Here is a 56762-nt window from a genome sequence, read left to right on the forward strand (position 1 = left end):
TGAAAATCTTCGCCGTCGAGTGCGCGAAAACAAGAGTTCGGTCGCGCTGATCGAAAAGCACTTCGCACTTAAGAACACAATGGGCTACGGCATCAATTCGTTCCTAGACTATGACTCGCCAGCGGAATTGCTTGCGCACCTGATTATCGGTTCCGAAGGCACGTTGGCCTTCGTCGCCGAGGCGGTCTTCCGGACTGTGCCGATCCGTAAGCTTGCCATCGCCACCCTGGCGGTCTTTGATTCATTGGATCTTGCAACTCGCGCGCTTCCGGATCTGTTGGATTCGGGCGCGGCCACCTTGGAACTCATGGACTCCACCTCGCTGCGCGTCGGCCAGAGCTTGCCCGGGGTACCCGAGGCAATTATGGGCTTCGAAGTCAATGAGCAGGCAGCGCTGCTCGTGGAATACCATGCAGATTCAGATGAGGAACTTGCCCAGCTGCAAGGTGATGGTCAGCGACTGTTGGACGCGGCAGCACTCCGTGCCCCCGCAACGCTTTCAACCGACGCGGCAAATCGCCAGGCAGCGTGGAAGTTCCGCAAGGGACTCTATGCTTCGGTGGCGGGCGCCCGCGTTTCGGGAACTACCGCGTTGCTCGAGGACGTTGCGGTGCCTGTTGCCTCGTTGGCCGAAACCTGCGGAAGCCTGCAGGAGCTCTTTGACGAGTATGGGTATGAAGATTCGGTGATCTTCGGTCACGCCAAGGATGGAAATATCCACTTCATGCTCACCGACAGATTCGAGGGCGGGGCGGCGTTAAACCGCTACAACGCGTTCAACGACAAGATGGTCGATCTGGTGCTCTCCAAAGGCGGCAATCTGAAGGCCGAGCACGGCACCGGGCGCGCCATGGCGCCGTTCGTCCGACGCCAGTATGGCGACGAGCTCTACGAGGTAATGGTTCAGCTCAAGGCTGCCTGCGATCCACGACTGATGCTCAACCCGGGAGTCATCATCGATGAAGATCACGCTGCCCACATCCGTAACATCAAGCTGAACGAAACTATCGAAGTTGAAGCCGATCGATGCGTCGAATGCGGCTACTGCGAGCCCGTCTGCCCTTCCAAAGACCTCACTCTGACCCCACGTCAGCGCATCGCTGTGCGCCGTGCGATCGCGAAGGCCGAAGCCGAGGGCAACCTGGAGCTCGCCGCGGAGCTAGAGCGGGACTTCGAGTACTCCGCGGTGGAAACCTGTGCGGTAGACGGCATGTGCGTCACGGCCTGCCCGGTACAGATCAATACCGGCCTGCTGGTCAAACGACTGCGCCGCGAGGAAGTAAATCCGGTGATGGCTGCCGGGTTCAAAGCCGCGGCCAAGGGCTGGGGCGCGGCAACTCGCGTCGGCTCGGTGGCATTGAGCGTCGCAGACAAGTTCCCGGTGTCGTTAGTCCGCGGAGCTACAGACGTGGCCCGCAAGGTCGTGGGCACCGACACGATGCCACGCTATGATTCAGACCTGCCGGCCGGCGGCAAGGCACGCAAGCCATTGACGGGCAATCTTGGCGCCGTGGGCACCGAGCCAATTGCCATCTACCTGCCTGCCTGCGTGAACTCGATGTTTGGCCCTAGCGGGGATGGGCAGGGAGTGGCTCCGGCCTTCGAGCAGCTGCTGCAGCAGGCCGGCGTTTCAGTGTTGGTCCCGGAAGGCATTGAATCAATGTGCTGCGGTACACCATGGAGCTCCAAGGGCTACGAGGACGGACATGTGGTGATGGCCCAACGCGTGCTCGATCAAGTCCACACTGCCCAGCCGGCGTTCAGGCTACCGGTAATTTCCGATGCCACAAGCTGCACCGAGGGCTTCGCGCATACCTTGGAAGAGCACGGCTTCGAGGTAGTTGACCTGTTGGCCTTCACTTCGCGAAACCTTTTGGATAAGCTTCCCCGGGCCAAGCGGATCGATTCCCTGACCCTTCACCCCACATGCTCGTCAACGCAGATGGGACTGAACGGGGACCTGCAGAAGATCGCCGAAGTGGTCGCGGAAACCGTGCACATTCCGGTGAATTGGGGCTGCTGCGCTTTTGCCGGCGACCGCGGCATGCTGCATCCGGAGCTAACCGCCTCGGCCACCGCACGTGAAGCCGCAGAGGTGCGGGAGCTGGACGCCAGCGCCCACGCCTCGTGCAACCGCACTTGCGAGCTGGGCATGAGCCGTGCAACCGGCAAGGACTACCGGCATGTCATTGAACTGTTGGCGCAGGGCACCGGAACCGCTTAGTCGCGCGCGACGAGGCGGACCGCGGACAAGGTGCCGATGGCGAAGACCAGAGTTGCGGCCAGCACCAGAGCCAGCGGTGCGTCCCAGCCCCCAGTGGTGGTATTGAGCCACCCTGCCAACGGCGGAGCAATGGTAGCCGCGACATAGCCTCCGCCCTGGATTCGAGCGGAGGTGGAGGCCGCCTGCGCATTAGTGCTGGTTATCCGCGGGATAAGCGAGAAGATCGCGGTGAACCCGCCGCCCTGGGCGACTCCGCCGATCACGGAGAATGCGATGTAGGCCTCGGGTGCGGCCAGCAACCCCAAAGGCAGGGCAACCCAGCAGATGGCCACGATGAGCGCCGGAACCCAGGGGCCGGTCCGGGCGGCCAGCAGCGGAACGCCCAGGGCACCGGCCACCGCTGCGATCTGGAACAGTGAAGCGCTGGCGGCCGAGGATGCAAGGGAAAGCCCCGAGGTTTCGGCCAGCAGCAACGGGAGCCAGGTGGTGGTCGCGTAATAGGCGGCAGATTGGCCGCAGAAACCGAAGACCAGCAGTGCGGTCACCTTGCGGTTCCGGGATCTCGCGGAGACCAGCATCGCGGCGTCCGCTTCGGTCGTGGGCCGTCTGGGGGTGGGATCCGCCGCCAGCTCGGCGGAATTAACGCCCGCGCGGCGCATCCGGAGAAACACCAGCCAGAAAACCAGCCCCAATGCGGCGATAACCGTCCATGCGGCGATCGCGATACGCCAGCCGAACGCGGCCGCGAGCGGGGCGGTACCTAGCAAGGTCGCCATTGAACCGACATTCATGGCCGCGGAGTACACGCCCGTTGCCACTGGTGCCCTTCGCCACGGCACATCGCGGCGAATGATGACCGGAACTACGATGTTTCCCAGCGTTATCGCGGCACCGATCACTACCGTGCCCACTAGCATGAGCGGGGCAGATCCCAGAGAGCGGACGATCGTTCCGATGAGCACGCCGACCAAGCACATGATAATGGTGGATTCGACGCCAAAGCGACGGATTGTGCCGGTAGCCAGAGGCGTCGCGATGGCGAAAAGCAAAACCGGGAGGCCCGTGAGTAATCCGGCCCCAGCGGCGCTAAGCCCGGTGTCGGACTGGATGTCGGCCATGACCGCGGTGGGGGAGATGATCGGAGCGCGAAGGCTCAGAGCTAGGATTGCGATCCCGGCGATGACCCAGAGCATGGCGGTATTCTTTGCTGGGTTGCGGTGCGTGGCGATCTCCTTGCAGAACATGAGTCAGGGTTCATCCCAAACCCTAGTCAGAAATGCTGACGGTCTTGGAACCCCCAGATCATGCTGTAACAACTCTAAACACTTATCTGCCCAAAATCCCGTTGGAGATTCCGGAGGTCGGCAATGGAATTCAATGGTGCGGGGCCAATGGTGAAAAGGGTGAGCACCTTCGAAAATTCCGAAGGTGCTCGACTATTCGCCCCTTTTGGGAGGCCTAGAAAGTTTCCATGGCTATTCAGCATCTGCCCCCAAAATGCAAATGCTGGTTAATCGGCCACCCCTGCGAGGAGGGATTGCCAGCGGCGTTTTATCGAACTTTCGGAGCTAAAAGCACCGCAGCAATCGAACACTTCTATCTACAACAATCTTAGGCAGCTATATCTGGACTCAACAAGCAAAAGGATGCAATTCGGACACTTCCGGACAAGGTAACTTGTGGCTATTGGCTCATAAGTGCAGTTCAAATACTATATTCTTTATTTGGAATATATTTCAAGGGGTCTCGAGATGCGACGTGCTCAGGGCGAAATGTTTCCGATGAATGTCCTGAATTATCAGTAACCGCAATAGAATTAATTCACAACGCGGATTAAAAGAACGCGCGAAAGCGAAAGTAGCAAACGTGTCGGATTTCAATGGCGAACCTCAACGGGTGCTTTCGGCGTTAGACCGTATCGCCGACGATTTGCAGCAGTTGCGTCTCGATGGCGGTGGCGTCGCCTACGCAGAAATCGTTCGCCGAATCTCCCGATATCGAATTTCCCAGGGCGTCGCACCAGATGCATCTCGCCCTGCCCGATCGACTGTCTATGATGCATTTAGGCGTGGACGAACACGGCTTAATCTGACTCTTGTTTCTGAAATCGTCCGCGCATTGGATGGAACGGAAGAAGACATTGAAAATTGGCATCTTCGATGCTTGCAGGCTCTGCGAGAGCAGGCGGCTGCCGAATTACTGGTTTCAATCGACGTCACAGAAAACTCCGGATCCGCCAAGTTAGTAGTAGCGGAACAGGCAGATGACCCGATTGTTAGTTCTGAGGGCATCAGGGAAGCGACGCAGAAGGTCGCGAGCGGTGCCAGAAAGTCGCTATTGGCCATTAGCTGCGTTCTGGTCAACCTGTTGGGATTCTGGTTAGTAGCAAACCTTGGAATTCCGCTTTACCTGGATATGCTCGGCACCGCGATTGCGGCAATGATGCTGGGCCCATGGGCAGGTGTCGGAGTCGCTGTGGCAACGAATTTACTCGGTTTCGGGATCACTGACTCTTCGTCGTTTCCCTTCGCTCTGGTCAACGTCACCGGTGCATTGGTTTGGGGATACGGGGTCCTATGGGTGCGCCGAAAGGCATCATTCGGACGCTATCTCGCGCTGAATTTGTTGGTTGGCTTCATGTGCACAGTGGTAGCGACCAGTTTATTGGTGTTCATCTTTAACGGCGGTACCGGACATGCATCTGAATCAACCCGGGAACAGCTTGAGTCTTTCGGTTTGCCAATGTTCGTCGCAGTTTTCCAGTCGAATCTGTTGTATTCCTTAGCGGACAAGCTACTGGTTGGATTCATTTCCTTGGCAGTCATGGCTCAGCTCAGTCGCTGGCTTAACGGAGCTCTTTTTAAGGAGCTCGAAACCGACATCGCACGGCGGCTCGGTGGTGCTGCAGGAAAGGCATAATGAGCGAGAGCTAGCGCGCTGAGTGATTCGTACCCTATTCTTGAACTTGTCAGGAGTCATCTCATAAGACTCCGGCGCTCTCAAAAGGGGCGATACCCGTTGCCGAAAGCAACTGGTAACGGCAGACATATATGGAATTTTCTTTCGTTTTCTTCAGGAAAAGAGTCCATTATGTCCAGCGTTTCAGCTGCCATCGCCCATGCCCTAAAGCCGATTGCTCCACAGATTTTTGGTCTGATGGGCAACGGCAACGCACACTTCCTAGACGCCGCGGTTCGCGCAGGCTTTGACTACACTGCCGTGCGCCACGAATCCGCGACGGTGTCCGCCGCAGACGCCTACTTTAGGATTTCAAACCGCCTCGCTATCGCGTCGACCACTTATGGAGCAGGCTATACCAACGCCGTTACCGCGTTGGCTGAGGCCGCGGCCGCACGCACTCCGCTGTTGCTAATCACCGGTGATGCGCCATCAACCGGTATGCGGGGTTGGGATGTTGACCAGGCCGCCATAGACTCCGGTGTCCGAGCCGTTCGCTACGTCGTGGATCGACTCACCCCAGGCGCGACGGCGCTCGCCGCGGCCGCCCACGCGTTGCGCGAACAGATTCCGGTGGTTCTAGCCATTCCCTACGATGTTGCCGCGGCACCAAGTCTGGAGGTCGATCTGCCGGAGTTTGAAAGCTTCCGCAGCAGCCCTCCAGCTCCTGAACTCAACGCAACACAATTGCGCACGATTACCGACTTGCTCTTGGCCGCGAAGCGCCCGCATATCCTCTATGGGCGCGGAGCCATTGACGCTGCGGTAGGCATTGCTGAACTGGCCGCGCGGCTCGGAGCCACCACCTCCGGAACTCTTTTGGCACGTGACCTGCTGGACTACCCGTTTGATCTAGGCATAACCGGAGGTTTCGCAACCGGACGCAACGCCGAAATCATTGCCGAGGCTGATACCGTGCTGGTGCTCGGGGCGGGACTGAATCAGTTCACCATGCGCTTTGGCGATCTCATTAACACTGATTCACACGTAGTGCAGATCGATCTTGCGGCTGCCGCCACGAACCCGCGCGTAGATTACTTCGCCACCGGTGACGTTCCCGCAGTGGTGAACAGTCTGTTGGGCACTGTGGGCGTCCAAGACTCGGGATGGGCCAGCTCGCTTGACTTGAGCGCTGTCCGCGAGCGCCCTGTGGGAGGTGACCGCGCAACTGACGGTCTGCTCGATCCCCGCCGCGTGGCCAGCGAGCTGGAAACGATCTTGCCAAAGAACCGGGTCCTGGTGCAGGACGGCGGACACTTCATCGGTTGGGGGCCAATGTATTGGACATCGACCGGAGCGCGATCACTAACTTGCGTAGGCACCGCCTACCAGTCCATCGGCTTAGGCATTGCATCCATGGTCGGCGCAGGGGCTGCGGCTGAAGGACGCACCGTAGTCCTAGCCGCCGGAGACGGCGGATTCTTGATGGGGCTAGCCGATCTCGAATCGATCGTGCGCACCATCAGTAGCGGCATCATCGTGATCTACAACGATTCAGCGTACGGGGCGGAGATCCACCAATACGGCTCGATTGGCCTGCATGAGGACCCTATGCTCATCCCAACGGTTGACTTCGCAGCGCTCGCCACCGCGGTAGGGGCAACGGGAATCCGGGTCGAATCGGTGGCCGATTTTGCCAAGGTCCAGCAGTGGGTAGATCAGGGAGCGAAGGGCATTTGCCTGGTCGATGCACGGATCTCACCGAACGTTCGGGCACCATATATGGAAGAGGTGCTCGCTGCGAATGCGCGGGCCGCCGCGGCGCAGGCATCACAATCCGATTAAGATGCTGGATTATGAGTACTGATTCGGCGTAGGGTTGCAGAGTGCGCAAAGTCTTAGTAGGAACGGCAAGCTTAGGTTTGGGAGCACTATTGATGTTTCCCGCCACCGGCGCTTTTGCCGCCCCTTGGGACGCGCAAGACTCCAACCCTGCGCCGAGCCAGGGGCTTTCTGAGACTTCTTTGCGCGTGGCCACGCTAGCCACCGAAATTACTCGTGATGTTCCGGGGCAGCTCGCCGCTGACCTCATACAGGGAACCGACCGCGAAGCCTCGCAGGCGGCCGACAGCATTACCGCAGCTAATGCGGACTTCGTGGTGCTGACCGGTATGGATGCCGATGAACAAGCCGTACAGGCTTTCCAAGATCATTACCTGAATAATCCAGACGACTCTCGTCGCGACGTTGAATACGATTACGTTTACCTAGGCATGGGTTCCAAAGGTAAACCAAGCGGTGCGGATCTCAATGGGGACCGAATTGTCGGCGGCCCCGAAGATGCTTGGGGGCAAGGCAACTTCGAAGGCCAAGGCGCCGTCGTAGTCCTCTCTAAATATCAAATTAACCAAGAGTCAGTCACCGGTATTTCGAGCCTCAAATGGTCCGACATGCCGGACAGCAGGCTCGATAATTCCGAATTAAGCGGCGCGCTGGCGGCCTCCATTCCAGTGATGAGCAGCGGGCTTTGGGACATCCCAATTGAGTACCGCGGTAAAAAGGTCCACGTGCTCGCGGTGCAAACCGATGATGGCTCTGCCGGATATTCCTTCGACGAAGCACGCCAGCTCGATCAGTTGCGGGTGATCTCGGATTACCTCGAAGGCGGTAAATACCTGCGCAATGACCAGGGGGAAAAAAACCAAGGAGTAGGAAACGACCCGTACGTCGTCGCCGGATCCTTGGGTCAGCAACCATCCTCCTTAGCCGCGAGGGATGCGCTGCTCAAGGAAATGGATCGTCCCGAGGCGCTTAGCGATTCGGGAAATTACCTCGTTCCGAACTCTGCCTGGCAAGTCCTTGGACAGGGTCACATCGGTGACCGAGCACCGCTAGAGGCGCAGACAATCGACGGCCCGCTCCTGGGCAGCAATCCGGCTCGGGCCCTGATCTGGACCGACGTTCAGTTCTAAACTTCTTCCACCAGCAGATGCCGCAGGTGCTCATTGAGGAATAACCCCTGTGGGTCTACCGTGGATCGCACCGCCTGAAAATCTGCGAATCGTGGGTACAACGTGGATAGCTGCGAAGCACCCAAGGAATGCTCTTTGCCCCAGTGCGGACGTCCTCCATTTCGGCGCAGAATCCGTTCGACCTCGGGGAAGTATTCCGGCACGACATCTCGAACGTAGCGATGTACGGCGAGATAGACGCTCTCTCGCCCGCTGGCTGTTCCCAGCCAAGTATCGTCGGCTGCCGCGGTGCGAACCTCTATCGGGAACACCACCGGCACCCGGGCCTTCTCCAGATAGGCCCGCAGCTCGGTGAACGCAACATCGAAGTTTTCCAGCGGTAGCGCATATTCCATTTCGGTGAAACGCACGCGTCGCGGTGAGGTGAAAACTCGATTCCACTGGTCGGTATATTCACGGTCGGAGAGCATTGCGGTAGCCAGGCGATTAAGTCCTGGGACCAATTGCGGACGAAACGCGCCGAGGCTGCAAATCGCCTGAAGCGCACCATTGGATAACAATTCGTCATTAATCCACCTCGACACCTTGCCCGGCGCGTCCAGCGAACTCCCCGCAGGTAAGCGAGTATTTGCTTTGACCAGGGCCTTGCGAGTGCCAGAGAACCAGAAAAACTCCAGATGATCTGTGGCCTTCGACAGGTCAATGAAATTCTTCGAGATCTCGTCAATGCCTTCCACGCGCTCCGCCGTATGCAGCGTGTAGTCCGGAACGCAGCGCATTCTGACATGGGTGATCACGCCCAGTGCGCCGAGACTTACGCGGGCGGCCTGGAAGGTCTCCGCATTCTCGGTGGGAGAGGTGCGCATCTGGGTTCCGTCGGCCAGCGTGATGCGCAGCCCGGTGACGGTCCCGCTGAATCCGGTGAACGCAAGCCCCGTTCCGTGAGTGGAGGTGGCTATGGCGCCGGCAATTGATTGCTGATCAATATCGCCCATATTGGCTAGTGCCAAATTATAGGGTTTAAGCAGGCTGGGAATCTGCCACAGGCGGGTTCCCGCGCGGAATGTCACTTCGTGAGTGAGCGCATCGACCTCTTCGATTCCGTGGAAACCATCGAGATCTAACAGCACGCCCGAGGTCTGAACCAAGGGGGTGAAAGAATGCCCGGCGCCCAGGGTACGTACCGTGTGGCCCTCGTTTGCGGCCCTTGCGAAGATCCCGGAAAGCTGGGATGGGTCGGTGATGCTCTGCCACCGAACAGGTGTTGCACTGACGGTCCGCGAAAAATTGGCGAACCGCTTCACAGGAACGCCTTGCCCTCACCGCGGTAGGTTGGCCAATCTTCGACGATCTGCCCGTTTGAGTAAACTGCCAGACGGTTGAGCCGTTCGGCTGGTTCACCGGCTTTGGCGTGGCGCAGCCATACGGTATCGCCGATTTTGAGCTTACTTGCAGCGGCGCCCCGCAGCGGCGTCTGCACTTCGCCGGCTGCTTCCAATGGAAGATACTTGAGTCTTTTTGGCCAGGCAATACGTGGCAATCGACTCTTGCCCGAAGGGCCTGAAGCTATCCATCCGCCACCGAGTATGGTGACGACCTCGGGCTCGGGTCGACGGACCACGCTGAACCCGAGGAAAAGCGCAGGGATAGGTCGGAAGGATTTATAGGAATCGAACAGTGCTGGGGCAAAGAGCCCAGAACCGGCCGAAACTTCGGTTACCGCGGTCTCCTGAACGCTGGTTTCAATAGAGCCGGTGCCGCCGGCGTTGACAAACCGCATTGGGCTCAGCGCTTCGACTAGCTGAACAGTTTCGTTGCGACGTTCGGCAAGTTCTGCGGCGCTGCGTTTGCGCATTGCCCGCGTGAGCAGTGCCTTTGGTCCGATACCGCCGTCCGGAACCGAGGCAATCTGCGATTCGTAGCCCATCAGCCCATCGATTTTGAAACCCTTGCGTTTGAGTACCAAGCGTGCCAGCTCGGCCACGTCTTCCGGGTCATGCAATGGCGATCGGGCGGCACCCAACCGCAAAGATGTAGAGGGGTAGTAGGACGCGTCTAGTTCCAGCGCAACTTTCAGTTCCGGATGCCCCGGCACAACCTTGTCGATGAGATCCAATTGCGCCACGTCGTCGATCATCACCGTGATCTCGTCTCGTGCCTGCTCGCTGCTGGCCCACCGGCTGATTGCGCCCGGGTCTGACTGCGGGTAGGCAACTACTAGGTCTTTTATCCCATGGCTAGCCAGCCACAGCGCCTCGGTGAGAGTGAAGCACAGGACACCACTGAATCCCGGTTGCGCTAAGACTCGTTCAAGTGCCCAACGTACGCGCAGGGACTTGGATGCCACACGAATTGGGACGGTCCCGGCTCGTTCGCGTAGGGCGATCACATTCTTATCGAATGCTTCTAAATCGAGTAAACCGACCGGACGTTCACGTATTCCGGCCTTTTCCAGTGCCTGGTTATAGCGCTTGGCCTGTGCATTCTTCATACGCCAACTCTTGCACCGAGGTATGGGTGTTTCAAGGGAAAGTTTCATATTGGATGGTAGTTGATAATTCGCGGCAAGAATCCGGCATTTTCCCGGGAACTATCAGGCTCGAGCTACTAGTCTGGGATTATCATGAGCAAAGATCCCATTTCGATGACATTTATTGACTCGAGCGGCAAACCTCGTTCGGCCGTCCAAGACGCCATCATGCGGGGAGTCGGAGTGCAACGGCCATTGGTCCTTGCATATCTAAAGCGATTGCGCGCGAAGCATCCTCAAGCATCTGCGGCCGAGCTGGCCAAGATCGTTGAACGTGACTATTTGGTCGTGGTCACCGGATCTGGTGCCGCCGTCGGAGGAACCGCAGCAGTGCCGGCGGTAGGTACCGCCGTAGCGTTGGGGCTCTCGTTGGCAGCCACGATCGGGTTCCTCGAAGCCTCTGCGCTTTATGCGCAGTCCTTGGCCGAGCTCCACGGCATTGCAATTGACGATCCGGACCGATCGCGCTTGTTGGTTATGGGCGTGCTGATGGGCGAAGAAGGCAGCTCGATGATTTCGGCGCTGACCAGCCAGGCGGCTGGCCGTGGTTCTGGTCCGGTGCAGGGTTGGGCAAGATCGTTTGGCTCGAATAAGTCAACGAGTCTGATGGCCACGGCGCAGAAGAGCTTGCAGAAGAAGTTTATTCGTAAGATGGTTGGCACTCAGGGTGCCAGCATGCTCGGACGCTTGGTGCCTTTCGGCATCGGAGCAGTCATTGGCGGGGCCGGTAACCGGTTCTTGGCCAAGAAGGTTATTGAGAACGCAGCCGTAGCGTTCGAAGGAATTGATACCGTGGCTCCAAGCCAGCTTGAGCTGGATGATCCGGACATTATCGACACCGATATTGTGGAGAAATCGCGGAAACGCAAGTAGTTCGAAACTGAAAAACAAGCGCAGGATGTTTCACATGAAACATCCTGCGCTAGTTTTTCTTGAAGCCGTTAGTCGGCTGAACAGCTACCGGGGGGCGTCCGCTCGTTTGCCCCGCTTCGAGGTTCCAAAGATCAACGCCAAGGCAATGATCGATAAGAGGACCACAAGTCCGGCGTAGCCGTAGATGACGTACTTCAATCCGTGGACTGGAATTAGCAGTCCGCCGATCAATGTCGGCAGGCCGAAGGCTAGGTAGCTCACCAGATATACCGAGGAGAGCGTGCCGCCGCGTTGCAGTGTGGGGACGTTCTCCACGATGGTTCGAAGCCCACCTTGGAAGGCGCCGCCCAAGCCGATGCCGCCGATGATGCTGGAAATGAAATAGATCGCCGTATTTTCCGTATAAACAGCAAGCACGAGCCCGCCCGATCCAACGATCAGCGAGATGCACCCAAGGGTCATCACCTTCAAGGCGTTGAACCGGAAAGTGACGGCCCCGAGCACCGCACTGGCGCCGGTCAGCGCAAAGATGGCTAAGCCGCTCAGGGTGGGTGCTTGAATGTTCATCAACGTTCTGGTGATGCTCGCTCCCATGCCCAGATACATTCCGACCAACGCCCAGCTGGCAAGCAATGCGCCGACTGCGACGAGGAATTCGCGGCGAACTTCCATCGGGATCATTACCGAGGGTACAAGCGAACGCCAGACACCGCGGCGGCGTGGGTGGCGTTCCTTGAGCAAGCACGCCGGAATCAGCGCCAGGATCAACAACGCAGCGACCACCAGATAGGGAACCTGGAATGGATGCGGAGCGAACTCCACAAGAATCCCACTAAGCAGGGCGCCGAGACCGATTGCCGCAGGTGGCACCGCGCCGTTGAGCATTGCGACGGTCGGGTGACGTGAGGCGGGGGAGTAGTCGAGCAAGGCTGCGCCCAGCGTGCCGAATCCGAGGCCCGAGGCAATGCCTTGCAAGATCCGAGCGATCAGTAGTGCGTTAAGCGAATCGGCGAATGCCATGACGAGCATCGAAGCCGCGGCAATCAGCAACGCGCTAAAGGCGACGGGGCGGCGTCCAATGTGATCGGACAGTGCTCCGCAGGTCAGCAGCGTGACCAGCAAGCCGCAGATATAAACGGCGAATACGCTGCTGACCTCTAGGGAAGACAGCCCCCATTGCTCGGAGTACAACGGGAAGATCGGTGACGGTGTGCCGGAATGTGCTGCGATGAGGCAAAGGCCAATGAGAGCGGTAGTGAAGCCGAGTTTGTCGGCAACGTAATTATTGGCGTGTGCCACGAGATCTCTTCTGTGTTGTAGTGATGGGTTGAGTGCGTAATGCACCTAGTGCTGCTCCGCCAATAATCCGCGCACGGACCAGCGGACGGTGTCTTCAATTGATGCCAGATCAACGTCTTCGGTGTCGCGCATCAGCCGGAACACCGCGGCGCCAAAGGCCACGTCCATGGCAACATCGATTTCCAGCCCCTCGGCCAACTGCCCTGAAGCGAGTGCGCGAGCAAAGACGGGTTCGAGGCTCTTGCGCCGCGGAATCAGATAAAACTGGTCGAAATACGCGGCGCCATGCGGTTCCAGTGAACAGGCTGCCAGCAGTTGGAAGAATACCCGGCCGCTTTGTACGCTGTGGAAGGTCAGCGACTCGACCGTGCAGTCTATGAGGTTCGCCAAGGGATCGCCCTCAGTGGGGACTTTCAGCGCTTCGGTGGCAACGCGTCCGAAAGCTTCGGCAACGATTGCATTTTTGGTGGGCCAATGCTTGTATAGCGTCGCGGTGCTGACACCTGAATGCTCGGCAATACGTTCAATAGAGATCCCGCGAAAACCGACCTCGCGAAGTAGTTTATTGGTGGAGTCCAAGACCTTGTGATGGGTTGCCACGCTGCGTGGGCGGGTGCTAACCGGCAAGATTCCGTCATTCATTACGATTCCTAAACTAAAGTGTCACTTCACTTTAGCAACTTTCATCAGGTTTCTAGGATCTCAGGCACAAAAAGGCCGAGCGACCCCTTTGAAAGGACCGCTCGGCAAGCTGAGAGTGTTTCCCAGTGATACTAATGTGCGTCGCTCTGTGTCATAATTCGTTCCAAAGTGGCAATTGCCCCCTGCGAATGCAGGGATTCGAGGGCCTCCAAATATGGCTTGGTGAAACGTTCATCGTGGATAACATCGCCAAACAGGTCCCTCTGGCGCAGGAACGCTAGCGGATCTTCGGGGTGCTTCGCCGCGGCGGCGGAAACTTCCTGAGCTAGGCGGTCAACAATCTGGATCGGTTCACCCGCTTCATCCGTTCCCTCGGCATAGCGTGCCCAGCTGGCTACGATGGCCGCCGAAAGGCTCACATCCCGATCGGCGGCGAGGTTTTCGCGGACCACCGGCATGAGCCACTTAGGGATGCGATCCGAGGAGTCCGCGCAAAGCCGCGCAATCGTGTCCGCCACATGCTCATTGCTGTACCGCTCGATCAGCTTGTCCTGATATGCGGCCAAATCAACGCCGGGCAAGGCCGCTAGCGTAGGCTGCGCCTCGGCGCGCATATAACGCAAGAGGAACTGGGCAAATAGCTCATTGCGTGCCACGTCGTGCACCGCGCGATATCCAGCCAGGTGGCCGAAATAGCACAGCCCCTGATGAGTGGCGTTGAGCAGGCGCAACTTCATCAGTTCATAAGGCATCACGTCTTCAACTAACTGGACTCCGACCTGTTCGAATTCCGGGCGGCCCGAAACGAACTTGTCCTCCAGCACCCACTGCACAAAGTCTTCGCTCACTACCGGCCAGGCATCTTCAATGCCATATCGCTCGGCCACGTCTTGGCGATCAGCCTCGGTGGTGACCGGGGTGATGCGGTCAACCATCGAGTTTGGGAACGGAACATTGTTCTGTACCCACGTACCGAATTCTGCGTCCAGCGCGGTGGCGAAGGCTCCAAACATCTTTTGTGCCACCTCCCCGTTGCCCTGAATGTTGTCACAGCTCATGACGGTGAAAGGAGGGATCCCCCGCTCGCGGCGAAGCTTTAGCCCGGCACTGATCAGGCCGAAGGTCGTTTTTGGCTGGGTAGGCTCGTGCAGATCCTTGGCGACCCCCGGGTTTTCCAGATCAAATTCCCCGGTAACCGGATTGACGTTGTATCCGCCTTCTGTGACGGTCAGCGAAACGATGCGGGTCGCAGGATCTGCCAGTTTCTCGATAGCTGCGTTGGTGTCATCCGGAGCGTAGATGTAATCGATAATCGAGCCGATGACCCGAACTTCACGGCTGCCGTCCGGGTTCTTGACTACCAAGGTATAGAGTCCATCGCTGCCGCGCAGAGTATCTCGCATGCGAGTATCGGAAGGCATAATGCCCATGCCGCAGATTCCCCAGTCCAGGGCTCGGCCCTGGTTCATGAGACGGTCCACATACATGGCTTGATGGGCGCGGTGGAATCCGCCCACGCCAAAGTGGACGATTCCGGCGGTAACCTTGCTGCGGTCATAGTCGGGTGCGGCTACTTCACCCGGTATCTGTGACAATGTCTGATTCGAAAGTTTCATGAGGTCGCGGTCTCCTTAGTGAAATGAGAAAAGCTTGAGTGGCGCTCGGCTTAGCCGACACGCGCCGGAGCGGGTGTGGGGACGCCGTTGAATCCGGGCTGGGTTCCGCGCAGAGAATGAGACATCAGCGCGGCCACTAGGTACAGTGCGGCGAACAGATACACCATTCCGGCGGCACCCAAGGTGGTGTAGAGCAGGGCGACCAGCAAGGGTCCGGCGAACACTGCGGCACCGATGCCCAGGTTGTAGGAAGCCATCGCGGCGCCCGGATGCTCCGGAGCCAGCGAGATCGCGATCGCGGAAAGCGGAACAAATCCGGCTAGGCCGATACCGAAGACCGCACCGATCAGCAGGGTCAGCAGGTAAGCGTGTTCGATCCCGTTGTCTACCGCCCAAGCGGGTACCAGATAAAGGCAGGCCATGGACACCGCGCAGAGGACCGCGCCGAACCAGACCACGGTTTTCGACCAGCCCAACTTATCGCCCAAAGCGCCGAAGAAGAGGTTGAACGGAATATTCACCGCATAGATCACCGTGGTCAGAATCAAGAACTGGCCAACGCTCCAGCCGAAACGGTCCACAAACAAAGCGGGGAAGAAGACCGCCATGCCATAGGTGGGAACCGAATTGATCGTGCGGGTCAGCATCACCATCAGCGCCCTACGGTTGCTCACTAACAGGCGAAGGCCAAAGCTCATGGTCTTCCATACTTGCTCAGGGTTATCCACCAGCGCAGCGCGTCCGGTTTTCTCCTTGACGCCGAGCAATGCCACTGCTGCACCGAGGACCACCAGGGCCAATGAAATCCAAAGGGTCTGATAATAGTTCAGCCCGAAAATTTCCAACGAGGCCGTCGCTGTTAGTGCGCCAAGCGTTGGCAGGCCCGCGCTAAAGGCAACGTAGAACCAGCCGATGGCGACCGCCAAGCGTTTTGCATTGGCGGTTGCGGAGATCCACACGAGGAACCCGTAGGCAAAGAAGGGGTAGCCGAAGCCGCGCAGCCCGTAGGTGATGAAGACCAGGACTACGTTGGAAGAGTTGAGGGCTACGAGCAGGAAGAGCAGTTCGAAGGCTACCCAGATTCCGGCGCCAATAAACATCACCTTGCGCGGACCCCACAGGTCCGAGAGCGAGGCGGAAAGGAATGCCGCTACGGCGACGGCGACACCGTAAATGGTGATCAGTGTTCCGGCCATCGGAATGGAGAATCCATGCTCGCCGGTCAGGTATGGCGTGAGGATATTGGTTTCCACGCCATCGCCGATCATGAAGAGCGTCAAGCCGATGAAACCCCATAGGAGCGGGCGCGGAAGGCCCATGCGGTCGAGCAAGCCAGTGCCGCTTCGAGTGGTCGGGGGTGAACTTGGGTTCGAGGGTTCCGAGGTCATGGCGCTCCTTTGCGTGGGACATTGCTGCCGCTCGTGATTTCACTAATCTAACACCAAATAAACATATTCAACAGATTTTATGTTAAATAATGCTTAGAACGTGATGTTTTGAGAGTGCAGGCACAGCATCTATCATCGAAGATGTGAGAAATGATGAACTTGCTGAAGGAGGATCCGCGGTGTTGCGATCTAGTGGGCTGCCTCCGGAGAGTCGACGCGACGAGTTGACGGGCTACATAAATCGGGTCCACACCGCACGCGTGGAAGATATGGCCGATGCCTTCGGGGTTAGCGCTATGACCATCCACCGTGACTTGGACGTCCTAGCAAGCGAGGGAAGAATTGAACGCATCCGCGGTGGGGCACGCGCCATCACAGCGCGATTGGCCGAACGGGATGTGCGGCTGCGTCGGCATCTCAACGCGCACACTAAGCGACGGCTCGCCCGTACCGCAGCACAGCTCATTGAGCCTGGCTCGGTCATTGCCTTGGATGACTCCACTACCGTCGGCGCGCTGGGACCTCATCTGGAAAGCCGTCAGCCTTCCACGGTCATTACCCACTCGCTGGCATTGATGAACGCAGTGTCGGCCCAGCCATCCATCGCTTTGGTGGGGTTGGGTGGGCAGTACTATGCAGAAACCGATTCCTTCCTTGGCTCGGTGGTCGTTGAACAGGCCCAGCGACTTACCGCAGACGCGGTGTTCGTCTCGACCACCGCGGTGAAGAATCAGGCGCTTCTGCACCCGGATGCTGAGGCTGCGCTCACTAAGCGAGCTTTGCTGAAAACCGGCGGCCGAAAAATTCTGATCGTTGACTCAAGCAAATTCGAGGGCAACGGGCTCTATCACGTCATGGGACTGGATGAATTTGATGACGTAGTCATCGATGAACAGCTGACTCCCGACCTTTTGGCCCTGTTGGAGTCGCTGAACCTCAATATCCATCTCGCAGTTACCTCACCGAAGGACTAGCCATGCCACAGACCTATGTCTTGGGAATCGACTCGTCGACTCAATCGTGCAAAGCGCTGCTCGTCAATGCGCAGACCGGCGAAGTGAAAGCCTCGGGGCGCGCGCCACACCCCGGCGGGACCCAGGTGGATCCGACGGAATGGATCAAAGCCCTTGAAGCAAGCACCGAAGGGCTGATGGAACAGGCTTCCGCGCTCGCGGTCGCTGGCCAGCAACACGGCATGGTGGCCTTGGACGAGCAGGGTGCTCCGGTGCGAGATGCCATCTTGTGGAATGACATCTCCTCGGCTGGGCAAGCCCAGGACCTTATCGGTGAGCTTGGCGGAGAGCAGGGATGCGCGCAATTGGTAGGCAGTGTGATGGTGGCGTCGCTAACCGCATCGAAACTGCGTTGGCTGCGCGAAAATGAGCCTGAAAACGCGAACCGCACAACCCAGGTGCTGTTGCCGCACGACTATCTGACCTGGCACCTCGGTGGACGCGCGGAAGCGACCACTGACCATGGAGACGCCTCGGGCACCGGATACTACTCGACCGCGCAGCGTCGTTTTCTGCCCGTGGTCGCAGAACGGGCGCTCGGCAAGCCGGTGGCCTTGCCCCGGCTTGCCGCCGCAAATGAAATAGTCGGCGAAACTTCTGCGGGCCTCAAAATTGCGGCCGGCACCGGAGACAATATGGCCGCTTCGCTGGGGTTGGATCTGCAGCCCGGAGACGTGTGCGTCTCCATGGGCACTTCAGGAGTAGCTTCAGCAGTGGTGGACCACAGCATCCACGATGGCACCGGGATGGTTAGTGGGTTTGTGGATGCGACAAATAGGTACCTGCCGCTGGCCTGCACCCTTAATGGCGCCCCGGTACTCGATTTTGGTGCCCGGTTGCTCGGCGTGAGCCAAAAAGAGTTTTCCGACCTTGCCCTGGCCGCGGAGCCTGGTTCCGGGGGAGCTGTACTGCTTCCCTACTTTGGCGGAGAACGCACCCCGAACCGGCCTGACGCGACGGGATTGATGCATGGGCTGCGCACCACGACAACCCGTGAACAGGTAGCCCGTGCCTACGTCGAAGGATTGCTGTGCTCCATGAAGGACGCGGTGGCTGCGCTTGAAGAAGCCACCGGCGTGGAAACCCGGCGAATCCTGCTGATCGGCGGCGGTGCGCAGTCCGAAGCGGTGCGCCGAATCGCCCCGCAAATTTTTGGCGTAGCGGTGGATGTTCCGCAAACTGCCGAATACGTGGCGCTGGGTGCAGCGCGGCAGGCCGCGTGGGCGTTAAGCGGAGAAGAAGCACCACCGGCCTGGAACGTCGCAGAGTCCACCCGTTACCAGGGTGAGCCGCGCCCCGAGATCTATGCGCGGTATGTGGAAACTAGGGACGCAACCAAGGGGTGGAACTAGCCAGAGGTCACGGCCGCGCTTGAGCTCTTTCGGGCATAAGCTGGGCGCCGCTTGCGCAGCGCCAAATAGCACAGGGTGCCCCCTGCGATACCCCAGAAGGGTGAGACAATTCCCAGCGGCGCCACCCCGGAGGCGGTGATGATTAGGGTGCAGACAGCGGCTTCCACCGCTCCGGCAGACGGACTGTCGAACATATCCTGCATCGAACCCTGCATGGCCGGGAGCAATGCCACGCCCGCGACAGCGATGACCAGCTCGGCTGGAACCGCCGCAAAAAGCTTCAAAAACGTCTGGCTGAATAGGCCGAAGAAGATGAAAAACGCACCGCAGGAAATGCCTGCCACATAGCGTCGTGCTGGGTCCTTATGTGCCTGGGCGGAGGTGCAGATCCCTGCGGTGATAGCTGCAAGGTTGATCGCGTGCGCGCCGAAGGGCGCGAAGAGAATGCTCGCAAGCGAGCCCCCGCTAAGCAGTAGCCGATCATTTGGCTGGTACTTGCTGCTGCGCAGCATGGCCAGTCCCGGACCATTTTGCCCTGCCATGGTCACGATCAGCAGCGGAAGAGAAATGCCCATGATGGCGGAAAGCGAAAATTCTGGGGCCGTGAAGACCGGTGAGGTGAGCATGAACGAAAGCGGTGCATTCGAAATCTGGCCAGAACCTGCCGCGAGCGCTATGCCGGTGCATAGTGCTATCGGGACCGCGTAGCCCGGAGACCAGCGGCGGGCCAAGAAGTAGGCGGCCACCAGGCCGCCGGCGATCAGCGGCGAATCAAGAACCGCCTGGACTACCTCCATCACAAAGGGCAGTAGCACCCCGGCGAGCACCGCGGCCAAAACCGGTTTTGGCACACGGGCCAACAGCCAGCCCAGCAAGCCGCTGAGGCTCAGGATCAAACTCAGCAGCCCGGCAACGATGTACGCGCCGATGGCTTCGGAATAGCTGTAGTCGCCGAGTACCGTCAGCAGGAGCGCGGCGCCCGGCACGGACCAGGCGACGATAATTGGTTGGCGGGTGAATAGGCTGAGGAGCAAGCCGGTGATTCCGCTGCCGACCGAGACCGCCCACACCCAGGAACTGCTCTGCGCCTCACTGAGCCCGGCGCGTTGGGCCGCCTGCAAAATCACGAGCATCGGGCCGGCATAAGACACGGCCATGGCGATGAATCCGGCGCAAATTGCGGAGAAAGAAATGTCATTTCCTAGTCGGCGAAACCCGCGCGGTTGGACCGCTTTTTCTTCTGTCATTTCTTGGCTCCCGTTTCGCTGACCGCAACGTCTGCCCACGTTACGCAGGTCACAAGCGAACGACAAATACTTAAAACCCCATCATTGATATGCGGAAACTCATAGTTTCAATGCCTAGGTCAAGCCTAGGCAGATGCCTAGTGTGATGGCGCGCACAGTCTGCCAAGGTTGAGTTCGTGAATGGCCGCCTCGAGCGGTTGCGCCCTCCCGGGCCCCATATGAAGGATGGAGCAAAGCACACCATGACCGAGACTTTGAATGCCGTATCAGAGGTGCTCGACAACGCGCTTGTCGACAGCCCAGAGACCGGCGTATACCGTACCAACCGAAATATCTTCACCGACGAAGAAGTTTTCGAGCTGGAAATGAAGCACATCTGGGAAGGCAACTGGGTTTACCTGGCCCACGAATCCCAGATCCCCAACATTGGTGACTACTTCACCACCAATATCGGACGTCAGCCGATCATCATTTCGCGCAATAAGCAGAACGAACTGAACGCCATCATCAACGCGTGTAGTCACCGCGGTGCGATGCTTTGCCGCCGCAAGACCGATAACCGCACCACTTTTACCTGCCCGTTCCATGGCTGGACCTTCAACAACTCGGGCAAGCTGCTCAAGGTCAAGGACTCCCGCGGCGCCGGCTACCCGGAGCAGTTCAACAAGGACGGCTCGCACGACCTGACCAAGGTTGCCCGTTTCGAGAACTACCGCGGCTTCCTCTTCGGCTCGCTGAATGCCGACGTCCTTCCACTGGAGGAGCACCTGGGCGAAGCGGCGAAGATCATCGACATGATCGTCGACCAGTCTGAGGAAGGCCTCGAAGTACTGCGCGGTTCATCCACCTACACCTACGACGGCAACTGGAAGCTGCAGGCAGAAAACGGTGCCGACGGCTACCACGTCTCGGCTACCCACTGGAACTACGCCGCCACCCAGGCTCGCCGCAGCGCCGGAGAGTCGACCAACGACACCAAGACCATGGATGCCGGCGGCTGGGACAAGCAGGAAGGCGGGTTCTACTCATTCGACAATGGCCACCTGCTGCTGTGGACCGAATGGCTGGACGCCGCCAACCGCCCGCTGGCAGAGAAGCGCGAAGAGCTGGTCGCCAAGTACGGCGAAGCCAAGGCCGACTGGATGATCGGTGTCTCACGCAACCTGTGCCTGTACCCGAACGTGTACCTGATGGATCAGTTCTCCTCACAGATCCGCGTGTTCCGCCCAGTTGCCGTGGACAAGACCGAGGTCACCATCTACTGCATCGCACCCAAGGGCGAGTCCGACACAGCGCGCGCCAATCGCATCCGCCAGTACGAGGACTTCTTCAATGCCTCGGGCATGGCCACCCCGGATGACCTGGAAGAATTCCGCTCCTGCCAGAAGACCTACATGGCCACAGCAGCCAAGTGGAACGACATGAGCCGCGGCTCGGCGCACCAGATCACCGGTGCCGACGAGAACGCGAAGAAGATCGGCCTGGAGCCAATCGCCTCCGGCGCCCGCACCGAGGATGAGGGTCTGTACCCGATCCAGCATGGCTACTGGCTGAGCACCATGCGCAAGGCGCTGGCCGCCGAACTCGAAACCAAGAACTAAGGCCGAAGGGAAAGCCACATGAGCACCATTGCACTGACCGAGGCCAAGACCAGCAACGGGACCGTCACTACCGCTGACGTTGAGCAGTTCCTCTACCAGGAGGCACGCTTCCTGGATGACCGCGACTTCGATCGCTGGATCGACTGCTACCACCCGGAGGCCACTTTCTGGATGCCGGCGTGGGCCGATGACGACAAGCTCACCGAGGACCCGCAGCGCGAAATCTCGCTGATCTACTATGCAAACCGCGGTGGTCTGGAAGACCGCGTCTTCCGCATCAAGACCGACCGTTCCTCGGCTACCAGCCTGCCGGAGCCGCGCACCGGGCACAACATCACCAACGTGGAGATCGTGGCAGTCAACGGGGACAAAGTTGATGTCCGCTTCAACTGGTTCACGCTGTACTTCCGCTACCAGAATGTCGACACCTACTTCGGCAACTCCTTCTACACGATTGACTACTCGGGCACCGCGCCGGTGATCACCGCGAAGAAGGTCGTGCTGAAGAACGACTACATCCACCACGTCGTGGATATCTACCACATCTAATTCGGCCGCATCTCCCAGGCCGACCCGCGCGGCGCCGGGCATCAGCCCGGCGCAGCGCGGCAAAGAACTTACTGCTGCCCCACCAGCACGATTTTGAAATGAGCACACTTATGACTTACCAGGTCGCCTTAGCTTTTGAGGACGGGATTACCCGCTTCATTAAAGTAGGCCCCCGCGAAACCGTCGCCGACGCCTCCTACAAGGCACGGATCAACATCCCTCTGGACTGCCGTGACGGCGCCTGCGGCACCTGCAAGTCGTTCTGTGAATCGGGCAAGTTCGACGCGGGCGACTACATCGAGGAAGCGCTGACCGACGACGAAGCCGAGCAGGGCTACTGCCTGCCCTGCCAGATGGTCCCCGAATCCGACCTCGTGCTGCAGATCCCCACCACCTCGGATGTGGCCAAGACCGCCGCGACCGTCTACGAGTCGACGCTGACCGAGATCCGCCGCATTTCCGAGACCACCTACGCCTTCAGCCTAGAGGTCGACAAACGCGAAGACCTCTCCTTCCTGCCCGGCCAGTACGTGAACATCGAGGTTCCCGGCTCCGGTGGACAGACCCGCTCGTACTCCTTCAGCTCGGGTCCGGAGGTCGACATCGTCTCCTTCCTGATTCGCATCACCGACGGCGGATTGATGTCCACCTACATGCGCGATACGGCACAGGTTGGGGACCGGCTCACTTTCACCGGCCCGATGGGCAGCTTCTTCCTGCGCGAACCAAAACGCCAGTCGCTGCTGCTGGCCGGCGGCACCGGCCTAGCCCCGCTGCTGTCCATCTTGGAAAAGCTGGTCGGCATGGAGAACCCGCACCCGGTCCACCTGATCTACGGCGTGAACACCGATACCGACCTGGTCGAGCTCGACGTGCTCGAGTCCTACACCTCACGTATTAAGGGTTTCAGCTTCGATACCGTGGTTGGCGACCCGAACAGCGCCGCAGAAAAGAAAGGCTACGTCACCAACCACTTCGAGCCGCAGCACCTGGCCGAGGGCGACGTCGACATCTACCTGTGCGGCCCGCCCCCGATGGTTGAAGGCGTCCGCCGCCACCTGGACGGCGAAGGCATCAAGCCGCAGAACTTCTACTTCGAGAAGTTCGCCCTGGCTGTTGTTCCGGATGCCGCCCCGGCACCGGAAGCAGCAGTGCCGGTCGCCGAAGCAACCGAAACTCCAGCCGCCGCCTACGAAATCGGGGAAGAGCACGCAACCTTCGGTGCCCAGTTCGATGCCCGCATGGCTCTTGAGCTGGCGGTCGTGGAGCTGACCATGGGCAAGCTGACCGATGGCCAGTTGGGTGAATTCAAGGTCCTGGCGGAACTTGCAGGCAAGACCTTGGACGGCGAGAAGTTTGTCAACGCAGCCGAATTCACCGTCACCAACGACGCATTCCATGAATTCCTGTTCAACTGCGTGGGTAACGAACACCTATTGCAGGCCTACACCCGCCTCGAAGTTCCGGCGCTCATGGCTAAAGTGCTGCGTCAGGAGCACTGGATCGACGGTGCGGTCGACGCGGATCACTTCGCCATCGTTGCGGCCTTCGAGCAGCAGGACAGCGCCGCGGCCCGTGCGGCGATCATCTCCCACAACGAGCACGCCAAAGCCACCATGGCCGCGGCCTCGCAGGAACTAAGCTAGTGAGCGCGGAAAGCGCCCCGGCTAACGAGACCGCAGCCGCCGGATTGCCCGAGTCCTTCCACGCCGGTCGTTTTGCCGGCAAAGTAGTGATGGTCACCGGCGCAGCCCAGGGCATCGGCTGGTCCGTGGCCCGGCGCATCGCCGCCGAAGGCGGGGAACTGGTTCTGGTTGACCGTGACGCACTGATCCACGAGGTCGCCGAGGGCTTGCGCGCCCACGGCGCGAACGCGCTGAGTGTTACCGCAGACCTCGAAACCTACGAGGGTGCGTTGGCATCTGTGGCCGCGGCGATGGACGAATTCGGCCGGATCGACGTGCTCATCAACAACGTTGGCGGGACCATTTGGGCCAAGCCGTACGAGCACTACGCGCCGGAAGAAATCAGCAAGGAAATCCAGCGTTCGCTCTTCCCGACCCTGTGGATGTGCCGCGCGGTCTTCGAAGAAATGACCAGGGCACGCACAGGCACCATCGTGAACGTTTCCTCGGTGGCGACCCGCGGTATGAACCGGGTGCCCTATGCGGCGGCCAAGGGCGGGGTCAAGGCCATCACTTCGGCCCTTGCCATGGAAGGCGCAGCGCACGGAATCCGCGTGGTGGCTACCGCTCCGGGTGGCACCGAAGCGCCCGAACGGCGGGTGGCGCGGGGCCCTGCCCCGCAAGGCGAGCAGGAGAAAGCCTGGTACCAGAGCATTGTGGATCAGACGGTCGACTCCACGTTGCTCAAGCGCTACGGAACCCTGGACGAACAGTCCGCACCGATTGTGTTCCTGGCCTCTGACGAAGCCTCATACATCACCGGCAGCACCCTCGCGGTAGCTGGGGGAGACCTCGGTTAGCGCCAACGGTTACTTTGCTCCCGCTTTGATTTGCGAAGCGTTGAGCAGCATGCACGAAACGGCCCGTTACGACGGGCCGTTTTGTCCACCATCTTCATCCCGGCTCAGCTGTAAATGCCGGGCACGTATTTTCTGGGGCACAACGCGGTGCCCCAGATACCGCAAACGAACGGAAATCACGTGATGACCAGCCCCACTATGAACAGTTCAAAGCAAGTGAATACAGTCCGCTGGGTGGTAGCAATCGCCGCCATTGCTCTGATCTTTGACGGATATGATCTGGTGGTCTTCGGTACCATCGTTTCGACCCTGCTTGCCGATCCAAGTCAGCTTGGACAGCTCGACGCGGCAGCCGCAGGCCTGTTAGGCAGCTACGCCTTGCTCGGCGTCATGGTCGGAGCATTGACCACCGGCGCCGTCGGCGATTATGTGGGGCGCCGCCGGGTCATGATTACCGGCATTATCTGGTTCTCCGTCGGCATGGCGCTCACCGCCTTCGCCGCGGATTCCTTGTGGTTCGGCATTCTGCGTTTCCTCACCGGTATGGGCGTGGGCGCTCTCGTCGCCACCGCCGGTGCCGTCGTTGCAGAGTTTGCCCCGAAGAACCGCCGCAACTACTACAACGCGATCGTTTATTCGGGTGTTCCAATGGGCGGAGTGCTCGCCTCGCTGCTCGCGATGCTGCTAACCGAAACCATCGGATGGCGCGGGCTGTTCCTGATTGGTGCGCTTCCGCTGCTGTTCCTGCTGCCCATGGCATGGTTCAAACTTCCGGAGTCCCCACAGTGGCTGTTGTCCCGTGGGCGGCTCGCCGAAGCACAGGAAATGTCCGCGCGCACCGGCGTTGCCCTGGAGATTCCGGGGGATGTCCCGGCCGAAAGTTTCAAGGCCGAGAAGGTGGGTTTTGCGGCCTTGGCAACCAAGCGTTACGCGCTGCCAACGATTCTGCTGGGCATGATGAGCTTTGCAGGTCTCATGCTCACCTACGGTCTGAACACCTGGATGCCTGAGATCATGCTGCAGGCCGGCTACGGCAAGTCGCACTCACTGTTGTTCCTGTTGGTACTTAACCTTGCTGCCGTGTTCGGTGGTTTGCTCGCCTCGGTGGCAGCTGACCGCGTCGGACCAAAACAGGTAGTCGCCGTGACCTTCTTCTTGGCCGCGCTGGCCATGGTGTTGATGCCGTTGAAGCTGCCGCTGCTCATCTTGCTCGCACTGGTGGCTGTGGCCGGCGTGGGAACCATCGGTACCCAGGTGCTGATCTATGGTTTTGTGTCGAATTACTACCACAGCGCCGCCCGTGGTGCCGGTGTTGCTTGGTGCGCCGGATTCGGCCGCCTCGGTGGTATCTTCGGCCCATTGGTCGGGGGATTGCTGCTGAGCGCCGGGGTTACACCGGGAACCGCGTTCTACGTTTTTGCTTCGGTTGCTATCGTTGGAACTCTCGTAACGGTATGCGTACCGATGGCGCGTTCTGCCGCGCAGAAGCCCGCGCGAGTCGAACTTGCCGCTGCAGACGCAGATTAGTAGAAACACATCGAGAAACAACGCGGCAACGCTGAAAGGTCGGTGAATGCATTGATGAGTCTACAAGTTGCCCAGGATGCGCTCGCCGACCTTTTGCGTGAAGCGCAGCAACAGCGCAGCGCCCTGGCCGTACTTAAAGGGCCGCAGGGAAGCGGTAAAAGCACCGTGATACGGCAATTGCTAAGCCGATCCAAAATGGCATCGATCACCGTAGTTACCGCTTCACGCTGGGAATCTAGACGCTCTGGTGCAGCTCTGGGACCACTGCTGGAACGTGGAAAGCCTTGTTCAAATGAAGACCTTGGACCCGCGCTACTGGAATTCCTGCGCGCGGATCAAGAACAGGCCAAGGTGCTGGTCATCGAAAATGCGCAGTGGGCAGATGCCGCGAGCTTCGAGGCGGTGCGTTTTGCATGGCGCCGGCTACACGCCGAACGAGTGCTCATAGTTCTGGTCATGCGAGATCAAGACATCGCGATGCTCCCGCCGGAAACGCGCGAGTTCTTGGACGACACAGATTTACAGGTTCTGCACGTTGATTCCCCAACGCCTGCCCAAGCCCGTGAAATCATCTTCACCCGGGTGGGAATAGAGCTAACGCCTATAGCTGTCGAGCACCTGATGCGCTACACACAAGGCAACCTGCACACCGTTCTCGAATTGGCGCAGGAAAATCCGGAACAAAGCTGGGAACAGTGGGACCGTTGGCCCCCAGCGCCGCGGGCATTGTCCCTCCACATCAAGCAGCTGCTCGATGAATTGGATCCCCGAGCTCGTGCGCTCGTTGAGGCGGCCGCGGTCCTTGGACGCCACGCTCGAATTGACCTAATCGTCAGGCTTGCCGAAGAAGACTCCCCTCTTGCCTATATCCAACAGATTGTTGATGCTTCGCTGGCTCGAACTCGTGGCCACAGCGGCAAGATGCGGCTCGGTTTCGATAACGAGCTAACCCAGATGGCGGTTTATCATCAGATTCCGCTCAGTACCCGCATTCGCCTCCACGCCGCGGCTGCTGGCATTGCCGAGGATCGCGGCATCGTTTTGGGCCACCGTGCCGATGCCAGTCTCTTGCCGGATGTCGGGCTTTCGCGCGAACTGGAAGCTTATGCGGTAGCTCAGGGGCAGCGCGGCGAGTGGTCCTCGGCGGCTACCGCTTTCTTCCGTGCCATGCACTTAACACCTGAGCCGGCGCAACGCGAGTCATTGCTGCTCAAAGCCGTAGACGCGGTGGTTGCAGCAGGTGAAATTCCGCGGGCGCTGACTTTTTCCCACCAGCTGGCAAGTTTGGGAAGTAGCGCCGAACGCGACGTTCTCTCAGGGTATATCGCCATACTCCAGGGTCGGGCGCAGACCGCTAATCGTTGGTTGACCAGCGCCTGGCAGAGCGCGGTGCGTTTGCAGCTCAGCGATACGATGGCGGTAATTTCGCAACGCCGCGTACTGCATTCCTTATGCCAGCTAGAGGGTCAAAAAGTACTTGACTGGGCCGAACAATCGCTGCGCCTAGCTCAGGTCGGCAGCCCGCTGGCTATCGAAAGTGCAGCCATCCAAGGCCTTGGGCTGGCAATGATGGGCCGGGGTGAGGAAGGCGAAAGGGTTTTGCTCGACTTACTGGGCAAGCTCCCCACCGGGGCGCAGCGGCAACGCGCGGAGATGTCCTTAGGCTGGGTGTACTTGGCAAGCGGGCGCATTGAACTCGCGCGCCACGAACTGGCAGCGGCTAGCTCCACTGACTTCAGTGAGGGCTCGTTGCGAATCTCGTTGTGGGCTAAGGCTTGGCTGGCACGCGTCGAATTCCTCGTGGGCGATTGGGATCAAGCGCTGGAGACCGTCCGTGGGGCGCAGGCCATCCAGGAACGATTCGGGATTCAGGTGCTGCGTCCGCTGATCCAGTTCACCGCGGTACAGATCCATGCGCTTCGTGGAAACACTGAACTCGTCGAGGCTCATTTGGCCAAATCGTGGGTGAGAGTGGGTAGCTACCAGGTGATGGAGGTGCCATATCGAATGGCTCGGGCCGAAGCCGCGCGCGCCCAGTCCAACCACGAAGAGGTGTTGCTGGCCCTCGAACCCATACTTCGCCTTGATCGCAGCCAGGGGATAGACGAACCGGGATTCTGGAATTGGCAAGATATGTACGCCGAAGCACTGATTCGCTGCGAACGGCTGGAGGAGGCGGAAGAATTTATCACCCCCTTGCTTGATGCCGCACTGAAGGCTGGGCATAACGCCAGCATCGGGAGCTTCCTCGGGACGCGCGGCATGTTGCTGGCGGCCTTGGGGGACATCGACGCGGCGCGGGAGCTATTCGAGCGGGCGCTGCTTTGTTTGCAGGGGGTCGGCACCGCATATCACCGGGCGCGGATGGATTTTGCCTATGGACAGTGCCTGCGGCGTGCTGGCAAACGGGCTGAGTGCGTAGCCCCATTGACCCGCGCGCAGGCAACATTCACGCATTTGGATGCCACCGTCTACGTTGAACGCTGCACTCGGGAGCTGCAGGCAAGCGGCATAGGGATGGCGCGCCGCGAAGCGCTTGACTGGTCAACGCTGACGTCTCAGGAGCAGGCGGTCGCGAAGCTCGTCTGCGAGGGCGCAAGCAACCGTCGAGTGGCCGAAGAATTGTTTGTCAGCACCAAGACCGTGCAATACCACCTGACAAAAATTTACGCGAAGCTTGCGGTATCCACGCGTACGGAACTTGCCGCGCTGACTCGTGAGGGTTTCGAGCACTAGATATCCGCTTCCAGCAGACTGGCTGTCATGGATGCAACTAGTTTGTAAACCTCGGCCGCAGTGGGCGCTGCCGAAGCCGTGCATGGAGCGGTGGAAATCGGCGACAATAGTTTCATGCCAAAGCTCATCGACATCGTAACTTTTCACGAGCCACCGGTTCCTGAAGGACAATCGCCGTACGTTCCCGGTGCCGGTCCGGCAGCAGAGATTGAGATCGATGATTGGAACAGCGCGTGGCCGGAACAGTTCCAACTGCTCGCTGAACGCATCCAGGAAGCCATTGGCTGGCACGCGCTGGTAATCGAACATGTTGGTTCAACGTCGGTTCGCGGGCTCCCGGCCAAGCCAATCATCGATATTGATCTGGTCGTCGCTGATCCGAACAACGAGCGCTCATATATTCCGGCGCTGGAACGTGCGGGTTTCGAACTAAGAGTTCGCGAACCCTGGTGGTTTGGGCATCGGGTCCTGCGCCACGAGGACCCCGCCTGCAATCTTCATGTCTTCGGTTTTGACAGTCCAGAAACGATCAAGCATCGGATCTTCCGGGATTGGCTCCGCGCGAACCCGACCGAGCGAGAGCTCTACGCGAATGCAAAACGCGAAGCAGCTGACTTGTCTCGGGAAGCTGGCGAGCATTCTATGCAGTACAACGCGCGCAAGGAAGCGGTTATAAGAGCGATCTACCAACGAGCTTTTATCGCCATGGGGCTCATCGAGGCTTAGCTTAGGTGAAACGGGTAGCTTGCGGGCTTACCGCGAGAGCATGAGGGTAAGGCCTGCAGCCGCGTCTTTAGCCGAGCCGCTCTGTTAAGGCCAGGAGGATCCCCTCAGGGCCGCGCACGTAAGCCATACGCCAGGCTCCCTCATACTCGCCAATACCACCGACGAGCCCATAGCCTTCGGCAGCCAACCGATCGACCTGTTCCTGGAGATCTTCGACTTCAAATGACAAGCTGCGCAGCCCGAGTTCGTTAGCCATGGCGGTGGGAGAACCAGGATCATGGTCGGGGCGGACAAAGCTGGAAAGCTCCACCGCCGTGTCACCATTCGGGATTCGCAGCATGACGATCTCCGTCCGGGAATTAGGGATAGCAGTTACGGTGTCAATGAACTCGCCTTCCACAAAGGTGCGCCCTTCAATTTCGAGACCGAGCCCGATAAAGAAGGCGGTGACCTTCTCCAGATCTCGAACGGTGACGCCGACGTGGTCAAACCGAATGACTGGTGACATGAGTGCAGCCTCCATCTGAAAGTACTTACGTGGTCTAGAAGTGACTTTACGGCGAATTCTGTGTCCAAGGAAGAGCCATGCAAGCCATTCGCGGTCCGCTTTCAACAGGGGGCTCAGAGGCAATCTTCGGCTAGTTGCTGGCTGCGTTTATGCGCGAGGGAATGTGTTTTTTGATGGTGGTTAAACGCAAAGCAGCATCAACCTTTTACTATGAGGTCATGCCTACTTCACTTCCTGCTTCTGCACTCCCGTTGTCAGCAGATGAATGGTCTCTGGTCCGTCTTGCAGGAAAAACAATCAATGCAACTACGGATGCTGGCCCCCACGAAAATGGCGTGCACACGATGGGTGCTGCGGTGCGAGCCAAAGATGGCAGTACATTTACCGGGGTGAATATTTATCACTTCACCGGGGGTCCGTGCGCCGAGCTCGTTGCACTCGGCTCGGCTCGTGCCGCCGGGGCAACCGAGCTCACCCATATCGTGGCGGTGGGAAGCCACGGCCGGGGTGTGAAAAGTCCATGCGGACGCGACCGGCAGATTTTTGCTGATTACTATCCGCAGATGCGCGTCATCGTTGAAACACAGCAAGGGATGGTGAGCGTACTTGCCAGTGATCTATTGCCCTTCGGCTATGACCACCGTGCCGAGCAGGTCTGACTGGTTGGATTCGACGACCAATTCCCTGAGCGGAACAGGGCGTGTTCAATTGCAGATGAGCGCCGGGGAATAAAAGAGAGCACCGCTAAACGCTCGGCGTTTAGCGGTGCTTCGCAATTTTTGGTTACTTGGCTGGGTCAAGCACGAAGTCGTAGGTGACCTGCTTGCCGTTGCCGGACTGCGCTGGCTGCAGGTCTAGCATCAGTTCTGGCTTCACCGCGGTGGCGATATCGTCATCGTTGTGCTCGTCGCCTGGGAAGTACAGCTGAGCGGTGAGCAGCTCGTGGCCTTCGGCCGAAACCTTCAGGTGCAGGTGGGCTGGACGCCATGCGTGCCAACCTGCCGCAGCGATCAGCTGACCGCAGGCACCGTCGGTAGGGATCTGGTACGGAGCAGGCTGCATGGTGTTGATCTGGAAGTTGCCTTCCTCGTCAGCGATGAAGGTGCCGCGCAGGTTCCACTCTGGGATGCCAGGAGCGAACTGCGAGTAGAAGCCTTCTTCATCTGCGTGCCACAGCTCGATCTTGGCGTTCTTTAATGCCGAGCCGTCGGTGGAACGGACCTGTCCCTGGAAGAGCAGGTTGGTGCCCTTCTCGTCTTCGCGCATTTCGATGGTGGCAGGGGAGTTCTGCGCAGGAGCATCCGGCACGTAGTAAGGGCCCTCGATCGAGCCCTTGTTGCCTTCGCGGTGATCGGTTGCGACCTCTTCCACCGAGTGCTCCAGCCACACGTCCAAGAACAGTGGCCATTCGCCGTCTTCGCCGACCTTGATCAGCCAAGCCTTGAGGGCGTTGAACTCGTCGTAGCTCACGCGCTCTTCGAGGATGATGTCGTTTGCGGCCTTGACTAGCTTGCTCGCCAGTAGGTTCACGCGCTCTGCAGAGGACTCTACTGCTGCAAGCTTGCCGGAGTTGCGGAAGCGGTCCGTAGCGGCGTTACCTGACTTCGCTGCTGTGGCGTCTGCTGGAGTTTCGGCGGTCATGATGACTCCCTTGTCTTTGTAAGATGTGGCTGTTGAGGATTCATATTGTGACCCCCATCATCCTGTGCGATTGATATTCAATGTAGTGCAGTGGCTATAGCGAGTAAAATACTTATTTACTGCAGACTGAGACTGTTTGCCTATCAATACTTGTGGGCTAGCGCACGCGCTAATTCTAAGCTCTCAAAAAGCCACTAGCTCAGCGAATTCGGGTGCTTTGCTAGAGGGGTTACCTTGATCTTCATGTGCGCGTACATGGGGAAACCACTGAGGATCTGGTGAAGCTCGTCGTTTGATTCAACGTTGAATAGCGAGTGGTTCGCGTACTCTCCGACGATTCTCCACAGGCCCTGCATTTTGCCGCTCTGCTGCAGCTGCGCGGAGTAGGCCTTCTCGCGGACTTGGAAGTCTGTGACTTCCTCGGCCGTAAGATAGGCCGGGAATGTAACGTCCATACGTGCAAGGAACAACATGGGTTCTCCTAAAAGTTGGGTGGGGTACTGCTAGTCCTGACGGTAGTGCGCCAGTTTAGTTTCGTCGATGGCTGCACCGACTCCTGGAACTTCGCGCACCGAAATGCGGCCATCCTTGATGACCAATGGATCGGCAAGCAGATCATCGGTCATGTCCAAGAAGTTCGACAGCTCGCCAGCCTTGCGGGTGGTCGCCTCGTGGGCTGCGCCGAAAGTGACGGTGGCCAGCGAACCGACCTGGGTATCGATCTGGTTGCCCATGGTGACATCCACGCCCAGGCCGGTGCACAGGCCCAGGATCTCCGTCGCTTCGGTGAAGCCCGAGCGCGCGGTCTTGATGCAGATCGCGTTGGCGCCGCCGGAAAGCAGCTCGCGGGAGACATCGCCGGCGGTTGGCACGGATTCATCGGCAACAATTGGGATCGGGGAATGCTCAACGAGGCGGCGTCGGCTCATCGCTTCCTTGGCATCGCAAGGCTCTTCGAGCATAGTCAGGCCGAGCCCCTCGGTCTGGCGCAGGACTTCCATGGCCTCATTGGCGGTCCAGCCACGGTTGGCGTCAAGGTAGATTTCGACATCCTCGCCCAAACCCTCGCGCAGAACTCGGCAAGCTTCGATATCTAGTGCCAGTGGACGACGCCCCACCTTGAGCTTGAAGGTGGTGATTCCATATTGTTCACCGAAGCGTAGTGCTTCATCAAGCAATTCCTGCGCCGGACGGAAACCAAGCATGTGCGAGACCCGCATCGAATCGGTGAAGCCGCCCAGCAGCTTGTGCACAGGGGTATTGGTAGCCTGGCCGATGGCGTCCCAAATAGCGATATCCAGCGCGCCCTTGGCCACCTGATTATGGATGGTGCGCCCCATGACCTGGCGGATCTTTTCCCGGTCAAAGATATCCAGGCCGATCACCTGAGGACCAAAGATGTCCTGCACGATGGTGCGGATCGAAGTCTGAGTTTCACCGTAGGTGTATGGCCGAGGCGGTGCGTCCGCGGTGCCGATGATCCCCTCATCGGTGTGTACGCGAACCAGCACGTGGTCCGCAGTGTGTACCTCTCCACTGGCGAAACGCAATGGGTGCGTATAGGGGATTGCGTAGGGAATCGCTTCGATGCGGGCAATTTTCATTCGGAATTTCCTTCCACGGAGGTCAAATTTGTGCAGAGTTTCAAGAAGTTTTGAATTAGGGGAGCCTGATTGCCGGTCTTCCATGCCACCGCAAGATCTACGGCCGGTGCATTGCGCAGCGGGCGGAAGATGATCCGTTCGCTATGCGGCAGGTAATTGGAGGTTGGGACCATGGCAATTCCCAGGCCCGCCGCGACGAAGGTGAGCAGGGTTGAAGTTTCGCGGGCCACCTGAGCTGTACGCGGGATGAATCCGGCATTGCGGCAGGTCTCAACGAAGATGGTGTTGACCGCCGAAGCGGTGGGATAGCAGATGAAGTTCTCGGTGCGCAGTTCGGCTATATCGATTTCCCGGTGAGCTGCCAACCGGTGCCCAGCGGGCAGCGCGACTGCCAGCAGATCCTTCTCCAGTAGAGAATATTCGACCTCTTCGTTATGCACCGGGGGACGCAGTATCGCGATATCGAGTCGGCCTTCTGCGAGAGCTTCTTCCATTTCCGGGGTGAGCATTTCACCCTGCACGTTCAGTTGCAGACCTGGCATGTGTTCGCTGGTCGCTGCAATAATCTGCGGCATTATGCGGTAGGTGGCGCTGCCGGCGGAGCCTAAGCGCAAAACGCCGCTTGCCCCATCGCCCACGGTGCGCACGTCACGTGCAAGCTGCTGGTGTTCTTCTAGTAAGGCGCGAGAGCGGGTGAGGAGAAGCTCTCCGGCAGGGGTGAGGTCCACCTTGCGGGTGGTGCGGATGAAAAGCTTGGTCCCCAGTTGCTCCTCGAGCTGTTTGATCTGCTGGGAGAGCGGAGGCTGGGCCATATGCAGCCGTTCGGCAGCCCGGCCGAAGTGGCGTTCTTCGGCAACTGCGACGAAGTAGCGTAAAAGTCTGGTTTCCATGGTTGCTCCGATCGTCGATCCGCGCTGAAGGCTGTAGCGACGTTCATGGCAACTCTAGCCAGCCGGTTCGATAGTGAGAAATACTTATTCAATAGTTATTGAGACTGTTTGAATACTAATCTCTCATGGGCCGCCATGAAAAGAGGCGTCAAGGTGTGTGGCGAACGGAAGAAATGGCAGGTCAACTAGAAAAAGAGGAAATTAGCTCTCCGGCCGAGAAAATGACCACGCCAGCCAGAGAGCCAATGACGGTTCCATTGATTCTAATGAACTGTAAATCCCTGCCAACCTGCAACTCTAGTTTCTCGCTGGCTTCGGCCGGGTCCCAGGCCTGGACCGTGTCGCTGACCAATCCGGCTAGGGCCAGACCATGTTGTTCGACGAGCGACGCGACACCGGTGATGACCCGATCTTCCAAGTTCCCACGCAGCTGAGAATCGCTCTGCAGGCGCTGGCCAAAGGTGGTGATCGCCGAACGGAGGGCAATATTCAAGGGGGAAGCCGAACCCTGCAGGGATTCGATCAGTCCGGACTTCAACGAAGCCCAGCCGCGTATTGCTAGCTCTCGCAGCTGCTGATCACCGAGCAACGAATGTTTGAACTGCTCAACTTTGGCGATGGTTTCCGGATCGTGCTGCATTGCCACGGTGAATTCTGCCAGCCAGTCGGTGAGTGCAAGCCGCAACGGATGGCGTTCATTTCCGGCCACCGCAAAAAGCAAACCTCGTAATTCTTGATGAACCTTTTGCGCCAGCATTTCGTCGACCATGCGCGGGACCCATGAGGGTGAGCGCCCGGAAACTACCTCAACAAAAACCTCTGGATGATCCGCCACCCATGACCCGGCACGCCCCGCGATCAATTCGACCGCGGCCTCATGGTGCCCATCGTCCACGAGTTTCTGACCGAGCGTTCCTAAGGTCGTGGACCATTCGGGAGCGACCACGTAGTCATTGGCCAGCACCTGCAGCACCGTGAGTACCTGTTCATCATCCAAGGAATTCAAGGCACCGATTGCCACCGCGGAAGCCTGAGCCGTCGTTGCCTCAGCTCCCTCTTGGCTGGAGAGGTAACCGCCCACGCTTAGGCCCAGTTCCGCTTGGCGTAATTTAGCTGAGATGACTTCCGGGGTGAGGAAATTTTGCTGAACGAAGTCACCTAACGAGGCGCCTAACTCATCTTTTTTCCGCTGAATCAGATTGGTATGCGGAATCTTCAGGCCTAGGGGATGCCGGAAAAGCGCTGTCACTGCAAACCAGTCGGCGACGGCGCCAACCATGCCGCCCTCCGCGGCCGCCTTCAAATAGCTAAGCCCGGGGAGAAGATCCTGAAACAGCACACTGAAAATGAACAGGGCACACATCAGCAGGAAGAGCAGGGTGGCTACGCGTTTCATCTTGCGGAGGTCCTGGGCGCGCTGATCAAGAAGTTCTGGCATGCGCCCCACTTTACCCAGAACGCGGCACGGCAATAATCACGTACGAGGCAGGGGCAAACCAGTAGCGTAGGAATTATGGATACGCTCTTTTATGCTCATCGCGGCAGTTCGCACAGATATGCCGAAAATACCCGTGCCGCTTATCTGCAGGCCATGGATGAGCGAGCGGACGGTATCGAATGCGACGTGCATCTGAGCCGGGATGGAGTTGTGGTTTGCCACCACGATCCAACGGTGGACCGTACCTCCGATTCCACCGGCGAAGTAGCCGGGTATACGCTTCAAGAACTGAAATCCATGGACTTCGCCTCGTATATGCCGGTAGCGGTTCCCGCGGAGTACGGGGCAGAAAATGAACAGCTGCTGAGCCTTGCAGAACTCCTTGAGCTCATCGACGAACGCGGAATCAGCATAGGGCTGGCCGTAGAGCTCAAACATCCGAGCCCCTTTGGCCACCTGCTAGAGGAAGAAACCCTGAAAGTGCTTGCCGCCCACGGGTTTGACCCGCAAACTGGCAAAGCCGGTCGAGCGGGGCAGATCCAGGTGACGTTGATGAGCTTTGAGCCGGACTCTCTCCGTTTCCTTTCTCGAACGGTCCATCGTTCACAGCTTTGCCAGCTGATGACCGAGATCGATCCGCGGCGCGTAACCGAGCTGATGGCCAGCGGGCAGACCGGACGCGCGGCAGTCTATGAAGTCCTTGGCCGTTCGGTAGCTGAGGGCATCGAACTTATCGACGCCGGCGGCGCCGGTATTATTGGCCCTGGCGTCGCTTGGGTGCGAGCCAACGAGCAGTTGGTGCGCAATTGGCTGGAACTCGGATTGACCGCACGAATCTGGACGGTTGACCGCCCCGCCGACGCGCAGTACCTGATCGACTTAGGCGTCACTCAAATAACCAGCAACCGTCCGGCAGGACTCCGTCAGGAACTAGAGCAATCATGAGCACCGAGACAACTCCGACGCAACAGAACCTGTATCTTCACAATAGCTATGCGTTCACTGCCCAATCCACGGTCATCGCCACGGGCAGAGACGAGACGGGGGATTGGGTTGCGCTGAGCCCCAATATCTTCCACCCGCGTGGCGGTGGGCAACAAGAGGATCGCGGCACAGTGAATAACGTTGAGGTCAGCGTAGGTCGATCTGCCGACGGAACGGTTATTCTCTACGGTGCGGGAACCCACGCTGTAGGGGAGGCGGTAACTTCGTGCATTGACGCCGAGGCCCGACGCGCCAATGCAGCTCTGCATACCGCCGGGCACATTCTGGGTTTTGCGGGTGAAGACCGCGGTTGGGAACATCGCGGCCACTCACACTTCCAAGGACAGTCGCGCCTCGATTTTGACCCCGCCAGCGTGGATTTGCCCCTGGCTGACGATTCCGAGCGTGCCGCTGCGGAAGCTTGGCTTCAGCATCGGGTGGATGAGCTGATTGCCAAAGGTGGGGAAATTAGCACACAAATCGATGAGCAGGGGCACCGGACCGTCACTATCGCCGGAGTGAACAGCGAACCGTGCGGTGGCACCCATGTGCAACACGTGGACCAAATAGCAGAGGTAAAAATTGGCCAAGCCCGGGTCAAACGCGGCGTCTACAAGATTCGATACGATGCCCGCCATGCCGACTAGCTGGCTGACCCCGGCCACCAAGATGGGCCTGTCAATCGCGCTCGCGACAGGCCTTTACGGGATTTCCTTCGGTGCTTTGGCTATTGCCGCGGGGTTGAACCTTTGGCAGACGGTGGCGTTGAGTGCGCTGATGTTTACCGGGGGATCCCAGTTCGCCTTCATCGGGGTGATCTCCGGCGGAGGGGCGGCCTCCGCGGCATTCTCCGCTGCGACGCTGCTCGGCGTGCGCAACGCGGTATACGGGATGCAGATCAAGCAGTCGCTGCGCCCCGGCCCGCGCATTGTTCCGCTGATGGCTCAGGTCACCATCGACGAGTCCACCGCAACAAGCCTTGGACAGGCGAGCCAAAGCGAGCGGCATCGTGGTTTCTGGACCGCCGGGCTCGGCGTGTATGCGTTCTGGAACTTGTTTACTCTTGTTGGCGCCTTGCTCGGAGAACGCATGGGAGATCCTGCAGCTTGGGGGCTCGACGGCGCCGCGGTAGCGGCGTTCCTCGGACTCTTATGGCCGCGATTGAAGTCTGCTCAGCCTATTATCGTTGCACTCGCCGCAGCTGCAATCACCGCGTTTGCCGTGCCGCTGACGGTTCCCGGCGTCCCAATCCTGATCACCGCCGGCTGTGCGGTGGTATTTGCGGTGCTCACCGCGCGCCGCGCCAAACCGGCGACCGAACACGGGAACCTGCATCAAGTAGACCAGGAGAAGCCATGAGTGAACTGAGCTGGTGGTTGCTCGGAGCCTGCGCGGCGGCCTTTGCGTTGAAGATCTGCGGGTACTTCGTGCCGCGAAAAGTACTTGATTCTCCATTGATGAGCCATGTAGCGGCAACTCTCACGGTTGCCTTGCTGGCCTCGCTGGTCACCATGAATGCATTGACCAGCGGGCAGGAAATTGTCATCGACGCGCGTATCGGTGCTCTTGCCGCGGCAACGATCGCTTTAGTCTTCAAAGCTCCATACCTCGTGGTGGTGCTCGTGGGTGCCTTGGCTGCCGTAGCACTGCGTGCAAGCGGTCTAGCCGCCTAAGCGTGTCGGTTGGCGCTCGCCGGCAGCAGCGTAGTTCCAGGAAAATTAGCTAAGTTCTCTAAAGGACGGGGCCTGGGCTCGTTGTGTGCGTTGCGCCTGCGGATTCAACTCGGTGCACCAGCTGGGATAAACCCGAAAGCCGCGTTTGCCGGGCTTCGTTTCTGAGCTGGTGATACCAAGATTGTGCAGCTGTTCGGCGGTGAACCGGAAGACTCCGAAGCGCTCAGCGTCTTGTACAAAAACCAGGAGCCCTGAGATCTGCTCATTTGCGCTAAAAGGTTGGGTGAGTCCGTCAACGTCTCGTGTCCAGCAAGCGAGGAATGCTCCAGGTTTGGTAGCGGTGATGCGAGCAGTTCGAATCCTCCACCGCTGGCTACCGAACGAGACCAACCCGGATTCATAGTCGCTGTTTTGTTCTTCTGCTTGAACCAGCAGTGGGTCGTCGTCCGGCGCTATGCCAAATGCTGTGTACCGTGAGAAGGCGCTGAAATCCATAAATCTCATTTTAGGCGCGTGCTGGCATCTCATGAGCAGGTAGTCGCATTAACGTCGTGACAAGCCTGCGTGTCGGTGGGACAGTGGAGATATGATCGTAGCTTTTTCAGTTGCCCCAAGTACCGACAGTGCCGATGCTTCGGTACACGACGCCGTGGCCGAAGCGGTGCGCATAGTGCGCGCCTCTGGGCTCCCGAACCGTACAAGCTCGATGTTCACCGAACTCGAAGGCGAATGGGACGAAGTCATGGCGGTCGTCAAAGATGCCACCATGGCCGTAAGCAAATATGGTTCCCGAGTTTCGCTGGTGCTCAAGGCAGATATTCGCCCGGGATACACCGGCGAACTGGACGGAAAAGTTCAGCGCCTGGAACAGGCGATCGAATCCAGCGAGGAGTAATGTGATGATCCGCCATTCCGCAGAACGTGAAAGCGCGGAGGTCGACACGTACCTCAATGAGGTATTGGGGCTTGAAATCCCAGAACTTGAAGCCGGTCGAGAACACGCGCACGACGCAGGTTTGCCTCGAATCGAGGTCAGCACTGCGCAGGGCAAATTCTTGCAGCTAATGGCGGAGATAACCGGTGCTCGGCGCGTACTCGAGGTCGGCACGCTCGGCGGATATTCAACAAGCTGGCTTGCCCGTGGGGTGGGCGAGCGCGGGCAGGTGATCTCCTGCGAGTTTGAGCCTCTGCATGCTTCTGTTGCCCGTGAAAACTTACAACGTGCCGGTCTTTCGGAGCGAGTTGAGATCAAACTCGGGGCAGCCAAAGGATCACTTGAGAACCTGATTGCCGCGGGTGCCAAGCCATTCGAACTGATCTTCATCGACGCAGACAAACGTAATAACGTGAGCTATCTGGAGCTTGCTTTGGAACTCTCGCGTGCCGGGACGGTGCTGATTCTCGACAACGTCATTCGTGGCGGTGCGGTGCTTGACGATGCTGCCGAGCACGGTGCAAATGAGGCGGATGTGCGTGGGGTGCAAGAGGGGCTCAGGTGGCTCCGCGATTCACCACGGGTCTCGGCAACCGCTCTTCAGACTGTTGGCGCTAAGGGCTGGGACGGATTTGCCATCGCCCGGGTGCTCTAGCCAGAGGGCGAGCCGGTGAAGTGCTAGGTCGTCACCGAGGAAGCCGGAATCTTGAACGGCGGGTAACGCCGAACGAGTAAGTTTGTCGCGATACCTCCAAGCACCGCTACTATGGCTCCGAGCCACAAGGCGTAGCCTGTTTCGCGAAGTAAGCCCCCAAATGTTGGAGCCAGAATCATGGGGAGCACGTAGTACCAGTGCTTGGCAGTTGTTGGCCCCCAGATTCCTTCAAACTTGGCCAGCAGGCTGAAACTGATGATCAGCAGCAGGGATCCAAAGCAGATGATCCAGAATGTCGGCGAGAGACAGAAGACAAGCGTTAGACCTGTCACCACGCCGCCGGTGAAGTTCGCGAATTTTTCGTTCCGATCCACCAGTGACCGCCCTTTCGCTTCAACGTTTTAAATGCTATCTAGGCAGTTTTTCAAACTCCATGGCGACAAGCAATAGTCCTTAAGTAGGAGGGCAGTGGTGCCTAGCGACGCAAGAGGCCTCGCTGACGTAATGTATGAATGTGCCACTTTTGAACGAATATCGTATCCGTCTAGCCCAAGAACAAGATCTTCGGGCGGCCCTTGAAATGAAATTGCTAGCTTGGCGCCAAGCCTATTCAGGCTTCCGCGACGAAGAATTTTTCGCCTACCACGAAGCGCAGCTCGAGCAGCAACTGGCATGGTGGGAACGTGGACTAGCCAGCGGCGCTCAATTTTGGATCGCTGAATCCGGCGACGGGACGATTATTGGATTAGCCGGTGGCACCCCAACCATTGCAGAAGATCAAGACGCCGGCGTCGATATCGAGCTAGGCGTGCTCTACGTGCTGGAAGAGTATTATGGCGGCGGACTCGGCGCCCATCTGATGGACACGGTGCTGGGCAAGCGTGACGCTCTGGTTTGGGTACTGGCAGGAAACGAACGAGCAATCGGTTTCTACTCGAAGCATGGATTTGTCCCAGATGGAACCTCCGAAGAGCTAGTAGGATCCTGGGCCGGGCTGCGCGAGGTTCGGATGGTACGTCGACATGGCTAAGGACGAAAGCAACGTAATGCTTGGAAGCTACGAGATCGATACCGGATTGGCCGAGATTGAACCCGACCCTTATGGGGCAAATCGCTACATTCTCAAGGTCAATGGTGTTCCGTCTTCCCACATAGACCTCGATGACCCCGGTTATTTGGACTTCGAATACATGCGTTGGATGGAACCGGTGTTTACCTTCGGATTCCCTGCCGAACAATTCGACGGCCGTGCACGCAAGCTGCGTGTGCTGCACCTCGGCGGTGGCGGTTGCTCGATGGCACGCTGGGTTGCGGCTGCCTATGAGAACGCTCGTCAAGTCGTGGTGGAACTCGATGCCAAGCTCGCAGAATTGGTGCGCACTCGTTTCGAGGTGCCTCGCGCCCCGCTAGTGCGATTGCGAGTGGGCGATGCCGGGCAGGTGCTTCCGACGCTCAGCGACAACAGCCGCGACGTCATCATTCGCGATGTTTTCGCCGGAAGTACGACCCCGCGCGAGCTGACCACCGTCGGCTACGCCAAACAGTCCCAACGCGTGCTGGATCACGGAGGCGTTTATCTGCTGAACTGTGGGGACTCTGCAGATTTGGCAGGCGCCCGGGCCGAAGCGGCCACCTTGCTTTCGGTCTTTGCGCATGTGGCAATGATTGCCGACGCACCGATGCTCAAGGGCCGGCGGTATGGCAACATCGTTTTTCTAGCCAGCGACGAACCATTGACCCTCGGGACAAGTTTCGAAAAGAACCTGCGTACCGCGCCATTGCCGGCACAACTGGTTTCGGGATCCGCGGTGGCACGCTTCGCCGCCGGAGCCGCGCCGATTATTTAGCCGGTAGCCGGTAGTCAGTACCGTCGAGATCGCGGAGGACCAGCTCATAGTCCACTAGATAGCGGCGCAGCAGCGCCACATCCGCATGGATCACCCGCAATCGCTCGTTGAGCTGTTCCTCGCGCAGGGACTCTCCGGTGAAAAGCACATGATCGCGAATATGGACCATGACCTCATGGCGATCGGCAGGACGCGCGGGCAAGGTATTCAGCCTCGGTCCGGTGAAGTAGCGCATGACCCCAGTTCTCTGCGTGCTGGAGGATGCCGCCGAGGCGAGGGTTTCATTGAGCATTTGATCGTTCAGCTGCCAGCGGCCCTCATGCTCGGTGAGCAATCCAATCTTGACCCAGCGCTGCAGATCCTTGGTGGTTTGAGTTGAGCCGTTGAGCTGATCCTGCGCACCGGCAAGGACCAGCCCCAATGCGGTTCGCATATTCTGGTTCTTCAGACCTGCCGCAATCTCAATCCATTTATTACCTTGAGACATCCTCGTCCTCCGTCTGCGCCAAATTGCTTTAGCCCACATGCTACCCAACGGATGCGGAAGCATTGTTCTCGGGGCTGCAGAGGACTAAGATGAGTGCCCGCGGCCCACGGGTGCCGGTACAGGTGCCATGTATGGTCGACTCAGCTTAGGGGCGGTCATGATGACCTATACTTTTGATGTTTTCAGTTCGCTGGACGGTTTTGCTGCTGCGACCGAACCCTGGGAAGGATACTGGGGAAAGCAAGGACCTGAACTCTTGGAGCACCGCAGTCGTCTGTATGATCAGCCGACGCTCATGGTCTTCGGCGCCACCACCTACAAGATGATGTCGTCAATGCTTGCAGATTGGGCAGATCCGGATGAGTGGGTGGCCAAGATGTCAGCCCAACCCAAAATCGCGATCTCTTCTACTATGAACGCCGAAATCGACCTGAATTGGCAAAACAGCTCACTTGAGCCGGGAGATGCCGTCGATGTAGTGCGCAGGCTGAAGAACGAATCAACCATGCCGTTACGCTCGCATGGCAGCCTGTCAATGAATCGGGCGTTGATGGATGCGGGTTTGGTGGATTTCCTGCAAATCACGTTCTACCCGGTGATTACCGGAATTACCGGACGCGAGCGCATCTTTGAGGGGTTTGGGGATTTTGATCTTGAACTGATTTCCGCGACGCTGCTCGATGGGCGTACGCAGGAACTGATCTACGCGCCGCACCCAATTCCGCGCTGAGTGGCTTTAAACAGCGCAGGCTCGGCACCGTAAACATACGGTGCCGAGCCTGCGTCTTTTTTGTCTCGGTTACATTCCGATGAGATTCTCGATCAAGCCGATACCGAAGAACAGCACAAATGCCGCTGCGACAACCCACATCAACGGGTGGATCTCTTTCGCGCGGCCTTGCGCGGCGCGGATGAACACGTAGGAGATGAAGCCGGCCCCGATGCCATTGGCAATGGAGAAGGTGAAGGGCATCAGGGTGAAGGTCAGGAATGCGGGCAGGGCAATTCCCCAATCATTCCAGTCAATTTTCGACACTTGCGAAACCATCATGAAGCCCACAACGACCAGAGCTGGCGCTACAGCTTCGAAAGGGACAAGGTGGATCAGCGGGGTCAAGAACATCGCTACGATGAGCATCAGCCCGGTCACCACAGAAGCTAGACCGGTACGCGCTCCTTCGCCGATGCCGGCGCCGGACTCCACGAAGATCTGGGCCGACGAGCTAGAGGTGCCGCCACCTACGATTGCACCGGCAGCATCAACCAGCAGGACCTTGTCGACATCCGGGATATTTCCATCTTTGTCTAAGACACCGGCTTCGGAGGCCAGCCCAACCATGGTGCCCATGGCGTCGAAGAAAATCGACAGCAGGATCACGAAGGCAAGCAATGAGGCCGCCGTGACGCCAAGCTTTTCAAATGATCCAAGAAGATTGACCTGACCGATAAGGCTCAAGTCCGGCAGCGTCCAGCTGGGCAGTGACGGAACGACCAAAGACCAGGTGCTCGTCTCCTTGTCGCCAATGTTGAACACTGCTTCGAAAATATTTGCCAAAGCTGCAGCGGCGACAATCCCGATGAGGATTGCACCCTTGACCTTACGAACAACAAGAGCCATGGTCAGCAGCAAACCGACCACAAAGACCACGATTGGCCAGCCCAGCAGCTTGCCGTCAAAACCTAAGCCCACCGGAACGGTGGTATTTGCGGCGTCGGGGATACGCTGAACGAAGCCGGCGTTGACCAGGCCTATCAGCGCGATGAACATGCCGATGCCGACAACGATTGCGGTTTTTAGGCCCGCAGGTACGGCACGGAACACGGCAGTTCTAAAGCCCGTGAGGACTAGTAAGAACATGACGATACCTGCAACGACTACTAACCCCATGACGTCAGGCCAGGTAAGTTCCGGATTCGTTGCCACGGTAATCGCCACGAAGGCATTAACGCCCAGCCCGGTGGCCATAGCGAATGGGTGACGAGCCCAGATGCCCATCAAAATGGTCAGGATACCTGCAACGAATGCGGTGACAGCAGCTACGCGCTGGATTCCAAGTTCGCCGCCGGACGCGTCGACACCGGAAAGTACTAGCGGGTTCAGTACAACGATGTAGCTCATTGCGAAGAAGGTGGCGACACCGCCGCGAACTTCGGTTGCAAAGGTTGAGCGGCGTTCCGAAATTTTGAAATAACGGTCAACGCGCGCTGGGAAGGATGTCTCAGGCGCAGTTTTGGTGGTGGAGGGCATGGTAAAAATTCTATGACGTTTTGGGTATAGATTCATACCGATCTCGTAGCTGAGTAGGCTTAGCGTGAAATCATTAGACCCAACTCACACTGTGGCGAAGATTGGAAGTACATTGGTTGTAAGAGGGGTCACACCCAATGCCATCACAGGTCAATGAGGAGCGAGTCTGATGAGTGACGAAGCACCAGTCGAAACCGAAAAAATTGAGGGTATTGTCGTCGGCGCCGACGGTTCCCAGCAGAGTAAATGCGCCTTGCGCTGGGCTGAACGAGAAGCGGTGCGCCGTGGCAGCGTTTTGAATATCGTCTCTGCCTACACCATTCCCGTCTTCGCCGCATCGTCTATGGATGCCGGATATTCCACGCTGGATGACGATTTGATCCGTGGTGGAGCCGAAGACATCGTGCGCCAAGCTCGCGCGGACTTGGAGGGCAGCCAAGCGACAATTCGCACCTACATCGAGTCAGGAGATCCCTCGGGGGTGCTTCTGGATCTGAGCGCAGATGCCGAGCTAATCGTAGTCGGCACTCGTGGCCGCGGAGGTTTCGTGGGCAGGCTACTGGGGTCGGTGTCCTCGGCATTGCCGGCGCATGCCAAGTGCCCAACGGTGGTAGTGCCCTTGTCCATGGCCAAAGAGCAAGAACAGGCCCAGGAAGAATCCCCAGAGCGCCAGACGATTGTTGTCGGCGTGGACGGTTCCGAGCGCGCGCGCTCCGCGGTGCTCGCAGCCGCGGAAGCGGCAGTAGCTCGGGGTTTGAAGCTCCGCGTAGTGTGCGCGGTCTCTCCGGTTTCGGCAGCACTTGCGTGGATGCCCGCCACGGTCGATCAAGAAGCGGTGCTTGAAGACGTTCGTTATCAGATGAATGTCGGAGAGCGCTGGATCAGATCGCACTTCCCAGATATCGATGTCGAGACCGATGTGATCTCCGGGCCACCTGTGGAGGTGCTGATTCGCGAGTCCGAACATGCGGTCCTCACGGTCACCGGCTCACGCGGTCGTGGTGGTTTTGCCGGCATGCTGCTTGGCTCTACCAGCCAGGGCGTCTTGCATCATTCGAAGGGTCCGGTGATGGTCGTTCCGGACGGGGATGATCCACGACTGGCGAACCGCAAGGACTTCGACACCGGAGCCGAGTAATTTTGCAAATATAGCACGGAGAGAAATATTCCTTCCGGGCTATATTTTTGCGAAGCACTGGGGCCGCTAGTTATATGCGCACTGATATGCCGATATGAAAAATGCTTCCGCAACCAATTGGCTGCGGAAGCATTTTCTATCGAAGTAGTACCTGCCTAGTAGCGAGCTGCTTTCGAATGCATGTTGTTGACCCAGCTCAACGGAGTCACCGAGATGCCTGCGCTCGGGTTACGAGCGTGGACTACCTGGCCGTTACCGATGTAGATGGCCACGTGGTAGAAGGAAGCTCCACCGTTCGAGCTAGAGAACACAAGGTCACCTGGACGAAGCTCACTAAGCGAGACATACTGCGGAGCGCTGGCGAACTGCTGGCTGGAGGTACGTGGCAAGCTGATGCCGGACTTGGCGAATGCTGTCTGCGAGAAGCTAGAGCAGTCAAAAACGCTTGGTCCGTTGCCACCGAACACGTAGCGCTTGCTTGGATCGCTGGCAGTCTTCAGAGCCCAGGAGATCGCTGCAGAGTAATTGCTGTTGTTGTTCTGCTCCTGCTTAGGCTCTTCCTTCTTCACCTCTGGCTTTGGTGAAGGCTTGGGAGTTGCTTTGGGCTTTTCCGGTGCCTTTGGCTGAACCTTTTTAGGCTTCGGCTTTGGTTCCTCAATGACCTTCGGCTTTTCCGGTGCCTGGGGGAGAACCTTTGGCTTCTCTTTTTCCTTCGGAGTTGACTTAGGCTTCTCGGGAGCCTTCGGAGTTGCCTTAGGCTTTTCGGGAGCCTTAGGGGTCTCGGTCTGCTTTGGCTTTTCCGGCGCCTTAGGGGTCTCGGTCTGCTTCGGCTTCTCAGGGGCCTTTGGTGCTTCGGTTTGCTTTGGCTTTTCTGGTGCCTTCGGCTCGTCCTTCTGGACTTCGATAACCTTAGGCGTCAAAGTCTCAGGCTCGGCTTCTTCGGAATCGATAAATTCGAGTTCCTGAGGAGCTTCCACCGCGAGCGGCTGCATGGTTGCCAAGTCATCGTTCGTGACTGGCTTGTCAGCTTCTGGAGCTTCTGGAGCCTCTACGACTTCCTGGAGCGCCTTTTCCTGAGCTTGTTCTTCTGCCTCAGCGACCTGCTTGCGAACTACTTCCTCTTCCTGTTCCTTCAGGAATGCGAGGTGTCCAACGAGCTCGTCGCGCAGTTCTGACTGCGGAGCAATCGCTGACTCATAAGTGGTGAGCGTGGAGCTGGCGGTGGTGGCGGCTTCATCGTAGTTCTCCGCTGCGGCCTTAGCGGCCTTCTGAGCGGTGTCTGCGTACTCTTCCCACGCGGATACCAGGGCCTCGGCCTCGGCGGCAGTGTTGACCGTCTGGGACCGGTTCTCACTCAGGGCGCTCATGGTGGCGGCCTTGGAGAAGAGATCGTTTGACTCATCGTCCTGTAGCAGGATGCCTAAGCTGGAATTGCTCGCCCCGTTGCGGTACATGTCCGAAGCGATAGCGCCTAGGTCGTTACGGCTCTGTGCAAGATACTGCTGCGCGTATTCGACTTGCTTGACTGCCTTGTCAGCCTCAGCGGAGCGCAAGTCGCGCTCCTCGGCGGCGGTGAGCAGTGACTCCTGAGCCTCTAGGGCTGCCGTTTCTACACGCTGGAGTTCTGCGCGACTGGAATCGAGAGATGCTTCGAGACGAGAGATCATCTCGTTAGTTGCAGCCTTGTTCGACTTCGCCGACTCAACCTCTGCTGCCGAAGGCAGTGGGGAGTTCGACGGTTGTGCTGGAACGGAGATAGTTGTGGGAAACGCGGTCGACGGTGCGGCGGCGGCTGGGACGGCGCCAGCAAGGCAAGAGACTGCTAGGGCCAGAGTGCACGCGGCAACTCCGAGCGAGTGGCGGTTCGCCATATCGTTCCTCACTAGATTCAGGTGATGACAGTTAGGAAATGATCGAATCGTGACTATCCGCGAACGAAATGTTGCGATTTGATCAAGGTCCCAAATAGCACACTAGGCTAAAAATCAGGTAGTTGGCAACACTAGTCACACCAGTCACAGGAATTACATTGATGGCATTTGCCCACCCATTTCAGGGGTGATTTGGGCGAAGTGCATCCGCTTAGTTGGGTTTGGAGATTATTTCCAATACATAAATGACCCGAGGCGATGAAAGAGACTGACGTTTGAGTCGTGACCTTAATGTGCACAGAAATGCGATACAGGCGTTTATCGGTGACGATGCGTTACCTAGTTTTGCACGGTAGTAGGTCGCTGAGCGGCGACATTGCATCTAGCGGTCGACTGCCGTTGAAGACGTTCATTGAGTGCAGAAACCTGGAGCTCTCTACGTCCTCTGCGTCGGCGCGGTCACTCTATGAGGCGGGACTCTGCCATAGAGCCAGTTTGAAGCTGTCTGAGATGTTCCTAGAGAGCGGCGCTATGACTTCTGGGCACCTCGGGTCCTGTTGTCTCGATACTTTGGCCCATCGATGCGATAGCTCGTCTCCCGTTCGGGGCGCCCCATCTGGAGGAGGAGCATGCATAGCACTGGGATCATCATTCGACCCGAATGTTCAATTAGGAAATGCATCTCCGCTACAAAGGACGCGCTCAAGCAACGGAAGTATTCCACTTTTTGTTCAGGGCATGGTGAGTATTGGCAGACTGCTACGTCATTGTGAGCTTGGGGGGTGAACCCAGTGACTTGGCATCGAGCTCAGGAGTGAACGCTGGGCGCGGTTTTGGAAAAGTTGAATCCATTGATGCTCTCGCCGCTCGGACCTAACGACTAAGTTTTGGCTGCTTCCATGAAAAGCCACTTTGCGCATCACATGCCGGGGCGATGAATCGAATTTGGGTCGTTGTGTTCCGGCCGCCTAAGCAGATGCCGAATGTGCGTTCATTCCCTTCTGGGCAACTTCGAACGAAAAGAGGGATTCGAATATGAGTACTTTCGTGACGCACATCTCAATATTGGTTTTTGCCGTTTTGGCCTATCCCCAACCCAAATCGTGCAGTTTTTCATCGTCGATTCCGAAGTGATGAGCCACCTCGTGCATGACCGTAATGCGGACTTCTCGCACGACGTCGTCGCGTGTTTCGCAGGCCCTGAGGGTTGGGTTTTTGAAGATGGTGATTCGATCCGGCAACGCGCCTGAGGCCCAGTCAAAATCTCGTTCCGTCAGAGCAACACCCTCGTATAGCCCCAGAATCTCGGTGTTTTTAGCTTCTCCGGGAAGTGGCTCGTATTCGTCCTCGATGAAGAAAATGACATTGTCCATCATGTCTATTGCGGCCTGTGGAATGCCGTCGATAGCGGCCTGAACCAGCCCATCGAATTCATCGTCGCTCATCTCCAGATCCATAATTCAAGCGTACTGTTCACCGCCGATTTGTGACCTCAGAAAGTCCTCCGGATGCCGGTTTTGCAAATGACAAAAAGGCCACGTATAGTTATTGAAGTCCGCAGCGGAGACGAAAGAAACCGCAGCAGATATAGGCCCCCATCGTCTAGCGGCCTAGGACACTGCCCTTTCACGGCAGCGGCACGGGTTCGAATCCCGTTGGGGGTACAAACAGCCAATTCGTTGGTTGTCAGATGGAGAAATCCATTGGCTTGCGAAAGCAAGGCCCTGTAGCGCAGTTGGTTAGCGCGCCGCCCTGTCACGGCGGAGGTCGCGGGTTCAAGTCCCGTCAGGGTCGCTCGGTTTATTGTTTAGGCAATAAATCTGGTGTCCACCTAGTGGTACCAGGCTCTGTAGCTCAGTTGGTAGAGCGTTCGACTGAAAATCGAAAGGTCACCGGATCGACGCCGGTCGGAGCCACGCAGCCCTCGGTATACCGAGGGCTTTGCCATGTGATTTGAACGTGAATTCGAATCTCATGGCCCTGTAGCGCAGTTGGTTAGCGCGCCGCCCTGTCACGGCGGAGGTCGCGGGTTCAAGTCCCGTCAGGGTCGCCAATATGAAAAGCTCCGGTTTCAACCGGAGCTTTTTGCTTTAACTGAATATTTATTGATTCAGATATTCAGACCGGGTTCTAGTTGGCCCGGCCCAAATGACGAGGGCCCAACCAGCGGTTCGTGAGCCGGCGATAGGCAGCTGCCGCCGTGGGTATATCCCCATCTTCGATTGCCTGAATTCCGTGCATTAGGTCGTTGGCGGATTCATCTGGCCACACGATCTCGGCCAGCATCCCGTAATCCAATTCGATCACAGACCGGCTGTCGAAGGATTCAAGCCAGCTGCCGAGCGCGCCAAGCTCCTCAAACAATGGTGCCTGCGGCGCATAGGTCACGAGCGTTTGCACGGCCCAGGAGAGGCGTTCAATGGCCTGTTCGAAAGGCACGATTAGTCGCACAGTGAGCAAACGATCATCAACATGCACCTGCTCGTACTCGTCATCTTCCCGGAAGAGGGCAAACCAGCTCAGCGGTATGCCCCAGGTGGAGGTGCGAGTGTGTAGATGTGTGAGATCTGCTGCAAGTCGGTCGGGATTAACTCGCTCTGCATTCGCACTACGTGCTGCGGGAGGCACCAGCAGGTCAAGGACTTCGGTTCGGATGGCCTCTTCGGCTTGTTCCGCAGCCAATAGGCTGCGTGCTTGCAGCTGTCCGGGGCAGTAGCGGGTGTGCTCATTGCCCTCGTAATCAAGCACCTTTAGCGAGCGAAAGTACTCCGCTTCATGATGCGGGAAGGGATCGGAGATATCGCGCAGGGTGCGCTCCCAGAGCCGCTCGTTCTCGAAGCGGTCCCAGTGACTCGCACTACGTTGCCTGGTACGCAAGATAATTGACTGGGCCCAATCTTCGAAAGCATCCAACGGTTCATAGACGCGCAGATGCGCGGTAGCTGCCGTAAGCTCTGCCAGTGGCCCAGTCAATTTTTTGGTCATGGTTAGTCGTTCAACTCCACGATGACCGGCGCATGGTCGCTAGCGCCCTTGCCCTTGCGTTCTTCGCGGTCGATGCTCGCGGTGGTAACTCGTTCGGTCAGAGCGGGAGAGGTCAGCGCGAAATCGATGCGCATGCCCTCACCTTTTGGGAAACGTAACTGCGTGTAATCCCAGTAGGTGTAGGCGCCTTCGGTATGCGGGCGAACTACGTCCGTGAAGCCGGCGTCTTCAAAAGCACTGAAGGCGGCGCGTTCGGGTGCTGAGACGTGGGTGAGCTGGTTATCCAAGAAAAACTGAATGTCCCAGACGTCCTCGTCTTTCGGAGCGATATTCCAGTCGCCGAGCAGCGCAATTTGGGCTTGCGGATCTGCCGCCAGCCATTGAACCGAACTTTTTTTCAATTCGTCCAGCCAGTTGAGCTTGTAGCCCATGTGCTCATCATCTAAGGCTCGGCCGTTTGGCACGTAGAGGCTCCAGATTCGCACCCCGCCGCACGTGGCGGCGATGGCTCGTGGTTCTTGGATCGGGTCTTTTCCGCCCTTGCCGAATTCCGGCTGATTCGGGAACGTGCGCTGAACGTCGTCCAGTCCAACGCGGGAGGCTATTGCCACGCCGTTCCACTGGTTGACGCCAAAGTGCGCCACCTCGTAGTCGTTATTTTCGAAAAGTTCCCAGGGGAAATTATCGTCTTTGCATTTTGTTTCCTGAATAGCCAGGACATCAACGTCGGTACGGCGCAGCCAGTCTTCGACGCGGTCAGCCCGAGCGCGCAGGGAGTTCACATTCCAGGTCGCAATCTTCACTAGTTCAACCTATCAAGTTTGCTGTCATGCGCCACTTCAATTTACTTGGAAGTCCGAGTATATTCGAGAATGAACTGTGACAGCGATCACCGAGGGGTGGGTATTTTGACCGACATTCTGACCGAACGCCGGGGCCATTTGGGACTCATCACTCTCAATCGACCAGCAGCGCTCAATGCGCTCACCACGCAAATGTGCCGGGACATGCTCTACGCGTTGCTTGAATGGCGCGACGACCCGGCGGTGCGGCAGGTTGCTATCACCGGCGCAGGGGAGCGCGGCCTGTGCGCAGGTGGCGATATCGTGGCCATTTACCGGGATATTTTGGATCGCGATGGCTCCACCGAGGAGTTCTGGCGTATCGAATATCAACTTAATGTACTCATTGACGAGTATCCGAAACCGTTCGTGGCGCTGATGGACGGGATAGTGCTTGGCGGCGGCATTGGAGTTTCCGCGCACGGCAGTCATCGAGTTGTGACCGAGGCCAGCCGTTGCGGCATGCCGGAGGTTGGAATCGGTTTCTTCCCAGACGTGGGAGGCACCCACCTGCTGTCAAAGGGTGCGCAAGCTGCTGGGCGTCTAGCGGCATTAACCGGGATGAAATTCCAGGCGGCAGACACCATCACCTTGGGACTGGCCGACAGCTACGTGGTGCAGGCGAACTTGCCGCAACTTCTGACCGAACTGGAAACGGACGAAGCCGAGCAGGTGATTCCGCGATTTACGAATACTCCCGCACAAGGGATGCTGGACGCCGATTGGGTTCAAGCCTTCGCCGAGCCGAGCGTTCCGGCGATTCTCGCCGCGCTTGACTCTTGCGAAGCTGCTCAGGCAAGCTTGGCGGCCAAGGCGCTCCGGGCTGCCTGCCCTAGCTCGGTGCGGCTCGTCGATGAACTGTTGGCAAGTGCTGGAATGGACCTGCGCGAGGATCTCCGCCGCGAATTCAGGGTGGCAGTTAACCGACTGGATGACCCAGACTTCGCCGAAGGAATCCGAGCAGCGGTGATTGACAAGGATCGCAACCCGCAGTGGCACGAGCGCGTTGGTGACTTGACGCGTGAGCAGCGAACGGCACGGCATTTTGCACCGTTACCGGGAGCGGAATTGAACTTTGCACTGTTGGAGCAGGGGTTACGAGAAAAGAGTGGAAGATGAGCGAAAAACCAATCGTTGGATTCTTGGGCTTGGGTCATATGGGGCTTCCCATGGCCATCAACTTGCACCGTGCGGGGTATCGCCTCAAGGCTTTTGACGTAGTGCCTGCGGCTCTCGAAGCAGCCGCTGCGGCCGGCATCGAAACTGTGGCAACTGGCGCCGAAGCCGCGAGCGGCGTGGATATCGTGCTAACCATGTTTCCTACCGGACAGCATGTATTGGATGCCTACGGGGACTACCTACTTGAGGCTGCCAAGATGAACACCCTGTTCTTGGAGTGCTCGACCATCGATGTCGCGCAAGCGCGCGAGGCCGCCCAGCTCGCGGTGGCGGCTGGCCATCGAAGTGCCGACGCGCCAGTTTCCGGTGGTGTAGTCGGTGCAGAAGCCGGAACCTTGACGTTTATGCTCGGTGCTGATGAATCCGATTTAGCGCAGATCAACCCAGTGCTCGAAGTCATGGGCAAGCGAATCGTGCATTGCGGTGGGCATGGGGCAGGGCAAGCCGCCAAGGTTTGCAACAATATGCTTTTGGGCATCTCCATGCTTGGCGCCGCGGAAGCCTTTGTCCTGGGCGAGCGTCTAGGCCTAGAGCATCAAGCCTTGTTCGACGTGATTTCCTCGGCTTCGGGGCAATGCTGGGCGGTGACGACAAATTGTCCGGTCCCTGGCCCGGTCCCTTCTTCACCGGCCAATCGAGATTATCAGCCTGGGTTCGCTGCTGCGTTAATGGCCAAGGATTTGGGATTAGCCTCCAGCGCTTTGGAGCATACGCAGACCGACGCGCAGCTAGGCAGCCTTGCTGCAGCGCTGTATCGAAAGTTTAGCGATGAGGGAAATGCAGGCACCGATTTTTCCGGTGTCATCAATGCGGTTAGAGACGGTTCGCTATAGGAAGTCGCCCGAGGCGCGGCGGAAACGGGCGAGAATCTCGAAAATATCTGTCGCGTCTTTGGCTTCCAAGTCGCTCTGAGCGAAGAGCAGTTCGTTCAAATCAGTCCGGGCGGCATCAAGCACCTCCAGGCCTTGGGTCGTGAGCTCCAGGAGTCTGGTTCGCCCATCGGTAGGGTGCGCAACACGTTGCACCAGACCGGTGGCTTCTAGCCGGTCCACCGAATTGGTCAAGCTCGTTGCATGAACTTGTAGCAGCTCACTTGCGTGGCTCATGGGGAGCGAACCGCGTTTGGAGAACCCAAGCAAGGCGAGCACTTCGAAACGCGCAAAGGTGAGCCCGTGCGGTTTGAGAATCGCATCGGCTCGCTGCAGGAAAATCGACGCGGTGCGCATCACCGCGGTGATTGCGGCCATGGCGTTGGCTTCGGATGCCCAGCCATGGGCAACCCACTGTTCGCGGGCCTCAGCAATCGGATCGCGCGGCAATGGAGAATTCAACATTTACCCCCTATGGAAGTCTTAGTCCAACAATATACTTGGACTTCCAAGGGTTTGGAAGGAGAAATCGGATGGACCTATTGGGTGTGGCACACCAACTGCACGAGGCCGATCGGACACGACTAGAGCAGGTGCGTGAATTCTTGCAGACACGCATCCGCCGGCAATCGATTGAATTCTGGAATCGAGAGGAATTTCCCCCAGGGCTCGTTCAGGAGTTGGCAGATGCCGGCCTGGCGGGAATCCAATTAGATGGATCCTCGCATCTGCTGCGCGGATTGCTCCACGCGGAGATCGCGAGATCCGACGTATCCCTTTCATCTATTGTCGGCATTCATAATGAGCTCATTGTGGGTATGATCGATGCGCTCGGGTCAGATGAGCAACGTGAATCCTGGCTTCCAAAGCTCACTAAGTTCCAAGCTTTTGGCGCCTTTGCCTTGACCGAGCCCGACCATGGTTCGGATATTGCTGGAGGTATTCACACCACAGTGAACCGCGAGGGTGACGAATACGTGATCAACGGTGCCAAGCGTTGGATCGGCATGGGAACCATCGCTGATTTTGCGTTAATTTGGGCAAAGTGTCCCGAGAGTGGCGAGGTGGGTGCCTTTCTGGTCGAAAGCGACCGCCCAGGCTACAGCGCAACCAAGATCGAAAATAAGATCGGCCTGCGCATTATGCAGAATGCGGATATTTCTATGGAGAATGTCCGCATTCCCTTGAAGAATAAGCTCCCTGGAGCGGTCGACTTCGCTTCGGCGAATGCGCTGCTCATGCAGTCTCGCGCCTGGGTTGGGTGGCAAGCGGTCGGCGCGATGGTGGCAACCCTAGATATCTGTACCGCCTACGCCAAGGAGCGTCAGCAATTTGGCCAACCCATTGCGGCCTTTCAGCTGGTGCAGCAATCCTTGGCGGAGATCGCCGGCAACGCAACTGCTTGCCTGTCGATGATGATGGACATTGCGCGCAAGCAAGAACGCGGCGAACTGGAAATGGTTGATGCGGCGCTGGCCAAATCCACGGCCACGAGGCTCGCGCGCCAAGCGGTCTCATTGGGCCGTGCACTGCTTGGTGGAAATGGCGTGGTGACCGACCATGAGATGGCTAAATTCTTTTGTGATGTTGAAATCCTTCACACTTACGAGGGCACCTATGAGATTAATTCCTTGATCGTTGGACGAGCGCTGACCGGAGTGAGTGCTTTCGTCTAGAAGCCATTCCCGTGCGTAGGCGGCCGGTTGCCACTGAACTACTTTGTTGAAAGTACTTTCCAAAGCAGAAAGTACTTGTTAGGCTATGTTCATCGGCACGCCGCACCTACGCAAGGAGAAACAAGATGTTCACTTCAATGAAATTCTGGTTCGTCGCCGCACAGATCACCTTGGTGGCGTTGTGCCTGACGCTTGCGCTGGCTGGCTTCCTGAAAGACGCTCCAGCTATGGTCATCGCGGGGATCTCCGGCTTCGCCGCCATCGGGGCGTCGATTAGTTCCTATCACCAGCACCAGAAAAATTCTCGGAAGGTCGCCTCATGATCCGCGAACCAGAATTCACTCCGGGCGACCAGCTCACTGCGCTGGAAAATGCACAACGTTCAATGACTTCAGTAACTGCGCGCGGTGCTCGGCAGCTAGGCCTGACCTGCATCATGCTCGGGGTTGTGCTTGGTGCGCTGCACTCCTTGCTTCACATTTTCAGTCCAGAGCAAGGCCTACCCGCATTCTTTGTGCTCACCGGGGCGGCGGTGCTAGCAATGATTGGGCTGAGCCTGGGGTATCTCAAGGTACGCCGGGTGCTGCCCCACGGCTTTAGTAAAAAGTACCTGTTGAGCCTGTTCTTAAGCATAGGGATCTATGCGTTGACGCTGACGCTAATTACCACCCCAATGCCATTTATCGCCACCGTGCTGCTCGGTCTTGCAGTCGCCCTGCCGCTGCTGATCGGCGGATTCAGGATGTTGGCACGATGAGCAAACATCCACGAAACCAGATGAATGACGACTTCACCAACCCGGTTCGACTGTCATTGATGGCAGCGCTGCAGGGAGTTGATGAGATTGACTTCAAAACCCTGCGCGAAACCCTCGGGGTGTCTGACTCGGTTCTCTCTCGTCACATCTCGGCACTCGAGGCCAAGAACTACCTGAATGTGCGCAAAGGATTCGTTGGAAAGCGGCCACGAACCTGGGTGAAGCTCTCTGAGCATGGACGCAGCAGTCTCAATGAACATATTCAGGCGTTGCGCACGATTACAAGCGGTCTATAAACCGCTAGCTGCGCCACCAGGTATCGAGGTAGGTTGCGGGAACCGTACGCTTATGGCGTGAAGCGATGAAGCGGGATTCGATGGACTTGGCTGCGGCAGCATCGACTTCCCGGCCTTCGAGGTAGTCATCAATCTGCGAGTAGCTCAGCCCCAGCTCGTCCTCGTCTGTCCGCTGCGGCTGGCCGTCCAATAGATCCGCAGTTGGCTCCTTGGCCCAGAGGAGCTCTGGAGCGCCCAATTCTCGCAGCAAGGCCTGGTTCTGGCGTTTGTTCAACCCGGCGAGAGGCAAAAGGTCGGCGCCACCATCTCCGAACTTGGTGAAGAATCCGGTGACCGATTCGGCTGCATGATCGGTTCCGAGGACCAGCATGCGGCGATCGCCGGCCATGGCGTATTGCACGATCATGCGCATCCGGGCCTTCGCGTTACCGCGGTTGAAGTCGCTGATGCGTGGGTGGCCTGCGCTGTCCAGCGCTTCATCCAGAGCCTTGACAGGCTTTTCGATATTTACTTCGAACTCCTCGTCGGCGCCAATAAACGCCATGGCCTTCGCCGCGTCTTC

55 protein-coding genes and 4 tRNA genes (2 of these 59 only partly in view) are annotated in these 56762 nt (G+C 58.3%); 35 read left to right on the forward strand and 24 right to left on the reverse strand.

Annotation, left to right across the window (positions count from 1 at the left end; translation table 11 throughout):
- Window positions 1–2224, forward strand: the 3' portion of a protein-coding gene (locus tag LG294_RS00825) for an FAD-binding and (Fe-S)-binding domain-containing protein (protein WP_404288603.1). It extends 611 nt beyond the left edge of the window; only the last 2224 of its 2835 coding nucleotides appear in the window; its start codon lies beyond the left edge, outside the window; the stop codon is at window positions 2222–2224.
- Here the strand turns inward: LG294_RS00825 and LG294_RS00830 are convergent.
- Window positions 2221–3468: a CynX/NimT family MFS transporter gene (locus LG294_RS00830; protein ID WP_404288605.1), complete on the reverse strand. Its 1248-nt coding sequence runs from the start codon at window positions 3466–3468 to the stop codon at window positions 2221–2223. The two genes, LG294_RS00825 and LG294_RS00830, sit on opposite strands and share 4 nt — an antisense overlap.
- 622 nt (window positions 3469–4090) lie before the next feature.
- Between LG294_RS00830 and LG294_RS00835 the strand changes: the two genes are divergently transcribed.
- From LG294_RS00835 to LG294_RS00845, 3 genes are all read left to right on the forward strand, one after another.
- A complete protein-coding gene (locus LG294_RS00835; RefSeq protein ID WP_404288607.1) occupies window positions 4091–5143 on the forward strand; it encodes a hypothetical protein in 1053 nt (350 codons plus the stop codon).
- Between the two features lie 171 nt (window positions 5144–5314).
- Entirely contained in the window at window positions 5315–6967 is a 1653-nt protein-coding gene (locus LG294_RS00840) for a thiamine pyrophosphate-binding protein (RefSeq protein ID WP_404288609.1), read from the forward strand.
- 92 nt (window positions 6968–7059) lie between these two features.
- Window positions 7060–8094 (forward strand): hypothetical protein, encoded by a 1035-nt coding sequence (locus LG294_RS00845; RefSeq protein ID WP_404288611.1) that lies wholly within the window; start codon window positions 7060–7062, stop codon window positions 8092–8094.
- Here the strand turns inward: LG294_RS00845 and LG294_RS00850 are convergent.
- Together LG294_RS00850 and LG294_RS00855 are read right to left on the reverse strand one after the other, a co-directional pair.
- On the reverse strand, window positions 8091–9398 hold the full coding sequence (locus LG294_RS00850) for a D-arabinono-1,4-lactone oxidase (RefSeq protein ID WP_404288613.1): 1308 nt from the start codon (window positions 9396–9398) through the stop codon (window positions 8091–8093). The two genes, LG294_RS00845 and LG294_RS00850, sit on opposite strands and share 4 nt — an antisense overlap.
- Window positions 9395–10585: an alanine racemase gene (locus LG294_RS00855; RefSeq protein ID WP_404288615.1), complete on the reverse strand. Its 1191-nt coding sequence runs from the start codon at window positions 10583–10585 to the stop codon at window positions 9395–9397. The genes LG294_RS00850 and LG294_RS00855 overlap by 4 nt, the downstream gene beginning before the upstream one ends.
- Before the next feature lie 132 nt (window positions 10586–10717).
- Between LG294_RS00855 and LG294_RS00860 the strand changes: the two genes are divergently transcribed.
- Window positions 10718–11497 carry a hypothetical protein gene (locus LG294_RS00860; RefSeq protein WP_404288617.1) on the forward strand — a complete coding sequence of 260 codons (780 nt, stop codon included), beginning with the start codon at window positions 10718–10720 and terminating at the stop codon, window positions 11495–11497.
- 84 nt (window positions 11498–11581) lie between these two features.
- On the opposite strand, the gene LG294_RS00865 is transcribed toward LG294_RS00860, so the two are convergent.
- From LG294_RS00865 to LG294_RS00880, 4 genes are all read right to left on the reverse strand, one after another.
- Window positions 11582–12796, reverse strand: coding sequence for an MFS transporter (locus LG294_RS00865; protein WP_404288619.1), 1215 nt, complete (start codon window positions 12794–12796; stop codon window positions 11582–11584).
- A 45-nt stretch (window positions 12797–12841) separates the two neighbouring features.
- Window positions 12842–13438, reverse strand: coding sequence for a TetR/AcrR family transcriptional regulator (locus tag LG294_RS00870; protein WP_404288621.1), 597 nt, complete (start codon window positions 13436–13438; stop codon window positions 12842–12844).
- Window positions 13439–13569: 131 nt separating this feature from the next.
- A complete protein-coding gene (locus tag LG294_RS00875) occupies window positions 13570–15054 on the reverse strand; it encodes a mannitol dehydrogenase family protein (RefSeq protein WP_404288623.1) in 1485 nt (494 codons plus the stop codon).
- 50 nt (window positions 15055–15104) lie between these two features.
- Complete coding sequence (locus tag LG294_RS00880; RefSeq protein ID WP_404288625.1) at window positions 15105–16442, reverse strand: MFS transporter; 1338 nt, start codon at window positions 16440–16442, stop codon at window positions 15105–15107.
- 179 nt (window positions 16443–16621) lie between these two features.
- Between LG294_RS00880 and LG294_RS00885 the strand changes: the two genes are divergently transcribed.
- Both LG294_RS00885 and xylB read left to right on the forward strand, forming a co-directional pair.
- Complete coding sequence (locus tag LG294_RS00885) at window positions 16622–17416, forward strand: DeoR/GlpR family DNA-binding transcription regulator (protein ID WP_404288627.1); 795 nt, start codon at window positions 16622–16624, stop codon at window positions 17414–17416.
- A 2-nt stretch (window positions 17417–17418) separates the two neighbouring features.
- Window positions 17419–18807 carry a xylulokinase gene (gene xylB / locus LG294_RS00890; protein WP_404288629.1) on the forward strand — a complete coding sequence of 463 codons (1389 nt, stop codon included), beginning with the start codon at window positions 17419–17421 and terminating at the stop codon, window positions 18805–18807.
- Here the strand turns inward: xylB and LG294_RS00895 are convergent.
- The gene (locus LG294_RS00895) at window positions 18804–20054 is read right to left on the reverse strand and encodes a benzoate/H(+) symporter BenE family transporter (protein ID WP_404288631.1); all 1251 of its coding nucleotides are present in this window, start codon (window positions 20052–20054) and stop codon (window positions 18804–18806) included. The two genes, xylB and LG294_RS00895, sit on opposite strands and share 4 nt — an antisense overlap.
- A 242-nt stretch (window positions 20055–20296) precedes the next feature.
- On the opposite strand from LG294_RS00895, the gene benA reads away from it, so the two are divergent.
- The 7 genes from benA to LG294_RS00930 all read left to right on the forward strand — a co-directional run bounded on the left by benA (window position 20297) and on the right by LG294_RS00930 (window position 29678).
- On the forward strand, window positions 20297–21655 hold the full coding sequence (gene benA, locus LG294_RS00900; RefSeq protein ID WP_404288633.1) for a benzoate 1,2-dioxygenase large subunit: 1359 nt from the start codon (window positions 20297–20299) through the stop codon (window positions 21653–21655).
- 18 nt (window positions 21656–21673) lie between these two features.
- The gene (benB, locus tag LG294_RS00905) at window positions 21674–22204 is read left to right on the forward strand and encodes a benzoate 1,2-dioxygenase small subunit (protein WP_404288634.1); all 531 of its coding nucleotides are present in this window, start codon (window positions 21674–21676) and stop codon (window positions 22202–22204) included.
- A 98-nt stretch (window positions 22205–22302) separates the two neighbouring features.
- Window positions 22303–23850, forward strand: coding sequence for a benzoate 1,2-dioxygenase electron transfer component BenC (gene benC / locus LG294_RS00910; RefSeq protein WP_404288636.1), 1548 nt, complete (start codon window positions 22303–22305; stop codon window positions 23848–23850).
- Complete coding sequence (locus tag LG294_RS00915; RefSeq protein ID WP_404288638.1) at window positions 23850–24689, forward strand: 1,6-dihydroxycyclohexa-2,4-diene-1-carboxylate dehydrogenase; 840 nt, start codon at window positions 23850–23852, stop codon at window positions 24687–24689. Before benC ends, LG294_RS00915 begins: the two co-directional genes overlap by 1 nt.
- A gap of 216 nt (window positions 24690–24905) precedes the next feature.
- Entirely contained in the window at window positions 24906–26216 is a 1311-nt protein-coding gene (locus LG294_RS00920) for an MFS transporter (protein WP_404288640.1), read from the forward strand.
- Between the two features lie 54 nt (window positions 26217–26270).
- On the forward strand, window positions 26271–28952 hold the full coding sequence (locus LG294_RS00925) for a LuxR C-terminal-related transcriptional regulator (RefSeq protein ID WP_404288642.1): 2682 nt from the start codon (window positions 26271–26273) through the stop codon (window positions 28950–28952).
- A gap of 114 nt (window positions 28953–29066) precedes the next feature.
- Window positions 29067–29678: a GrpB family protein gene (locus LG294_RS00930; protein WP_404288644.1), complete on the forward strand. Its 612-nt coding sequence runs from the start codon at window positions 29067–29069 to the stop codon at window positions 29676–29678.
- Between the two features lie 67 nt (window positions 29679–29745).
- Here LG294_RS00930 and LG294_RS00935 read toward each other — a convergent pair whose 3' ends face one another.
- Window positions 29746–30186, reverse strand: a complete 441-nt coding sequence (locus LG294_RS00935; RefSeq protein WP_404288646.1) for a VOC family protein — start codon at window positions 30184–30186, stop codon at window positions 29746–29748.
- A gap of 149 nt (window positions 30187–30335) precedes the next feature.
- Here LG294_RS00935 and LG294_RS00940 point away from each other — a divergent pair, with 149 nt between their 5' ends.
- Entirely contained in the window at window positions 30336–30845 is a 510-nt protein-coding gene (locus tag LG294_RS00940) for a cytidine deaminase family protein (protein ID WP_404288648.1), read from the forward strand.
- Between the two features lie 124 nt (window positions 30846–30969).
- Here LG294_RS00940 and catA read toward each other — a convergent pair whose 3' ends face one another.
- From catA to LG294_RS00965, 5 genes are all read right to left on the reverse strand, one after another.
- Window positions 30970–31827, reverse strand: a complete 858-nt coding sequence (gene catA / locus LG294_RS00945) for a catechol 1,2-dioxygenase (protein ID WP_404288650.1) — start codon at window positions 31825–31827, stop codon at window positions 30970–30972.
- Between the two features lie 194 nt (window positions 31828–32021).
- Window positions 32022–32300 carry a muconolactone Delta-isomerase family protein gene (locus LG294_RS00950; protein ID WP_096285854.1) on the reverse strand — a complete coding sequence of 93 codons (279 nt, stop codon included), beginning with the start codon at window positions 32298–32300 and terminating at the stop codon, window positions 32022–32024.
- 30 nt (window positions 32301–32330) lie between these two features.
- Window positions 32331–33431 carry an enolase C-terminal domain-like protein gene (locus LG294_RS00955; RefSeq protein ID WP_404288652.1) on the reverse strand — a complete coding sequence of 367 codons (1101 nt, stop codon included), beginning with the start codon at window positions 33429–33431 and terminating at the stop codon, window positions 32331–32333.
- A complete protein-coding gene (locus tag LG294_RS00960; RefSeq protein ID WP_404288654.1) occupies window positions 33428–34321 on the reverse strand; it encodes a LysR substrate-binding domain-containing protein in 894 nt (297 codons plus the stop codon). Before LG294_RS00960 ends, LG294_RS00955 begins: the two co-directional genes overlap by 4 nt.
- A gap of 181 nt (window positions 34322–34502) precedes the next feature.
- Window positions 34503–35759 (reverse strand): DUF445 domain-containing protein, encoded by a 1257-nt coding sequence (locus LG294_RS00965; RefSeq protein WP_404288656.1) that lies wholly within the window; start codon window positions 35757–35759, stop codon window positions 34503–34505.
- A 75-nt stretch (window positions 35760–35834) separates the two neighbouring features.
- Here LG294_RS00965 and LG294_RS00970 point away from each other — a divergent pair, with 75 nt between their 5' ends.
- From LG294_RS00970 to LG294_RS00985, 4 genes are read left to right on the forward strand one after another with little or no spacing between them, the layout of a single operon-like run.
- Entirely contained in the window at window positions 35835–36704 is an 870-nt protein-coding gene (locus LG294_RS00970) for a glycerophosphodiester phosphodiesterase (protein ID WP_404288658.1), read from the forward strand.
- The gene (locus tag LG294_RS00975) at window positions 36701–37390 is read left to right on the forward strand and encodes a hypothetical protein (protein ID WP_404288660.1); all 690 of its coding nucleotides are present in this window, start codon (window positions 36701–36703) and stop codon (window positions 37388–37390) included. Before LG294_RS00970 ends, LG294_RS00975 begins: the two co-directional genes overlap by 4 nt.
- A complete protein-coding gene (locus tag LG294_RS00980; protein ID WP_404288662.1) occupies window positions 37380–38102 on the forward strand; it encodes an AzlC family ABC transporter permease in 723 nt (240 codons plus the stop codon). The genes LG294_RS00975 and LG294_RS00980 overlap by 11 nt, the downstream gene beginning before the upstream one ends.
- A complete protein-coding gene (locus LG294_RS00985; RefSeq protein WP_404288664.1) occupies window positions 38099–38416 on the forward strand; it encodes an AzlD domain-containing protein in 318 nt (105 codons plus the stop codon). The genes LG294_RS00980 and LG294_RS00985 overlap by 4 nt, the downstream gene beginning before the upstream one ends.
- Before the next feature lie 45 nt (window positions 38417–38461).
- On the opposite strand, the gene LG294_RS00990 is transcribed toward LG294_RS00985, so the two are convergent.
- Window positions 38462–38911 (reverse strand): MepB family protein, encoded by a 450-nt coding sequence (locus LG294_RS00990; RefSeq protein ID WP_404288666.1) that lies wholly within the window; start codon window positions 38909–38911, stop codon window positions 38462–38464.
- A 91-nt stretch (window positions 38912–39002) separates the two neighbouring features.
- Between LG294_RS00990 and LG294_RS00995 the strand changes: the two genes are divergently transcribed.
- Window positions 39003–39311, forward strand: coding sequence for an MTH1187 family thiamine-binding protein (locus LG294_RS00995; RefSeq protein WP_404288668.1), 309 nt, complete (start codon window positions 39003–39005; stop codon window positions 39309–39311).
- Between the two features lie 4 nt (window positions 39312–39315).
- Complete coding sequence (locus LG294_RS01000) at window positions 39316–40005, forward strand: O-methyltransferase (RefSeq protein ID WP_404288670.1); 690 nt, start codon at window positions 39316–39318, stop codon at window positions 40003–40005.
- A gap of 23 nt (window positions 40006–40028) precedes the next feature.
- On the opposite strand, the gene LG294_RS01005 is transcribed toward LG294_RS01000, so the two are convergent.
- A complete protein-coding gene (locus tag LG294_RS01005) occupies window positions 40029–40379 on the reverse strand; it encodes a hypothetical protein (protein ID WP_404288672.1) in 351 nt (116 codons plus the stop codon).
- 134 nt (window positions 40380–40513) lie between these two features.
- Here LG294_RS01005 and LG294_RS01010 point away from each other — a divergent pair, with 134 nt between their 5' ends.
- Entirely contained in the window at window positions 40514–41035 is a 522-nt protein-coding gene (locus LG294_RS01010) for a GNAT family N-acetyltransferase (RefSeq protein WP_404288674.1), read from the forward strand.
- Window positions 41028–41852 (forward strand): spermidine synthase, encoded by an 825-nt coding sequence (locus LG294_RS01015; RefSeq protein WP_404288676.1) that lies wholly within the window; start codon window positions 41028–41030, stop codon window positions 41850–41852. Before LG294_RS01010 ends, LG294_RS01015 begins: the two co-directional genes overlap by 8 nt.
- On the opposite strand, the gene LG294_RS01020 is transcribed toward LG294_RS01015, so the two are convergent.
- A complete protein-coding gene (locus LG294_RS01020; RefSeq protein ID WP_404288677.1) occupies window positions 41845–42339 on the reverse strand; it encodes a DUF2087 domain-containing protein in 495 nt (164 codons plus the stop codon). The two genes, LG294_RS01015 and LG294_RS01020, sit on opposite strands and share 8 nt — an antisense overlap.
- A 157-nt stretch (window positions 42340–42496) precedes the next feature.
- On the opposite strand from LG294_RS01020, the gene LG294_RS01025 reads away from it, so the two are divergent.
- Complete coding sequence (locus tag LG294_RS01025) at window positions 42497–43069, forward strand: dihydrofolate reductase family protein (protein ID WP_404288679.1); 573 nt, start codon at window positions 42497–42499, stop codon at window positions 43067–43069.
- Window positions 43070–43138: 69 nt separating this feature from the next.
- Here the strand turns inward: LG294_RS01025 and LG294_RS01030 are convergent, their stop codons facing one another.
- Complete coding sequence (locus LG294_RS01030; RefSeq protein WP_404288681.1) at window positions 43139–44587, reverse strand: NCS2 family permease; 1449 nt, start codon at window positions 44585–44587, stop codon at window positions 43139–43141.
- Between the two features lie 169 nt (window positions 44588–44756).
- Between LG294_RS01030 and LG294_RS01035 the strand changes: the two genes are divergently transcribed.
- Entirely contained in the window at window positions 44757–45725 is a 969-nt protein-coding gene (locus tag LG294_RS01035) for a universal stress protein (RefSeq protein WP_404288683.1), read from the forward strand.
- A 155-nt stretch (window positions 45726–45880) separates the two neighbouring features.
- Here the strand turns inward: LG294_RS01035 and LG294_RS01040 are convergent, their stop codons facing one another.
- Window positions 45881–47596, reverse strand: coding sequence for an NlpC/P60 family protein (locus LG294_RS01040; protein WP_404288685.1), 1716 nt, complete (start codon window positions 47594–47596; stop codon window positions 45881–45883).
- A 1085-nt stretch (window positions 47597–48681) separates the two neighbouring features.
- Entirely contained in the window at window positions 48682–49041 is a 360-nt protein-coding gene (locus LG294_RS01045; RefSeq protein WP_404288687.1) for a metallopeptidase family protein, read from the reverse strand.
- Between the two features lie 146 nt (window positions 49042–49187).
- Between LG294_RS01045 and LG294_RS01050 the strand changes: the two genes are divergently transcribed.
- The 4 genes from LG294_RS01050 to LG294_RS01065 all read left to right on the forward strand — a co-directional run bounded on the left by LG294_RS01050 (window position 49188) and on the right by LG294_RS01065 (window position 49649).
- A tRNA-Glu gene (locus tag LG294_RS01050) sits at window positions 49188–49260 on the forward strand.
- A 56-nt stretch (window positions 49261–49316) separates the two neighbouring features.
- Window positions 49317–49390: transfer RNA gene (locus LG294_RS01055), tRNA-Asp, on the forward strand.
- A gap of 49 nt (window positions 49391–49439) precedes the next feature.
- Window positions 49440–49512 (forward strand) — tRNA-Phe (locus tag LG294_RS01060).
- Window positions 49513–49572: 60 nt separating this feature from the next.
- Window positions 49573–49649, forward strand: a tRNA-Asp gene (locus tag LG294_RS01065).
- A 77-nt stretch (window positions 49650–49726) separates the two neighbouring features.
- On the opposite strand, the gene LG294_RS01070 is transcribed toward LG294_RS01065, so the two are convergent.
- Together LG294_RS01070 and LG294_RS01075 are read right to left on the reverse strand one after the other, a co-directional pair.
- Complete coding sequence (locus LG294_RS01070; protein WP_404288688.1) at window positions 49727–50581, reverse strand: hypothetical protein; 855 nt, start codon at window positions 50579–50581, stop codon at window positions 49727–49729.
- A gap of 2 nt (window positions 50582–50583) precedes the next feature.
- Window positions 50584–51384 carry an exodeoxyribonuclease III gene (locus LG294_RS01075; RefSeq protein WP_404288690.1) on the reverse strand — a complete coding sequence of 267 codons (801 nt, stop codon included), beginning with the start codon at window positions 51382–51384 and terminating at the stop codon, window positions 50584–50586.
- Between the two features lie 96 nt (window positions 51385–51480).
- On the opposite strand from LG294_RS01075, the gene LG294_RS01080 reads away from it, so the two are divergent.
- Entirely contained in the window at window positions 51481–52542 is a 1062-nt protein-coding gene (locus tag LG294_RS01080; RefSeq protein ID WP_404288692.1) for a 3-hydroxyisobutyryl-CoA hydrolase, read from the forward strand.
- On the forward strand, window positions 52539–53435 hold the full coding sequence (gene mmsB, locus LG294_RS01085) for a 3-hydroxyisobutyrate dehydrogenase (RefSeq protein ID WP_404288694.1): 897 nt from the start codon (window positions 52539–52541) through the stop codon (window positions 53433–53435). Before LG294_RS01080 ends, mmsB begins: the two co-directional genes overlap by 4 nt.
- Here the strand turns inward: mmsB and LG294_RS01090 are convergent.
- Complete coding sequence (locus LG294_RS01090) at window positions 53430–53933, reverse strand: MarR family winged helix-turn-helix transcriptional regulator (RefSeq protein ID WP_404291597.1); 504 nt, start codon at window positions 53931–53933, stop codon at window positions 53430–53432. The genes mmsB and LG294_RS01090 overlap by 6 nt on opposite strands.
- Before the next feature lie 71 nt (window positions 53934–54004).
- On the opposite strand from LG294_RS01090, the gene LG294_RS01095 reads away from it, so the two are divergent.
- From LG294_RS01095 to LG294_RS01110, 4 genes are all read left to right on the forward strand, one after another.
- Window positions 54005–55147: an acyl-CoA dehydrogenase family protein gene (locus LG294_RS01095; protein ID WP_404288696.1), complete on the forward strand. Its 1143-nt coding sequence runs from the start codon at window positions 54005–54007 to the stop codon at window positions 55145–55147.
- A gap of 125 nt (window positions 55148–55272) precedes the next feature.
- A complete protein-coding gene (locus tag LG294_RS01100) occupies window positions 55273–55470 on the forward strand; it encodes a hypothetical protein (protein ID WP_404288698.1) in 198 nt (65 codons plus the stop codon).
- The gene (locus LG294_RS01105; protein WP_404288700.1) at window positions 55467–55904 is read left to right on the forward strand and encodes a hypothetical protein; all 438 of its coding nucleotides are present in this window, start codon (window positions 55467–55469) and stop codon (window positions 55902–55904) included. The genes LG294_RS01100 and LG294_RS01105 overlap by 4 nt, the downstream gene beginning before the upstream one ends.
- On the forward strand, window positions 55901–56200 hold the full coding sequence (locus LG294_RS01110) for a winged helix-turn-helix domain-containing protein (RefSeq protein ID WP_404288702.1): 300 nt from the start codon (window positions 55901–55903) through the stop codon (window positions 56198–56200). Before LG294_RS01105 ends, LG294_RS01110 begins: the two co-directional genes overlap by 4 nt.
- A gap of 4 nt (window positions 56201–56204) precedes the next feature.
- On the opposite strand, the gene nadE is transcribed toward LG294_RS01110, so the two are convergent.
- Window positions 56205–56762, reverse strand: partial view of an ammonia-dependent NAD(+) synthetase gene (gene nadE, locus LG294_RS01115; RefSeq protein WP_404288704.1) — the 3' portion only. The gene runs 267 nt beyond the window's last position; only the last 558 of its 825 coding nucleotides appear in the window; its start codon lies off the right edge, out of view; it ends in the stop codon at window positions 56205–56207.

It is taken from the genome of Glutamicibacter arilaitensis, assembly GCF_044793945.1.
Classification (GTDB): domain Bacteria; phylum Actinomycetota; class Actinomycetes; order Actinomycetales; family Micrococcaceae; genus Glutamicibacter; species Glutamicibacter arilaitensis_B.

Coding starts and splice junctions, on each gene's coding strand:
- LG294_RS01015 (WP_404288676.1), top strand. CDS start 41,028: ATGGCTAAGGACGAAAGCAACGTAATGCTTGGAAGCTACGAGATCGAT.
- LG294_RS00955 (WP_404288652.1), bottom strand. CDS start 33,431: ATGAAAATTGCCCGCATCGAAGCGATTCCCTACGCAATCCCCTATACG.
- LG294_RS00830 (WP_404288605.1), bottom strand. CDS start 3,468: ATGTTCTGCAAGGAGATCGCCACGCACCGCAACCCAGCAAAGAATACC.
- LG294_RS01010 (WP_404288674.1), top strand. CDS start 40,514: ATGAATGTGCCACTTTTGAACGAATATCGTATCCGTCTAGCCCAAGAA.
- LG294_RS00930 (WP_404288644.1), top strand. CDS start 29,067: ATGCCAAAGCTCATCGACATCGTAACTTTTCACGAGCCACCGGTTCCT.
- LG294_RS01070 (WP_404288688.1), bottom strand. CDS start 50,581: ATGACCAAAAAATTGACTGGGCCACTGGCAGAGCTTACGGCAGCTACC.
- LG294_RS01030 (WP_404288681.1), bottom strand. CDS start 44,587: ATGCCCTCCACCACCAAAACTGCGCCTGAGACATCCTTCCCAGCGCGC.
- LG294_RS00985 (WP_404288664.1), top strand. CDS start 38,099: ATGAGTGAACTGAGCTGGTGGTTGCTCGGAGCCTGCGCGGCGGCCTTT.
- LG294_RS00870 (WP_404288621.1), bottom strand. CDS start 13,438: ATGAATGACGGAATCTTGCCGGTTAGCACCCGCCCACGCAGCGTGGCA.
- benB (WP_404288634.1), top strand. CDS start 21,674: ATGAGCACCATTGCACTGACCGAGGCCAAGACCAGCAACGGGACCGTC.
- LG294_RS01105 (WP_404288700.1), top strand. CDS start 55,467: ATGATCCGCGAACCAGAATTCACTCCGGGCGACCAGCTCACTGCGCTG.
- LG294_RS01100 (WP_404288698.1), top strand. CDS start 55,273: ATGTTCACTTCAATGAAATTCTGGTTCGTCGCCGCACAGATCACCTTG.
- LG294_RS00895 (WP_404288631.1), bottom strand. CDS start 20,054: ATGACAGAAGAAAAAGCGGTCCAACCGCGCGGGTTTCGCCGACTAGGA.
- LG294_RS00880 (WP_404288625.1), bottom strand. CDS start 16,442: ATGACCTCGGAACCCTCGAACCCAAGTTCACCCCCGACCACTCGAAGC.
- xylB (WP_404288629.1), top strand. CDS start 17,419: ATGCCACAGACCTATGTCTTGGGAATCGACTCGTCGACTCAATCGTGC.
- LG294_RS01040 (WP_404288685.1), bottom strand. CDS start 47,596: ATGGCGAACCGCCACTCGCTCGGAGTTGCCGCGTGCACTCTGGCCCTA.
- LG294_RS00960 (WP_404288654.1), bottom strand. CDS start 34,321: ATGGAAACCAGACTTTTACGCTACTTCGTCGCAGTTGCCGAAGAACGC.
- benA (WP_404288633.1), top strand. CDS start 20,297: ATGACCGAGACTTTGAATGCCGTATCAGAGGTGCTCGACAACGCGCTT.
- LG294_RS00925 (WP_404288642.1), top strand. CDS start 26,271: ATGAGTCTACAAGTTGCCCAGGATGCGCTCGCCGACCTTTTGCGTGAA.
- LG294_RS00980 (WP_404288662.1), top strand. CDS start 37,380: ATGCCGACTAGCTGGCTGACCCCGGCCACCAAGATGGGCCTGTCAATC.
- LG294_RS00840 (WP_404288609.1), top strand. CDS start 5,315: ATGTCCAGCGTTTCAGCTGCCATCGCCCATGCCCTAAAGCCGATTGCT.
- LG294_RS00975 (WP_404288660.1), top strand. CDS start 36,701: ATGAGCACCGAGACAACTCCGACGCAACAGAACCTGTATCTTCACAAT.
- LG294_RS01025 (WP_404288679.1), top strand. CDS start 42,497: ATGATGACCTATACTTTTGATGTTTTCAGTTCGCTGGACGGTTTTGCT.
- LG294_RS00965 (WP_404288656.1), bottom strand. CDS start 35,759: ATGCCAGAACTTCTTGATCAGCGCGCCCAGGACCTCCGCAAGATGAAA.
- LG294_RS00845 (WP_404288611.1), top strand. CDS start 7,060: ATGTTTCCCGCCACCGGCGCTTTTGCCGCCCCTTGGGACGCGCAAGAC.
- LG294_RS00875 (WP_404288623.1), bottom strand. CDS start 15,054: ATGAAACTTTCGAATCAGACATTGTCACAGATACCGGGTGAAGTAGCC.
- mmsB (WP_404288694.1), top strand. CDS start 52,539: ATGAGCGAAAAACCAATCGTTGGATTCTTGGGCTTGGGTCATATGGGG.
- LG294_RS00950 (WP_096285854.1), bottom strand. CDS start 32,300: ATGTTGTTCCTTGCACGTATGGACGTTACATTCCCGGCCTATCTTACG.
- LG294_RS00940 (WP_404288648.1), top strand. CDS start 30,336: ATGCGCGAGGGAATGTGTTTTTTGATGGTGGTTAAACGCAAAGCAGCA.
- LG294_RS00855 (WP_404288615.1), bottom strand. CDS start 10,585: ATGAAGAATGCACAGGCCAAGCGCTATAACCAGGCACTGGAAAAGGCC.
- LG294_RS01045 (WP_404288687.1), bottom strand. CDS start 49,041: ATGAGCGACGATGAATTCGATGGGCTGGTTCAGGCCGCTATCGACGGC.
- LG294_RS01020 (WP_404288677.1), bottom strand. CDS start 42,339: ATGTCTCAAGGTAATAAATGGATTGAGATTGCGGCAGGTCTGAAGAAC.
- LG294_RS01035 (WP_404288683.1), top strand. CDS start 44,757: ATGAGTGACGAAGCACCAGTCGAAACCGAAAAAATTGAGGGTATTGTC.
- LG294_RS01095 (WP_404288696.1), top strand. CDS start 54,005: ATGGACCTATTGGGTGTGGCACACCAACTGCACGAGGCCGATCGGACA.
- LG294_RS00935 (WP_404288646.1), bottom strand. CDS start 30,186: ATGTCACCAGTCATTCGGTTTGACCACGTCGGCGTCACCGTTCGAGAT.
- catA (WP_404288650.1), bottom strand. CDS start 31,827: ATGACCGCCGAAACTCCAGCAGACGCCACAGCAGCGAAGTCAGGTAAC.
- benC (WP_404288636.1), top strand. CDS start 22,303: ATGAGCACACTTATGACTTACCAGGTCGCCTTAGCTTTTGAGGACGGG.
- LG294_RS00990 (WP_404288666.1), bottom strand. CDS start 38,911: ATGGATTTCAGCGCCTTCTCACGGTACACAGCATTTGGCATAGCGCCG.
- LG294_RS01110 (WP_404288702.1), top strand. CDS start 55,901: ATGAGCAAACATCCACGAAACCAGATGAATGACGACTTCACCAACCCG.
- LG294_RS00860 (WP_404288617.1), top strand. CDS start 10,718: ATGAGCAAAGATCCCATTTCGATGACATTTATTGACTCGAGCGGCAAA.
- LG294_RS01000 (WP_404288670.1), top strand. CDS start 39,316: ATGATCCGCCATTCCGCAGAACGTGAAAGCGCGGAGGTCGACACGTAC.
- LG294_RS00995 (WP_404288668.1), top strand. CDS start 39,003: ATGATCGTAGCTTTTTCAGTTGCCCCAAGTACCGACAGTGCCGATGCT.
- LG294_RS00970 (WP_404288658.1), top strand. CDS start 35,835: ATGGATACGCTCTTTTATGCTCATCGCGGCAGTTCGCACAGATATGCC.